We start from the raw sequence: 57,671 nt of genomic DNA, 5'->3' as shown, positions 1-57,671 counted from the left end.
TTTTGAAGATGAAATGTATGTGTTTACTACAGATGAAGGACAAACAATGGAGTTTGATGAAGTAAGTCCGGAAACTTTAGAGAAATATGACTTGTTAGACGAGTCTTTTAAAGAAAAAACATTCAAGGTAACCTATGAGGTGGTTACTTACACTAATGACGAAACTGAAGAGGAGGAAGTAAAAAACATTTTAACTGACTTAACATTATTAGAAGAGTAATTAAAACAACAAAAAGCGTTGCTAGTCTGCAACGCTTTTTACTATTAGCTAGTAATAAAACTAAAATTTAACATATTTTCTTACATTTTTAATAATTACCTGATAAACAGTTAGTTAAGTAGATGGTTTTTGTTAAAAATGTAACAATTTAACATTAAAAAAAGGATAAAACCATTTTTTATAACATCTAAAGCATTTTTTAACGCGTAGATATAACAGTTATTAACCCTAAATTAATTTGAACACTATGAAAACTTTATCAATTGTATTATTTGCATTAGCTACGGCTGTAACATCTTTAGTATCAACAGAAAGCGTAACTGCTACCTATTCTGGTTATGACAACGAAGTATATCAATTTTCTGCTGAAGATGGATCTACTTTGGAATTTCAAGGAGTAAGTTCTGAAGCATTAGGTAAGTACGACTTGTCTGACGATGCTTTTAAAGGTAAAACATTTACAATTACGTATGAATCTGAAACGGTAGTAGATGATGAAACGGAAGAAGAAGTAACAACAAGTATTATTACTGATTTAGAATTGCAAGAGTAATTGCTTAAAATCATTAATTTATTAAAAGCGTAGCTATTTTAGCTGCGCTTTTTTTATTTTTAATAAACATACAAACTATTAATTTTTAATACCTTAAATTTTATAGCGTAGACAAATTTTTAACTTTAATATAATATTAGGTTTAAACATTTGATTTTTTAGTGTACTATATGTATCTTCAAATAAAATACTAGACCTATGAACATAAACTTTCACTACGATGGTGTTACTGCAAGTAACCGTTTGGAAATATTAGCCGCAAAAAAAATTGATAAACTTTTAAACAAGTATGATTTTATTGTAAGTGCAGACATTTTTTTTAAAAAAGAGAATACATCTTCTCCTGAAAAAGGAAAAGTAATTGGTGTAAGGTTAAGCGCTCCTGGACCTAGATTATTTTCAGAATCTAGTGAGGCATCTTATGAAGCCGCAATTACATCTAGTATAGATGATTTAAGCAGACAATTAGAAAAGAGAAAAGCTAAAATGAAAACACATTAATAATCTGTTTCCATTTTAACTTTTAGCAACGTCTAAATTGTAAAAAAACTGTTAGTATATTAGTATGCTAACAGTTTTTTTAATTCTGTAATAAACCTTTGTTTTGGTTGGTATTTTGTTTCTAAGTCTTTTGCAAAAGGTATTGGGGTTTCTATACTTGCCACACGCTTTACTGGCGCATCTAAATACTCAAAACAGTCTTCCATTACCATTGCAGATATATCACTAGCAATACCACCAAACATACTATCTTCTTGTAAAATTATAAGTCGGCCTGTTTTTTTAACAGATGTATAAATAGCTTCTTTATCTAAAGGAGTTAAAGTTCTTAAGTCTATTAGGTCTGCACTAATTTCTGGTGTGTTTTCTAAACTTTCTAATGCCCAATGCACACCAGCTCCATAACTAACAATAGTTACTGCAGTACCTTCTTTAATTAGGCTTGCTTTTCCAATTGGTAAAGTATAATAACCTTCTGGAACATCTTGGTAAACGCTCCTGTACAGTGCTTTGTGTTCAAAAAATAAAACCGGATTTGGATCTTCTATTGCTGTAGCTAACAATCCTTTAGCATCATAAGGAAAAGCTGGGTAAACTACTTTTAAACCTGGTGTTTTTGTAAACCAAGCTTCATTTGTTTGTGAATGAAATGGCCCTGCTCCCACACCGCCACCACATGGCATACGCACCACTACATCTGCTTTTTGTGCCCATCTGTAATGAGATTTAGCTAACAAGTTTACAATAGGATTAAAACCACTACTTACAAAATCTGCAAATTGCATTTCTACAACAGCTTTGTGCCCGTTAATAGATAACCCCATTGCTGTAGATACAATTGCAGATTCACAAATTGGAGTATTGCGTACCCGTTCTGTTCCAAACTCTGCTACAAAACCTTCGGTAATTTTAAAAACACCGCCATATTCTGCTACATCTTGCCCCATAATAACAAGGTTTTCATACTTATCCATAGCTTGCTTTAAGCCTTCAGATATGGCATCAACCAATCGTATGTTTTTAACGTTATCTGTAGGTGTAATAGCTTTAAAATTAAATGGTTTGTACACATCATTTAATTCGTTTTCTATGGTAGATGTTATTGCTGGTTCATCAAAAGCAACTTGTAAATTGTCATTAATTTCAGCTTTAAAATCTGCCTTTATGGTTGCAATTAAATCGTCTGTTAAAATGTTATTATTTTTTAAAAAAGCTTCGTAATTAGCTATTGGATCTTTTTTTGCCCATTCATCTAACAATGAATTTGGTACATAAGCAGTGCCACTAGCCTCTTCATGACCACGCATTCTAAAAGTTAAAAATTCTATTAATATGGGTCTAGGATTTTTTCTAATACTCTCACACAATTTAGTTACTTTACCGTAAACCTCTAATATATTGTTACCATCTATTTGGTGAGACTCTATGCCGTAACCTATACCTTTATCTACAAGATGTTCACAGTAATATTGTTCTTTAGTTGGTGTAGATAAGCCGTAGCCGTTGTTTTCAATACAAAATAAAACAGGTAATTGCCATACAGCAGCAACGTTTAAAGCCTCGTGAAAATCACCTTCGCTGGTAGCGCCTTCTCCTGTAAATACAGCTGTTACCTTGCTATTATCTTTTAACTTATTTGCCAAAGCAATACCGTCTGCTACACCTAATTGCGGACCAAGGTGAGATATCATTCCAACAATATTAAATTCTTGTGTTCCAAAATGAAAACTACGATCTCTACCCTTAGTAAACCCGTTTGCTTTTCCTTGCCACTGAGAAAATAACCTATATAAAGGAATGTCCCTTGTTGTAAACACCCCTAAATTACGGTGCATAGGAAGAATATATTCGTTTTTTTGTAAGGCACTAGTTACGCCAACAGCAATGGCCTCCTGGCCAATACCACTAAACCACTTAGAAATTTTGCCCTGACGCAATAAAATAAGCATTTTTTCTTCAATTAAACGTGGCTTTATCATACGTTTGTACAGTAATAACTGTTCTTCTGAAGAAATTGTTTCGTTATTGAATTCCATTTAGCGGAAAATTTTATAAATTGAGAATTAAAAGTAACAAATAAGAAGAGATGTTGTTACAAAAATTAATAATTTATCAAAAAATGTTAGATTATTATTAAATTTGAATATAAAAAATATTAAACTATGAGTTCTATTCCAAGTGTCAATTTACAGGAATTTTTATCTGACGACAAGACACAAAAAGAAAAGTTTATCAAGGAAATTGGTAGTGCTTTTGAAAACATAGGTTTTGTTGCCTTAAGTGGCCACTTTTTATCTGATGAGTTAGTGGCAGATTTATATGAAGAAATTAAAATCTTTTTTAATCAGCCTCAAGAATTAAAAGACAGCTATGAAATTGAAGGTATTGGCGGTCAGCGTGGCTATACTTCTTTTGGTAAGGAGCACGCTAAAGGTAAAAAAGAAGGAGATTTAAAAGAATTTTGGCATTTTGGACAGTATGTAGAAAATGATCCTAAATTAGAAGCAGAATACCCAGACAATGTTATTGTAAAAGAGCAACCAAAATTTAATGCTGTTGGTAAAGAAACATTTAAAATGTTAGAAAAAACAGCTAAATATGTGCTTAGAGCACTTGCTTTGCACTTAAATTTAGAAGAAACTTATTTTGATGATTACATTAAAAACGGTAATTCTATTTTAAGACCTATACATTACCCACCTATTAAAGATGAGCCTAAAAATGCAGTACGTGCAGCAGCTCACGGAGATATTAACCTTATTACATTGTTAATGGGTGCACATGGTAAAGGTTTGCAAGTTAAAAACCACAATGGTGAATGGGTAGATGCTATTGCACGCCCAGATCAGTTAATGATTAATGTAGGTGATATGTTGTCTAGACTAACAAATAACAAATTAAAATCTACCATACACCAAGTTGTTAATCCGCCTAAAGAGCTTTGGGGAACTTCTCGTTACTCTATTCCATTTTTTATGCACCCAGTTAGTGAAATGCCGCTAAATTGCTTAGAAAATTGTGTAGATGAAAATACCCCTAAACAGTTTGATGATATTACTGCTGGTGAATTTTTACACGAAAGATTAATAGAATTAGGACTTATTAAAAAGTAATAATTAAAAAAATAACTATACAAAACAACTAAATATTGGCATTTAAAACTCCAGTATTTGGTTGTTTTTTCTTTTTTATATTGATAAAACCCCTAAATAAGCATTAAACCAATATTTTAATACAATGGACTTACAAGACCAATTAAAAAATCTTTTTCCAGATCATAAACCATCAGAAGAAACAGAAAAAGAGACTCCTAAAAGTGATATTTGGTTGCAAGACGACCCTATTATTTGCAAGTATGAAAAACGTAAAGGAAAACCTATTACCATATTAGAAGGGTATACTGGAGCCGATAAAGATTTTAAACTTTTGGCCAAAGAACTAAAGCAAAAACTTAGTGTTGGTGGTAGTTTTAAAAATGATAGTATTATTATTCAAGGCGACTACAGAGATCAGATAATGAGCATATTAAAAGAGAAAGGTTTTAACGTAAAACGGGTTGGCGGTTAAAATTGTTAATTTTTTTTTGATTATTTAGATAAAAATGTAATTTTAAGAGTTCAAATCTAGAATACTACTATGAGTTCTACCTTACACATAACCAACGGAGGAAACTTTACAGATAGATTGAAAAACTTGCCTATTAAAGGAGACATTATTACCTGGAATGAAATGTTGTGCGAAGGCAAAACATTAAACAATGTAGGTAGTGAAAGTTTCTGGAAAACTAGGTTCGATTTTTTAAGCAAAAACTATAAGGTTTCAAAAGCAAAATTTATAGATCTTACTTTAAAAGAGTACAGGTCTTTATGTAATCACAAAAAAGAAGATAAAATAGTTTTGTGGTTTGAGTATGATTTATTTTGCCAAATTAATATGCTTGCTGTAGTAAGTTGGCTAAAAATGCACCGCAGATATGCAGAAATATCTGTAGTTTGTAGTGGTGAAATTGAAGGCCAATCTAAACTTTTTAGTTTAGCTGAGTTAACAGATGAGCAATTACTAAATCATTATGAAGAACGTACTTTTTTACGTCAGGACGATATAGAATATGCAGATTATATATGGCAATTGTATTGTAGTGATAACCCAATAAGGTTAGAAAACTTAACAGATTTTGCTAAATATAGGTTTCCTTACCTAGAAAAAGCTATAGAATTACATTTACAGCGTTTCCCTTCAATTAAAAATGGGTTAAATTCAATAGAAAATAATCTTTTAGAATTGGCATCAACCCAAAAACCAAAAACCAAAAACGAGTTTGTAAAAAAACTGTTATTAGCAGATAATAGTTATGGTTTTGGAGATATTCAATATCAAAAAATGATAACTTCTTTAAAACCTTTATTTGGCTCTTTTAATCCAGTTAAATTAACAAAAAAAGGAAAAGAAATACTAGAACAACAAACAAGTTATTACTCTTGTATACAAGACAATAACATTTACCTGGGTGGTGCATTAAAGTACAACTTTTTGTACAACACCAACACAGACAGAATCCTTAAATTATAATATGCAATTAAGTCCATCGGAGTTAATTTTAAATGCTGACAATAGCATTTATCACCTTAATATATTACCAGAAGACATAGCAACTACCATAATTACAGTTGGTGACCCTGACAGAGTTGGTGAAGTTTCTAAATATTTTGATACTATTGAACTAAAAAAAGGTAAAAGAGAGTTTGTTACACATACTGGTGTGCTTAATGGGAAACGTATTTCTGTTATTTCTACAGGTATTGGTACAGACAATATAGATATTGTTTTAAACGAATTAGACGCTTTGGTAAATATAGATTTTACCACAAGAACTATTAAAGAAGAAAAAACAAGTTTGGATATTATTAGAATTGGTACATCTGGTGCAATACAAGCAGATATTCCAATAAATTCTTTTTTATTAAGTGAATACGCTATTGGTTTAGATAGTTTATTACAGTTTTACGATAGCAAACACGTACAAAATATAGCAGTACAAGATGCTTTTGTAAATCATACCAATTGGGCAAAAGATAAATCTACGCCTTATGTGGTTACTTGTAGCACAGAATTGGCAGATAAAATATACTCAGATAAGTTTGTAAAAGGTTTTACCGCTACAAATGTTGGTTTTTATGGTCCTCAAGGCAGGGTTTTACGTTTAAACACTCAGGATAATGATTTAAATAGTAAAATAGCTTCTTTTAGATATAACAATTTAAAAGTTACCAATTTAGAAATGGAGACTGCTGGTATTTATGGCTTGGCCAAATTATTAGGACATAACGCACTTTCTTTAAATGCTATTTTAGCCAATAGAGCTAATGGAGAGTTTTCTGTAACACCATCAGAAACTGTAGAAGAATTAATAAAATATACGCTAAACAAGCTAACATAATACTATTGAAGACAGTAAAAATAATAGGAGTTCCAGAGCATTTTAATTTACCTTGGCATTTAGCTATAGAAGAAAATGCATTTAAAGATCGTGGTATAAATTTAGAATGGACAGATATTCCTGAAGGTACAGGAAGAATGTGCCAATTGCTAGCAGATAATGAGGCAGATATTGCTATTATACTTACTGAAGGTTTAGTAAAAAGTATTACTGCAGGTACAAAAGCTAAAATTGTACAAGAGTATATTGCTACGCCTCTTTTGTGGGGAATTCATGTAGGTGCAAATAGTGAGTACCAGACAATAGAGGATCTTATAAACACCAAAGCTGCAATTAGTAGGTTTGGGAGTGGTAGTCATTTAATGGCTTATGTAAATGCACAAAATGAAGGTTGGGATACTAGCAAATTACAATTTGAAGTTATTAATAATTTAGATGGCGCTGTAGAAGGGTTAACAAAAGGTACTGCTGATTATTTTATGTGGGAACATTTTACAACAAAGCCTTTAGTAGATAATGGAACTTTTAGGAGAGTGGCAGACTGCCCTACTCCTTGGCCTTGTTTTGTGATTGCAGCAACAGATAGTTTTATTACAGAAAATTCTGGTACACTACAACACATATTAGAGGTAATTAATATGTATACAGAAGAATTTAAAACCATACCAAGTATAGATAGGACTTTAGCTAATAGATATGAGCAAAAGTTAGATGATATACAAGAATGGTTGTCTAAAACACGTTGGAGCCAATCACAACTAAACACAAAAACCTTAGAAAAAGTACAAGACACACTGCTTTCCTTAGATTTAATTGATAAGAAATTAGACAGTAGTACTATTTTACTCTAATAAATTAGCTTAATTACCATTCTATTAGCGTTTTGCCACTATCTTTTAGAATGGTATTAGCAGTACTAAAATGTTTATTTCCAAACCAATAGCCTCTGTTTGCGCTTAAAGGAGATGGGTGTCCGCTTGTTAAAATATGGTGCTTTTTAGTATCTATTAACTTTGCTTTTTTTTTGGCAAATCCGCCCCAAAGTAAAAAAATAACACCTTCTTTTTCATCAGATATTTTTTTAATAATAGTATCTGTAAACGTTTCCCATCCTTTTTTTTGATGACTACCAGCCTCGTGTGCTCTAACAGTTAATGTGGCGTTTAATAACAGTACTCCTTGTTTTGCCCATCGTTCTAAATTACCACTCTTAGGATACGGTATATTTAAATCGGACTCTAATTCTTTAAAAATATTTATTAATGATGGTGGATGTTTAATACCGTCTTTAACAGAAAAACACAATCCGTTTGCTTGGTGTGGGCCGTGGTACGGATCTTGACCAATAATTACAATTTTAGTGGTATTAAAAGAAGAATAGTTAAACGCAGCAAAAATATCTTCTGTTGCCGGAAAGCATGTGTTTGTGTTATATTCTTTAGTAACAAAGGCAGTTAGTTCTTTAAAATATTCTTTTTTAAACTCTGGTAAAATAATAGGACTCCAACTTTTAGATACGTTTGCTTTCATTCTTTATCAAAACTAATTAATCCACTAAAATAATATTATCTTTAAACCCTTGAAAAAATTTACGCATTGAAAAAATTAAAATTCCCTTCTGCACAAGCCATATTACTAGTAATTGCAGCATTAGTTGCTGTTTTAACTTACTTGGTTCCGGCTGGTAAATATGATACGTTAACTTATAGTGAAACAGATAATACATTTATAAGGTATGGCGAAGATACGCCTACAACACTGCCAGCTACGCAAGAAACCTTAACTACGTTACATATAAATATTCCTTTGGAAAAATTTAAAAACGGAGATATAAGAAAACCTATTGGTATACCAGACACTTACAAACAAATTGATGCTCAGCCACAAGGAGTAACTTCATTTTTAAAATCACCCATAAAAGGAATTATAGAAGCGGCAGATATTATTTTTCTAGTGCTAATTATTGGTGGTTTAATAGCTATTATGAATTTAACTGGTGCTTTTGATGCCGGAATTGCTTGGTTGGCTCAAAAACTACAAGGAAAAGAGTATATACTAATAATATTAGTTACTTTCCTTATTGCTATGGGTGGAACAACTTTTGGCTTAGAAGAAGAAACAATAGCCTTCTACCCTATTTTAATTCCTATATTTTTAGCTGCAAAATATGATGCAATGGTTGCATTAGCATCTATTTATATTGGATCTTGTATAGGAACTTTGGCTTCTACTATAAATCCGTTTAGTGTTATTATAGCATCTAATGCTGCAGGTATAAACTGGACATCTGGTATAGATGGTAGAGTTATTACTTTAATTTTAGGACTTGTAATTTGTATTATCTACATTATTAGATATGCACAACGTGTTAAAAAAGACCCTACCAAGTCTATTATTTATGATCAAAAAGCTGAAATTGAACATTTGTTTGGATCAGACGCTAGCAAGGCCAACTTAAAATTAACTGCAAGACTACGTTTAATATTACTTGTATTTATAGCTTGTTTTGTTGTAATGGTTTATGGAGTATCTAGTTTAGATTGGTGGTTTGTAGAAATGACAACGGTATTTTTAGTAGGTTCTATTATTATTGGTGTTATTGCAAAAATTAAAGAAGCACAGTTTATAGATACTTTTGTAAAAGGAGCCGGAGAATTACTAGGCGTAGCTTTTATTATAGGTATTGCTAAAGGTGTAACGGTTTTAATGCAAGATGGTGCAATTGGAGATACATTATTGTACTACGCCTCTAGTGTTACCAATGGTATGGATAAAGGAATCTTTATTAACTCGGTAATGTTAGTATATAGCGGACTTTCATTTTTTATACCTTCTACATCTGGTATGGCTGTTTTAAGTATGCCAATTATGTCTCCATTAGCAGATACAACAGGCATTGGCAGAGAAATGATTGTAAATGCTTACTTATATGGTATGGGATTATTTAAATTTATAAACCCTACAGGATTAATACTTGCTTCTTTAGCAATTGTAAAAGTGGGTTACAATAAATGGTTAAAATTTGTGTGGCCTTTAGTGGCTATTTTAACTGTGTTTTTAATGATAGTACTTACAGTGTCTGTTTATTTATAACAAATTATATTGCTCATAATAAACATTTTAGTAATGTTTTAAACTTATGTGCCAGTACCACATAAAAAATTAAGGTTTACAATACCAAACTTATATTATAAACCTTAATAAATTTATTTTTTAAAGCTAAAGTTTTTACAACTTCACAATCTGTGCAGAAGCCATAAATGAATCTTGCATACGTTGCATGCGGTCATCAAACTTGGTTCCAAAAACCAAATATTGACACCTGTTTATGCTTTCTGGTGTTCTAATAATTTCAGAAAACAGGTGTGGTTTAATTAAAAACTCGGCATCATCTACAATAAACAATTGCAATACATTTAAGTTAATACCATTAGAGTAAAATATTTTATTTAGCCTTTTAGGAGTGGCAATTACAATGTCTACACCATCATAAATATCATCTCTTTGATCGTCTATATTTTGCTCTTCATAAGCACAATACGTACGTATAGACATTCTAAATGTAAACTTATCAAACTCTTGCTTAAGTTCTAATGCAGCCTGTTTATCCTTTACAAAAATTAATGCTCTTGGCGCGTCTTCAAACTCTGCACATTTTAATTTTTGTAATGTGCTAATAACCAAAGCTGTTGTTTTACCAGATCCTTTAGGAGCTAAACCAAATATACTTGCACCACCCTTAATTTTTGAGAGTACTTTAGACTGAAACGGTGTTGGTTCAGTTATTTTTAAACGTTCTAGAGCTTCTTTTAATTCTGGATGTATTTTTTTAAACGACATCTTATATTTTTTTGTAGTTGTATAGTACTTACTAAGTAACTAATTTATGAAACAGTTATATTTGGTTTGTGGTCTATTTTAAAATTACATGAATTTGCTATAAAACACATTTTATTAGCTTGTTTATGTAATTCATTTGCTTTTTCTAACATTTTAGCATCTGTAATTGTAACTTTTGGTTGTAAAGTTACCCCGGTAAACTTTCCGCTTCCATCTTTAGTTTCTTCCATAGTGCCAATAGCATTATCTACATAAGAATTTACCACAATTTTATGTGTAGAGCATAAATGTAAATACCATAGCATATGACAAGAAGATAAGGAAGATAAAAAAAGGTCTTCAGGATTATATTTTGTTTTATCACCTAAAAATGAGGGATCTGATGATCCTTTAATTTCACCGTATTTATGATTTGCTGTTATTGTATGGTTTCTATTATAAGATGTATAGTTTTGGGTACCATTACCCTCATTACCCGTCCACGATACTGTTATCTCGTAATTGTGTTTTTTCATTCTTATAACTATTTATTAGCTGCTATTTTATACCACACACCATAATTGCAAAGGTACACAACAATAACTATTAGGTTAACAACATACATTTTATTTTACTACAAAGCTTAGCTACTTTAGTAGTGTAATTAAAACGTAAATAAATTTTTCATTTTCATATAGTGTTCTCGTAAAAAGAGTCTTGTTTTTGCCAACAAGACTCTTTTTCAATTTAAAAACACTTACATCTTAAATTTTAAGGAATCCATTTGTTTTTTCCAAAGTCTGGCTTACGCTTTTCTAAAAATGCATTACGCCCTTCTTTAGCTTCTTCTGTCATATACGCCAATCTAGTTGCTTCACCTGCAAAAACTTGCTGCCCAACCATACCATCATCTGTTAAGTTCATTGCAAACTTTAGCATTTTTATAGATGTTGGCGATTTTTCTAGTATTTCTTGTGCCCACTCATATGCAGTATCTTCTAACTCATCATGTGGTATAACAGCATTAACCATTCCCATTTCATAAGCATCTTGAGCAGAGTAATTACGACCTAAAAAGAAAATTTCTCTAGCTTTTTTCTGTCCAACCATTTTAGCTAAATACGCAGAACCATATCCTCCATCAAAACTAGTTACATCTGCATCTGTTTGTTTAAATATTGCGTGTTCTTTACTTGCCAAAGTTAAATCGCAAACCACATGTAAACTATGGCCACCACCAACAGCCCAACCAGGAACAACGGCAATTACCACTTTTGTCATAAAACGTATTAAACGTTGAACTTCTAAAATATTTAACCTGTGCATACCATCTTCTCCAACATACCCTTGGTGACCTCTTGCCTTTTGATCTCCACCACTGCAAAAAGAGTATACACCATCTTTACTAGATGGGCCTTCTGCAGATAATAAAACAACACCTATAGATGTGTCTTCTTGTGCATCATAAAATGCTTTGTACAGCTCACTTGTAGTTTTTGGTCTAAACGCATTACGTACATCTGGTCTGTTAAACGCTATACGCGCTACACCATTGCACTTTTTATACGTAATATCTTCAAACTCCTGAGCTACTTTCCACTCAATATTTTTCATTTGTATAAATTTTAGGCTTCGTTTTTCTTTTCTTTTTCTGCTATCCATTTAGATAAGTATTTTGTACTCATCATACTATGGTGCTGTAGTAAACTACCAATAAAATTGGTGTTTCTATGCTTTTTTATATCTTTTTGCAAAGTACTAATTTTATTAGATAATTTATCCTCTAATTTAGATTTAGCGTAATATGTATTTAGAATTTGTTCACCATTTTTTTGAGCTTGCAACCATTTAGTTTCATTGGTATACAAGCTTATAGCAGATGCAACAAAACTGTTAACTGTAGTTGATATCTCTCCACTCCAAGGTAAATCACCGTGCATACCCTCTGCTCCTATTTGTGTGGTTACACTAGGTGTACCGTTACACATAGCGTCAACCAACTTGCCTTTTATGCCAGCACCAAAACGCAACGGAGCTAAATTTACTTTAGTTTGTTGCATAATTTGGTTTACATTTTCTCCCCAGCCATGCACAAGAAATCCTGTTTTAGGGTTATGCTTTTCTGTAATTTGCTGCGGTAAATAAGCCCCGTAAATGTGTAGGTTTACTTCTGGTAGCTCTTTACGTATTAACGGCCAAATTTCTTTATGTAACCACAACACAGCATCTACATTAGGTTTGTGTTTACCATTACCAATGCAAACAAAATCTTTTCTGTTTTTAAACAGCGGAAAATTAGTGCTTACACTTGTGTTTAACATAAAAGGAATATGCAGAAACAAAGAACTATCAATTTTAAAAGTATTTATTAGTAACTGCTCTTCATACATAGAAATTAGTAAAGAAAAATCGCAACGGTAAATGCTTGCAATTTCTCTCTTTGTAATTTCTTGCTCCTTTAAAAGCGTTTCTGTTACTGTACTATTTCCTTTTTTAAAAGCTTCTTCTCTTGTTTTTCGTAAAAAATGAAGATCCTCTGTATCTAAAATTCGCAATGCATTTGGTACAACTTGTGCTACGCGCCAACCAAATTGCTCTTCTGTTAAAAACCGATCGAAAACAACAATATTAGGATTTAAATCGCTTATAAAATCATTAAAACTAGCGTTATTAAGCTGTATTTGCTTTTCTGATACTCCTAAAGATGAAAAATCTACAGAGTACACAGATTTAGCTGCTGTACTGGCAAATGTAACCGTATAATTTTGTTGTTTAAAATATGTAATAAGCTGAAGAATTCTACTGCCAGCTGCCGTTGTTGTAGGCTCTGGCCATACAAAACCAATAAATAAAACATTTTTCACGCTAAAGGATTTACATTTTAGATGAAAATTTTTGAGAAATGCTTAATCGTAATTTACGCTCATAATCCTCCTCTAGCCACTCTTTATAGTTCTTAGTATTATTCATAATACAGTAAGAATATTGTCTAACACGGTACTGTATTTCTTCTTTAAGCTTCTTAGCCAAAATACGTGCATCAAAAACATCTTCACTATTTTCTACACATATTTTAGCGTGCTGCTCTATACTTTTTTCCAAGACCGATTTAGACTTTAATCCTTTAGCAAAAGCAGCCTTATATTCGGCTTTAATATCAAAAAATATGTTTTCAGATTTAGAAAATTCATCTCGTAAAGCTTGAGGCATTTCATAAACAAAATCGCGTTCTATTTCTTCATCATTCTTAATATTTTCTAAGAAAAAGTCAGGGAAATGAAAGATTTCTTGCCAGTCTATAGGCTCACTCCACAATCCAAATCTTTTTGTATTGTTTCCTAAATCTATAACCGTAAACTCATTTTTATTCTCTGTAACACGAGAACCACGACCAATCATTTGAAAATACAATGTTAAAGACCTTGTTGCTCTGTTTAATATAATGGTTTCTACGGTAGGCTCATCAAAACCAGTAGTTAATATGCTAACCGATGTTAATATGGCATCTGGTGTTATAGAAAACCACTCTAGAATTTCTTTACGTTCTGCTGCAGAATTTTTATTGTCTAAATGACGTATGTTGTAACCTGCTTTTTTAAAGGTTTCATATACGTAGTATGATGTACTAATACCGTTGTTAAAGATTAGTGTTTTAGTACCTTTTGCTAATTCTTCATAAGAAGATAATAGCTTACTTTGCATAGTTTGGTTGCTATACAACTCATCTGATGATTTAACGGTATAATCGCCATTAATACCCAGTTTTAAAGTTTTTAAACCAACATCATAACTATATTGGTTAGCTCTAGATAAAAAGTTACGTTTAATTAAAGATTGTATAGACTCGCCAATGATTAACTTTTTATAATTGTCTTTCATTGGTAGCTTAATATTAGAACTAAGCGGTGTTGCCGTTACACCAAGTATAGATGAGTCTTTAAAGTATTTAAATAACTTACGAAAAGAGTTGTAGTGAGCCTCATCAATAATAACAAGTCCAATATCTTTTAGCTCTACATTATCTTCTTGTAATCTATTATTTAGTGTTTCTACCATAGCTACAAAGCACATATAGCTATTTTGATCATTTAAATCTTTAACACTACTATTTATCACTTTATTTTCTACGCCAAAACTGCTTAACATTTTAGACGTTTGCGCACTTAGCTCTATTCTGTGAGTTAGTACTACAACTTTTTTATTTTTTTGAGCTATATATCTACGGGCAATTTCAGAAAAAACTACTGTTTTTCCGCCACCGGTAGGCAATTGATACAACAAGTTTGTACCAACAGGATTTTCATCAAAATATGTGAATATTTTGTTTAAATCCTCTAGTTGGTAGTCGTATAATGTTTTTTCTGTAGTTGTTCTCTGTTCTTCCAAATTGGATAACCTATTTTGTAATTAATCGTAGAAAAACGATGTATTTAAGTTTAAAAATAAACCTTGCTAAATTAGGCGATTTTTGTTCTTTTAGAAAACATTAGAGCATAAAACTGATAAAAAATGCTGATAAATAAAGATAATTACATTTAATCTATAGCATCTAAAGCTCTAGAAAATCCGTCAGAAAACATCCAATTATTATCTTGTGTGTGTTTATAAATAACTAAAATACGATCTTTAAACTCTGGTAAAATTGCATTAAGAGCAATGTACTGTATAGCTTGCTCAAAAGAGTTTAGCATACTTTTGTAAAAAGCATCTGGTACATTTTTGTGTACAGAAAATTCTTGAGCAATTTCTAAATTATACAGCATAACATCTGCAACCAAAGGGGCATCTACCCCTAGCAATAAAAAGTTTTTTATATATTTTTGAGCTACAGATCTGCGTGCTCTAGGGCGTTTACGTTTTACAGGAAAATACTCATTACCTATTTTTAACTTGGCTTCTTGTACTAGTTTTTCTTCTTTTGGGTTAAAAACAAAACTATAATAAGCTTTAACAGCCGGAAACTTCTCATAAAGTCCTAATAACTGTTCTTCTAATTCGCTTTTTTTTAATTCTGATAAATATTTTTTTAAAGCTCTTTTACTCATACAAAAATCTATAAGCCCGAAAGTTACCAAATAAAATAAACCTGCAATAATTTATTTATAAGCTGCTAAATTTACAAAAAGTAAGTTTTTTATTAATAAGTAATGTATAAACAGTATGTTAAATGTTTGGAAAATAACATTTTAAAATGTATACTGTAGTTTTAAACTTTAAATTAACAGAACAGATATATGAGGCAACTAAAGATCATCAAACAGGTAACTAACAGAGAATCAAAATCATTAGATAAATACCTGCAAGATATCAGCAAAATAGATCTAATTACTGCCAATGAAGAAGTAGAGTTAGCTCAAAAAATACGTGCTGGTGACGAAGCCGCACTAGAAAAATTAACAAATGCAAATTTAAGATTTGTTGTTTCCGTTGCTAAACAATATCAAAATCAGGGTCTAAAATTACCAGATTTAATTAATGAAGGTAATGTAGGTTTGGTAAAAGCTGCTAAAAGATTTGATGAAACCAGAGGTTTTAAGTTTATTTCTTATGCTGTATGGTGGATTAGACAGTCTATTTTACAAGCCCTAGCAGAACAGTCTAGAATTGTACGTTTACCACTAAACAAAATTGGTTCTATAAATAAAATTAAGAAAGCATTTTCTTATTTAGAACAAACACATGAAAGACCACCTTCTGCAGAAGAAATAGCTAAGGAGTTAGAGTTGTCTGTTAGTGAAGTAAAGCAATCTATGAAAAACTCTGGGAGACACGTATCTATGGATGCGCCTTTTAAAGAAGGAGAAGATTCTAACCTATATGATGTTATAAAATATGGTGAATCTCCTAACCCAGATGAAAAATTAATGCATCAATCTTTAAATACTGAGATTAATAGAGCATTAGAAACATTATCTCCTAGAGAAGCAGATGTTGTTAAGTTGTATTACGGTATTGGAGATAAACATTCTATGACTTTAGAGGAAATAGGTCAAATTTTTGATTTAACACGTGAGCGTGTAAGGCAAATTAGAGAAAAAGCTATACGTAAGCTTAAGCACAACTCTAGAAGTAAAATATTAAAAACATACTTAGGGTAGTTTTTTAAATATATTTAAAAAAAAGAGCAACTAAATTAGTTGCTCTTTTTTTTATGCTTTTTACAGTGTAAATACGCCACTAAGAATAATTTAGCTTGGTAATATTTACTTCTGATAGAATTTCATTTAGGCTCTCTACAAATGATAAGTAAGCCGAGTTGTTTTGGTGTGCCATAACAAAAGATTTTGGGGTTTATTAAAATATTTAAATAACAACTACAGTTATATGTAATCTAATTCTACTAATTCATTTAGACTTAAAATTTCGTTTAAATCGTGTAAGAAGTTAAGGTATTCTTCTCCGTAAGTATCGTATAACATAATAAGTAGGTTATTTGGGTTTCTAATCTGGTTTAAAACTACTGAAACACTTTTGTTGTTACAATAAAATGTGGTGAACTTATTATTTTTTGTTGTGAAAACATGCCTTTAATATTATCACCAATTAAAAATTAAAAGAATTACAATTCTTCTTCAGCTAATCTTAATAGCTCTTCATCTAACTGTTGTTCTACCAAAGGAAATTCGTTTATAAAACAATTGTAAAGAAAGTTTAAATGTTTTACATCTACATCGTCTTTAATTGCATTTTCCATTTGCAAAACACTTTCAAATAAAGCATCGGTTTTCATCATTTTTAAACCTGCTTTTATTTTGTGTGTAGCAAATTTTAAAGCCTCATAATCTTCATTTTTTATATGTACTATTGCTTTACCTATAAATTCTAAGGCATTATTTTTAAACAGCTTAACTAACTCCTGAAGCATACTTAAATCTCCCATACACTCATTTAAAACTGGTGTTAGGTTTAATTTACGTGTTTCTCCGTGATCATTAATATGATTACTTGTTAATGTTTCCATGCTTGCATTTTTTTGTAATTGCTCCAATAAAGTATTTAGTAACTCTTCAGAGGTGTAGGGTTTTAATAAAAAATTAGTAAAATTTGAGGTGTTGAATTCTGTACTTTTTTGTATTTCTTCATCTGCAGTAACAGCAATTATTGGGGTATTGCTAATTCTTACATTGTGGTGTGTTCTAATTATTTCTGCTATTTCATCGCCATTTTTTTCTGGCATTCTCATATCCATTAAAATTATGTCTATGATGTTGTTTTCTAAAACTTCTAATCCGTCTTTATAATTGTCGGTAACAAAAGATGTACACTGCCATTTGTCTAACTTAAATTCTAGTAACTTTTGGTTTAGTTTGTTATCTTCAAACACCAAAACATTAATACCACTAATATTAGCAATATTAAATGCTGTAACTGGTTTTAGAGGTTTTTTAAATGGTATTGTAAAAGTAAAAGTTGTACCAACAGACTCTCTGTTAGATACATAAATGGATCCGTTAAGAGATTCTACTAACTCTTTGGCAACATTTAAGCCTAAACCAAGTTTAGATTTATCTTGACTATAAATATCAAAAATTTGTGAAACTTTATCGTCAGAAATACTTCCATTTGTATCGTTTACATTAAACTCTACAATTACATTATCTGTATAATTTTCTTTAACTGCTGCAGTAACTAAAATTTGACCTTTAGCAGTAGTTTGTATGCTGTTGCCTACAATATTTAGTAATATTTGAGATAATTTAGACGGATCGCCTATTAACTTTTCTGGTATAGATTTATCTATTTCTTTATTTAAGATAAGCTCATTATTGGTAATTAATGTATTACATAAAAACAATACATCATTAACTACATTTTTAAACTTAATAGGAATGCTTAAATTACTATCTGTAGTGTTAGTTGTAAAACCAATTAAATCCTCAGAAACACTTAATATAGTATTAGATGTAGCCTGTATCTCCTTCACTATTTTTTCTTGTTCCATAGTTAAGTTGCTTTTTAATAGTTTTTCTGTATTGTTTAATATACCATGTAACGGTTTCTTAATTTCGCTATTAGCCTCAGTAATTAATTTGCCTTGTAATGTATTTTGTGAAGATGAGGAAGTTGCTTGTGCATTACTCCTATTAACAAGTAGTTTTTTAAAATTGTTTAAAACACCCCTAAGCGCGTCTGCTTGTTTAACAGACAACTCGTTAAAAGAAAAACTGTCTAATTTTTCTTGTAAACTTGATAATGAAGTATGTAAGTCTTTCAATTTCAATTTAGGGAAATTTACGTTGTTAAATCTTAAATTAATTTTATTACAATGTAAATCTCAATATTTAACAGTGTACTACCAATTAAATGTTATATAGGTATCTTTTTTTGTTGTGAAACTCCCTTATTTGTAAGTTATTAGTTTTTAAAAGTTGCTATTAGCCGTTTTTATTGACCTTTTACCCTATTTAAGCTTAATTTTTAAACTAAAAAGTTAGGTGTTTATTTAGGTTGATATAAAAAAAAGCCTTAGTTATAAACTAAGGCTTTTATAAATTTTAAATGTGTAGTCTTATTTTGCTAGTCTATCTCTAACATATTCAATTTTTGTTTTCCCGTGAGGTTTTGGTTTTCCGTTTTCATCTAAATTTACCATAATAATATTGTCTACTGTCAATATTGTTTCTCTAGTCATTTTATTACGTACCTCGCAATTTAATGTTAATGATGAAACACCAAACTTTATAACTTCTATTCCTATTTCTACAATGTCTCCCTCTTTAGCAGAGCTCATAAAATTAATTTCAGACATGTATTTGGTAACCACTTTTTTGTTTTCTAATTGTATAATTGTATACAAAGCAGCTTCTTCATCTACCCACGCTAATACTTTACCTCCAAAAAGTGTTTTGTTAGCATTTAAATCTCCTGGTTTAACCCATTTTCTACTGTGAAATCTCATAATATTACGATTTAGATTACAAAATTAGGTATTAAAATAAGGTTAGACTATTATCTAACAAAGTTTTAGGAATTTTTAAATTAGAGTCAACTTTTTTGTTTAAACTGTTAATAAAACTAGCTGATAACAGAGGGGATTCTAATTCCATATTTTGATGCACAAAAAAATGACAATTTTTAAGCCCCTTTTCTTTCCAGCTTTCTAATTTAGATGCCCACTCCTCTAACCTATCATAATCACTCTTATGGTTAGCACCAACAAAACGTATAAAAGCTTCGTTGTTTGTTAGTCTCATATGCAACAAATCTCTTCTTCCTGCAGTATCTACAATTACATTAGCTATATTATTTTCTTGTAACAAATAATACAATTCTTGTGCTACAGTTGTATTTGCAAACCAATTTGGGTTCCTAAATTCTATAGCTAATTTAAATTCTTTGGGCCAATATTTTACAAACTGTACTACTTTATCCCATTCAGTAATATCAAAATTTGTGTGTAATTGTAAAAATATTGTTCCTAGTTTTTCTTTTAAGGTTGATGTAGCTTCCAAATACCTATCTAAAATAGGGTAAACATTAGCGTTTAACCTATTAATATGACTAATTTCTTTGGTTATTTTAGGATAAAACTTAAAGTTGCTAGGTGTTTTATTGTACCATTTTTGGTACTGTTCTTTTGGAAAAACCCTGTAAAAAGTAGCATTCAATTCTATAGAATTAAATTGTGATGCATAATATTTTAATTCGTCTTTTGTTCCCCTAGGATAAAAGTTTTTTAAATCTTGTTTATTCCATTTTGCACAACCAACTGAAACATTAAAATTACCGCTATCAGAAAACTTTTTTAATACTGCAGCAGTATCTATATGATCTTTAGGTAGTTTAAAATCTATTATTTCAGGATTGGTTACTTTTCCAAATTTCATTTTTAATACCTTTTTGTTAAATGTTCATAACCCAGTTAAAAACTATATTTAAGTAATAATTATTTAATTAGATGTTGTTGTATCTTTAGTAAAACGCTAGTTATGAACCAAAGATCTACAGATCTCTTGCGTATTAGGCCAGAGATTAAAGCTACTAAAATAGTAGCAGGAATTAGTAATGACGAACTTTTTCAGAACAAAACAATTAGACCTATTCTTAAATTGCAAAACGATTTAATTCTGGTTGTTTTTAAAAACTACATTAAAAAACACAAAAACAAATTTTACAACCTTTCTTTAGAAAAAAGACTAGAGTATATTGAAAATGCAATACAAAGAGACATTAAATTTAGAAATGCTCTTAAAGGCATAATTATAGGTCAGTTTACTGTAGAGGAATATGAAACCTATACACTAAATTCATCTGCACTTAATAAAAGAATGATGTCTATGGCTATTACAAGGCTCAAAGACCAATTACAGTACTTTGATGAGCCCGTTTTAGTCTAAAATAGACTCTCCATTTAAATTAGTTGTTAATACATCGCTCATTAAATCAAAAAATGGCCTTATTGTAGCAAACGATTGATTTACTGTATCTAAAAAATTAGAAGACAATACTTCTTTATCTGTAAATTCTTTGGTAAAGATGTATTGTTTTTTACGTATTAAGTCAATATCATTGTGCTCAACATCAAAACCTTTGGGAGCTCTTTTTAATTCATCACCAGCTAATTCTCCCCATACAGCTTTAAATTTTTTAGAACCTATTGCTTCTCTAAATTCAGACGCATCAAGCTCTAACTCTTTTCTTATTCTAAATAAATCTTCTTTATTAGGAGCCCAAAAACCAGTAGCAATAAAACTATTACCTGGTTCTATATGTACATAATAACCACCTCTTAAACGTGCTCCTGCCCTAGTAAAAGAACCCGCTAAATGTACTTTATATGGGGTTTTGTTTTTAGAAAAACGTACATCTCTATAAATTCTAAAAACTTTAGATTTTTCAATATCATCATGTTCATTAAGTTTTTCTTCTAATAAAGTAATAAACCCTTTAAAGGCATTTTCTTCAATCTTAAATTCTTCTTTATGCTCTAAAAACCACTCCCTTGTATTGTTTTCTTTAAGCTTATTTAAAAAACTAAAGGTATTTTTAGAGATTACATCATTTTTCATAAAAATCTTACTAATCTATTATTTATGCTAAAGTTAACTGTTTTTAAAAGTTTATTTATCTAAATAATGGTTAATTTTGATAGTTGAATACATTACATATGACACTAAAATCTGTAATTAAAGAGATAGAGTTGCATAAAAAGCAACCCAATTTAAACTTTAGTTTAAAAGAAAAAACAGAAGTTTTTACCCAAAAGCTTTTTTATACTTTGTTTGATACACAAACACCTGTTGCTAAAAATTTAGAAGAGTTAGAGCTGCAGTTTGATGAACTTGTGAATCTTTCCTGCTGGAAATTAGAAAAGCCTTGTAAAAAGATTTGGGATAAATACGTGGTTACCTTACCTCGCATATTAGAAAAGCTTAATTTAGATGCAGAGGCTATTGTAAACTGTGATCCTGCTTCACTATCTATAGAAGAAGTGTATATGGCATATCCTGGATTTTACGCTATAGCTATTTACAGGTTAGCTCATGAGTTACACGCTATTGGTTTTCCTTTAGTACCGCGTTTAATGACCGAGTATGCACATAGGCTTACTGGTGTAGATATTAACCCAGGAGCTAAAATTGGAAATTCATTTTTTATAGACCATGCTACTGGTGTTGTTATAGGAGAAACAGCAGTTATAGAAAACCACGTAAAAATATACCAAGGTGTTACTCTAGGCGCTTTATTTGTTGCTAAAAACTTAAAGCAAACCAAAAGGCACCCTACCATTAAAAATAATGTTACAATTTATGCAAATGCCACTATTTTAGGTGGTGACACTATTATAGGAGAAAATACTATAATTGGTGGTAATGCATGGGTTACTAGCTCTATACCTGCAAACTCTAAAGTTTTTCATAAAACAGAAATTAAAATTAAAACTACACAAAATGTCTAATACTATTCTAGATTTAATAGGTAATACACCCTTAGTTGAGTCTAAAGTTTTAAATACAAACCCTAACGTTAGACTTTTTTTTAAGTTAGAAGGAAATAACCCTGGAGGAAGTGTTAAAGACAGAGCTGCTTATAATATGATTAAGAGCGCTTTAGATAGAGGTGATATTGATGAAAACACTAAACTTGTTGAAGCTACAAGTGGTAATACAGGTATTGCGTTAGCTATGATTGCTGGTATTTTTAAATTAGATATAGAAATTGTTTTATCTGAAGGATCTACCAAAGAGCGTATACAAACAATGCGTGCTTATGGTGCTAAAGTAACTTTAACACCTGCAAAAACCGGAATTTTAGGTGCTAGAGATTATGCAGATGAGCAAGTGAAAAAAGGCGCTGTAATGCTTAATCAGTTTGGAAATAACGACAATTGGAAAGCTCATTACAAATCTACCGGACCAGAAATTTGGAGAGATACTAATAAAGAAATAACACACTTTGTATCATCTATGGGTACAACGGGCACTATAATGGGAACATCTACCTATTTAAAAGAGCAAAACAGTAACATACAAATTGTTGGCGTACAACCAAAAGAAGGTGCAAAAATTCCAGGAATACGCAAATGGCCACAAGAATATTTACCAAAAATATTTGATGCTTCTAAAGTAGATCAAATTATAGATGTTAGCCAAGAAGAAGCAGAACAAACTACACTTTTATTAGCTAAAAAAGAAGGTATTTTTGCTGGTGTTAGTAGTGGTGGCGCTGCTTTTGCTGCTGCAAAACTGGCTAGTACATTAGATAGTGGCACTATTGTGTCTATAGTATGTGATAGAGGTGACAGGTATTTGTCATCTGGCTTATTTGGATAAAATACTTTAAAGATGATGTTTACCTTAATTTAAACATCATCTTTAAAATCTAAACTATGCAACATTAATCCAGATCCTGGAGCAACAAAAACAAACTTAGTTGTACTATTGGGCTTTAAAGCCTCTTCAATATCAGAAAGAGTAACTTCTCCTTTTCCGAGCTGAATTAAAGCTCCCATAAGCATACGTACTTGGTACCGCATAAAACCTTCTCCTTTTATATGAAAAGCATAAGATTTTTTAGGAAAAAAATTTGCTTTTAAAATGGTGTTCTCTTTTATTTCTGCTGAATTTACTTTACGTATAAATTTTCCGTTTTCTTTAGGCTTTGCAGTAAAACTTTTAAAATTATGTGTACCAACAAATAAGCTTGTTGCTTTTTTCATTAAATCTAAATCTAAGTCGTCTTGTATATTTGCCATAAAAGGCGCGGTATACGGATGATTTTTTTCTCCAAATGAAAACAAATACACATATTCCTTTTCTTTGCTGTGCTGTATTATATTAAACTTTTCTTTTACGTGCTTTACACTAACAATTCTAATATCTGACGGTAGATTTTTATTAAAGTCCTTTAAAAAAAAATCTAAATCTTGTAACGGTTCACCATCTAAAAAAAGCTCAAAAGCAGCATCTAAAGCAGACACTTTTGCATCTGTACGGCCTGCTCCTAAAATTTTATATTGACGTTCTGGTAGTATAAATTTTAGTGTTTTAGCAAGCATACCTTCAATAGTTTTATAGCCTGGTTGCTTTTGCCATCCACTAAATCTGTAGCCTAAAAATTGTAGTCTTATTAAATAGTACTGTTTCTTTTTTTTCACATCAGCAAAAGTATGCATAAACTAAACATTAGAAAATAACTTTTTTTTTGTATTTTACAATTAATTAACAAAACAACCAACCAAAATGACTAACGCATCAACCACAAGTAAAATCCCTACTTGGTTTTATATTATAGCTGTAGTGGCTTTAATTTGGAACTGTATGGGAGTAGTAGCATATTTAGCAGAAGCTTTTATGTCTGATGAAATTTTTTCTTCCTTTACCAAAGAAGTACAAGAGTTATACAACAAAAGACCTTCATGGGTAACAGGGGCATACGCAATAGCCGTTTTTGGCGGTGTATTAGCAAGTATGCTTTTGTTATTGCGTAAAAAACTGGCTAAAACAGTATTTTTAATTTCTTTAGCTGGTGTAATTGCTCAAAATGTTTACACTTTTGTTATTAGTGATGCTCTTAATGTACTTGGCACCTCCTCTATTTATTTTCCTATAGTGATTGTAGTAATTGCAGTTTTATTGTTTTTATTTTCAAATTACGCAACAAAAAAAGGTTGGCTCGCTTAGTTTTTAAATGGTTTTTGTATTTGTACAGTTGCACATAATCTATACAAGAATACCGTTTATCTATGCTAATACAGTTACCCTTATATTTTTGTTTTTAACCGATTTTATTAAACTTAATTTAACATATGGTATAATTTTGTGTTAAATCAAACATAGAGCCCCCCAGCTTTTTATACTCTATTTATTATTATATGAAAATACCGTCTATAAAAATTTCTTGGAAGTTTTCTGTCTTGTTATCTGTACTTTTATTACTAATTGTATCTTTTTCTAATTTTTACGGGTTATTAACAGACAAGTTTCATTTTAACAAAGCAAGTAGTTATTTCTTTATTCTTTTAGCTACAGTACATATTATTTATTTGTATGCTTTTTGGTTTAAACTCACAGAAAACGAGTACCCAGACAAAGAAATGAGAAACTTAGAATATGGGTTTTATGCCATATTTGCTTATTATGTATACAAAATGGTAGATATAGCTAGCATTGTTTTTGGATACAGTTCATATAACGATCTTATTTTACCAGATCACTTTTTACCTGTAGGAATAGTTATTGTACTTGCTTATTTAGGCTTATGTTTAATTACATTACAAATATTTTCTATTCGTAAAAATAAAATTGGTAACTATAGTACAGATTGTTATGAAGAGGAAGATTTAGATACTTGGCCTTAAAAAAACTAAGACAAAACCAATACAAACATATATAAAATAGCCTCTAGATTTTCTAGAGGCTATTTTTATTGACTAAAACAAATTATCTCTTAACCCAACCTGTTGGAAAAGAGTCACTGTTTAAACTTAAAGCATGTGTTGTTGGTGCAGTTTCTTGTCCTGACGTGCCTACTAATGGTTTTAGTAAAAATGGAGCCGGACTATTATCTGGAGATGGTTCTACAGAAATAACAACCGTTTTACCTCTAACATCTAAAGGAAAAGTAAAGCCTGTAGGTGCATTGTTAAAGAAATCTTCACCAGGAATTGGAGGTCCAGGATTAGCTCCACTAAAAGGATTACCAGAATCTTCTGCTTGTACTGTAGGATCCATAAATGTACCAGTTGTAATTGGTCCATCTTCACCTACTACCCAACCTTCATAAACCCAACCATCTGGTAAAATTGGTAATTCTAAGCCAGTTGCTGGTGGTGCGCCTGGTATACCAAACCAAATTCCATATTGGTCATTACCATTATTCATTCCATCATCTTCATCAGTAGGTGTTCTTAAAAAGAATTCTCCGCTTGCACCTGTAAAATCGCCTACTAAATCTGTAATGCTAACAGTTGCTGTTTCTGCTGCAAATGCCCCAGAAAGTAACTTTGTAGTAGCAGGTGCAGGATCATTATCTACAGCAGGTTCTATAGATAAAACATAAGCTGTTGCTTGGTCTAGTGTTTCAGCATCTACACTAAAAGATGTTTTAGAAGGGTTTCCGTTACCATCTACAGTAAATACACCTGTAGATACCGGAGCTCCATTTACTATTATCCAACCTTCATAAACATAATCGGCACCAAGGTCTTCTAAACCTTCAATACCCATAGTTAAGTTTTTTGTTTGTGGTTCATTTGTGTCATCATCCTTATCACAACTAACTACTAAAGCAGTTGCCATAAATAATAAAAGTAATTTTTTCATTTTTAGAGTTTTTAAGATTATGACACAAATTAACGGGTTGTTTTTAACGATGAAATCACAGAAAAGTAAACTTTACATCCAATTTTGTAAGGTATTTGTGATAACTTCTACATTTTATTAAGATAAAAGCTGTAAAAACCTTAATTTCATTGGCAACTTAATCTTTTTGGCTTTGTGATAGCTTTGTGATATATATTAACTTCTTTGCAACCATATTATGAAACAGATACTTATTATTGAAGACGATCCAGAAATTATTCAATTACTGGAAATACATTTAAAAGATATGGTGTATACCACAACTAAAGCTATGGATGGTGAAACTGGTCTAAATTTAGCTTTAGAAAACGATTATGATCTTATTTTGCTTGATCTAACTTTACCTATTATGGATGGTATTGAGGTTTGTAAAAAACTAAGAATCAAAAAAAATACTCCTGTTATAATGCTTACTGCCAAGTCTGAAGAAATTGACCGCGTGTTAGGTTTAGAAATTGGTGCAGACGATTATTTAACAAAACCTTTTAGCATTAGAGAATTGCTTGCACGTATAAAAGCTGTTTTACGTAGGTCTGATGCTCCCAAGGTTGAAGAAAACAATTCTACTACCTTAAATTTTGAAGGACTTTTTATAGATATTGATAAGCGTAAAGTACTACACAACAAACAAAAAATAGATTTATCTCCTAAAGAGTTTGAATTGTTGGTTTTAATGGCATCTAACCCAGGTAGAAATTACTCTAGAACAGAGCTCTTAAATATTATTTGGGGGTATAATTTTGAAGGCTATGAGCATACTGTAAACTCTCATATTAATAGGTTACGTGCAAAAATAGAATCTAATATGGCACAACCAATGTACATACTTACCACTTGGGGAGTTGGCTATAAATTTAATGAAGAAATATAATTATGGGAGCATCAAAAAAAGTTTTAGGCACCAAGCTTATTAAAAAATTATGGCTAGCTTTTATTTTTATTATTTTATTGATGGGAGCTTGTTACGTACTAATAACAGGTTACTTTGCTAATAAATATAATGAAGCTACTATACAAAAAGTAAATGCTAAAGTAGCAAACCACTTAATTGAAGAAAAGTTTCAAAATGCATCTCCTTTTTTAGAAGATGGTAGCGTAAATAAGCCATTGTTTGGAGACTTAATGCATGATATGATGGCGGTTAACCGCAGCATAGAAGTGTATTTACTAGACAGTGCAGGTTCTGTACTTTATTCTGTTGTTTTAAAACATGATGCCAACGAACCTATAAAACACGTTTCCCTTGCCCCAATAAAAGAGTTTATTAAAACAGACGGACAAAAGTATATTTTAGGTGACGACCCAAGAAATACTGAAGAGAAAAAAATATTTTCTGCTGCTCCTTACAAGAGCGGAGATAAAGAGGGATACATTTATATTATTCTTGCTGGTCAAGAGTTTCAAGCCATAAGTAATAGCTTATTATCTCAGTACTTTATGAAGTTAGGTATTGGCGCTACTCTACTAACTATGCTTTTTGCCGCATTATTAGGACTATTAAGTATTTGGTTTTTAACTAAAAACTTACGTGTAATGATTAGTACTGTAAATAAATTTCAGGAAGGAGACCGTACTGCCCGTATCAAAAATCCAGAAAAATCTGATATTGAAGTCTTTGCCAATTCTTTTAATGATATGGCAGATACTATTGTTAGTAATATTGATAAAATACAATCTGTAGATACATTGCGTAGAGAGTTAATTGCTAATGTATCTCATGATTTAAGAACGCCACTTGCTATTTTAAAAGGATATGTAGAAACATTACAAATAAAAAAAGATACACTTACAGAGGTTCAAAAAGATGAGTACTTACAAATTACTCATAATAATATAGATCGTTTATCAAACTTAATAAATCAATTGTTTGAGTATTCTAAACTAGAGTCAGAACAGGTTACTCCTGTAAAAGAACCTTTTTCTATAACAGAACTATCTTATGATTTAATTGAGAAATTTAAAGTAATCGCAGAAAAAAAACAAATTACACTTCAAATGGATGCTTCTAATGAAAATAACTTTGTGTATGCAGATGTTAGTATGGTAGAACGCGCATTGCAAAATTTATTAGAAAATGCTATTAAGTACACAGAACCAAACGGAAAAGTAACACTAGCTATTAAAAAACAAGCTAAAAAAGTAGAAATTAATATTACAGATACTGGTGCCGGAATACCAATTAATGAGCAGCCATATATTTTTGACAGATACAAGCAGCTAGACAAGTCTGAAAAGAAAAGAGGTGCTGGCTTAGGTTTAGCCATAGTTAAGAAAATAATGGAAATGCATGACACCACTATAACTGTACTTAGCAAACCTAAAGAAGGCAGCACCTTTAGTTTTACATTACCTGTGCACTAATGTCTATTTTTTAGTACGGTAACAATATCATTTAATTTAAAGCCTTTTGCTTGTAGTAAAATTAAGTAATGAAATAGTAGATCTGCACTTTCTTCTTTAAATAAGTGGTCATCACTATCTTTTGCTTCAATAACTACTTCTACGGCTTCTTCCCCAACTTTTTGGGCAACTTTGTTAATTCCTTTTCTATAAAGAGATGCTACATAGCTGTCTTTATTTTCTGGGTTTTCTTTACGGTCTGTAATAATATCTTCTAGCGCTGTTAAAAAGCCATAACTGCTTGTGTTTTCTTCTTTCCAACACGTATCTGTACCAGTGTGGCAGGTTGGCCCTACAGGGTTTACAGTAACTAATAAAGAGTCATTATCACAATCTACTTTCATATCAACTAAATTTAAAAAGTTTCCACTTTCTTCTCCTTTAGTCCATAAACGGTTTTTACTTCTACTATAAAACGTTACTTTTTTTGTTTGGTTAGTTTTATCTACCGCTTCTTGGTTCATATAACCAAGCATTAAAACTGTTTTAGTAGCAGCGTCTTGTACTATTGCAGGTACTAAACCATCTGTACTTTTTGTAAAATCTATTGTCATTTTATATAGTATTATAATCTAACAGGTATGCAGTTAGTTTTTAATTCTTCTTTTAATTCTTTTATTTCTATTTCTTTAAAATGAAAAACACTTGCTGCCAATGCTGCATCTGCTTTACCATCTTTAAAAGTATCTGTAAAATGCTGAATAGAACCTGCACCACCTGAAGCTATAATTGGAATATTTAGCTCGGTTGATAATTTAGCTAATGCTTCATTAGCAAAACCATCTTTAGTACCGTCATTGTCCATAGACGTAAACAAAATTTCTCCTGCTCCTCTTTTTTCAACTTCTTTAGCCCAATCAAACAAGTTTAATTCCGTAGGTACTTTACCACCAACCAAATGAACAACCCAGTTGCCATCTATATTTTTAGCATCTATGGCAACAACCACACACTGCGATCCAAATTTGGCTGCTAAGTCGTTTATTAATTGTGGATTTTTAACTGCAGATGAATTTATAGATACTTTATCTGCACCATTTTGCAACAATATATCTACGTCTTCAATTGATGAAATACCACCACCAACAGTAAATGGTATATTTACTTTTTCTGCAACGCGTAAAACTAGGTCTGCTAATGTTTTTCTACGCTCTTCTGTGGCAGATATATCTAAAAAAACAAGTTCGTCTGCTCCTGTTTTTGCATATATTTCCGCTAATTCTACTGGGTCACCAGCATCACGCAAATCCACAAAATTTATTCCTTTTACAGTGCGACCGTTTTTAATATCTAAACACGGAATTATTCTTTTTGTTAACATAATATTTATGGATCATAGAAAAGAGATAAAAAATAGACTTCTATTTTTCTGTACTCTCTATTCTAAATTCTTATTTATTTAATATAAATTCTTCTAACTGCTTCATAGAAATTCTGTTCTCATAAATAGCTTTTCCAATTATGGTACCTTCACAACCAATTTCGGCTAGTTTTGGGAGTTCATCATAAGTAGAAATTCCTCCACTAGCTATTAGTTTTAAACCTTTTTCTGATGATTGTAAAATTTTAGAATACAAATCAAAAGAAGGCCCTTCTAACATACCATCTTTACTAATGTCTGTACATATAACATAGCTTATACCTTGTTTTTGATACTCTTGTATAAATGGCACTAATTCTTCTTTAGATTCTTCTAACCAACCAGAAACAGCTACTTTTTCATCTTTAGCATCGGCTCCTAAAATAATTTTATCTGCACCAAATTTTTCAAGCCAAGAAGAAAATATCTCTCTATCCTTTACTGCAATACTACCACCAGTTATTTGGTTAGCACCACTTTCAAAGGCTATACGTAAATCATCGTCCGACTTTAATCCGCCACCAAAATCTATTTTTAGGTTTGTTTTAGAAGCTATTTGCTCTAAAATCTTATGGTTTACTATGTGTTTAGACTTTGCACCGTCTAAATCTACTAAATGTAAATACTCTATACCGTGAGCCTCAAACTCTTTAGCAACTTCTAAAGGGTTTTCGTTATATATTTTTTTAGTGTTGTAATCTCCTTTAGACAAGCGTACACATTTGCCATCTATAATATCTATTGCTGGTATTATTCTCATTTTTGTTTTTTTGTAAAAAAGTGTAAAGATTTAATTGCTTGTTTACTTTAGACTTAATTAAACTTCTACATTTCCAGAAAATTCATCAAAATTTGCTCTCCTACTTCACTACTTTTTTCTGGGTGAAATTGAGTTCCGTAAAAATTATTTTTTTGTAATGCTGCACTGTAATCTACATCATAATTGGATGTTGCAATGGTTTCGTTAGTAACTGGAGCATAAAAACTATGAACCATATAAATATGAGATTTCTCTTTTACTTTATTAAAAAGATTTGTTTTTAAGTTTGATATCTCATTCCATCCAATTTGTGGCACTTTTACCTTGTTTGAAAACTTCACAACATCAACATTAAAAATCCCCAAACCTTTTGTTTTTCCTTCTTCAGATGCATTACACATTAGCTGCATTCCTAAACAAATACCCAAAACAGGTTGTTTTAAAGTCGGAATTAAAGTATCTAAACCACTAGCACGTAACTTACTCATTGCACTACTAGCCTCACCTACACCAGGAAAAATAACTTTATCTGCAGCTAAAATATCGTCTACATTATCTGTTAAAACGGCTTCAAAACCTAGTCTTTTTATAGCAAATTTAATGCTCTGTATATTTCCTGCTCCGTAATTTATAATTACTATTTTCATTTTAAACTTTAAGTATTATCACTATTTACAGCATTCCCTTTGTACTAGGTAAAACCATTTTTTCTACATCTCTTTTTACCGCCATTTTTATAGCCTTTGCAAACGCTTTAAAAATAGCTTCAATTTTATGATGTTCGTTTACACCTTCTGCTTTTACATTAAGGTTAGCTTTTGCTCCGTCTGAAAACGATTTAAAAAAGTGTAAAAACATTTCTGTTGGCATATCACCAACCATTTCTCGTTTAAAATCAGCTTCCCAAACCAACCAGTTACGACCACCAAAATCAATTGCTACTTGCGCTAAACAGTCGTCCATTGGCAAACAAAAACCATAACGTTCTATTCCTAGTTTTGTACCTAAAGCCTTAGCAAATACTTCTCCTAAAGCAATAGCAGTATCTTCTATAGTGTGGTGCTCATCTACTTCTAAATCTCCATTTACCTTAATTTCTAAGTCCATTTGACCGTGACGTGCCAATTGGTCTAACATATGATCAAAGAAAGACAATCCTGTTTTTATGTCACTTTTTCCTGTGCCATCTAAATTTACATTTATGTAAATATCAGTTTCATTGGTTTTACGTGTAACTTCAGAAACTCTATCTTTTAGTTTTAAGAACTCGTATATTTTCTCCCAGTCATTACTTTCTAAAGCAATAACATCATTTAACTCATCTCTTTTTACTGTAATTTCCCCTGTACCTAAATTGGTTTCATCATTAATAAAAATACCTTTAGAACCTAAATTTTTAGCTAATTCTATATCTGTTAAACGATCACCAATAACAAAAGAGTTCGCTAAATCATATTCAGCAGAAAAATATTCCGTTAACAAGCCTGTACCTGGTTTACGAGTATTTGCATTTTCGTGAGGAAAAGTTCGGTCTAAAAAAACCTTATCAAAAACTACACCTTCATTTTCAAAAGACTTTAAAATAAAGTTGTGTACTGGCCAAAATGTATCTTCAGGAAAAACATCTGTACCCAAGCCATCTTGGTTGGTTATCATTACCAACTCATAATCTAACTCTTTTGCTATTTTTCCTAAATATGTAAATGCTTTTGGATAAAAAATCATTTTTTCAAATGCATCTATTTGCTCGTCTACAGTTTCCTTTATTATGGTACCGTCTCTATCTATAAATAATACTTTTTTCATCTTTTATAGTTCGTTGTAATTCTTTTATAAAAAGAATTACAGTTAGTTATTAATTTGGTTTAGTACGTTTATTAATTGCTTATTTTCCTTTGGTGTACCTACTGTAAAACGCAATGTATTTTCACATAAAGGCTGTGTAGTTCTATTACGTATTACTATTCCTTTTTCTAAAAGCTGATTGTATCTTTTTGTAGCATCGTCAACTTCAGCAAGAATAAAATTAGCGTCAGAAGCATATACTTTTTCAACAAAACCAACTTCAAGTAACACTTTAGATAAAGCTTCTTTTTCTATCATTATTTTAGATACTTCTTGTTTTACAGAATCTATATCTAAAACACGCTCTTTTGCTCGTTGTTGCGTTAATTCGTTTACATTATAAGGAGGTTTAATTTTATTTAAAACCGATATAATTTCTTCTGATGCAATACAAATTCCTAATCGTACACCTGCTAATCCGTATGCTTTAGAAAGTGTTTGTGTTACTATTAAATTAGGGTAATTAGCCAACTGAGTCACCCAACTTTCTTGTGGTGAAAAATCGATATAAGCTTCATCAACCACCACTAAACCATTAAACTCCTCTAACAACTGATGCATTTTTGCAGCTGTAAAACTATTGCCAGTTGGGTTGTTTGGCGAGCATAAAAACAAAATTTTACTATTGTTATTTGCTGTAGCTAAAATTTCATCTACATTAGGTTCAAAATTGGCTGTAAGTAACACCTCTTTATTCTCTATATTATTAATACCAGACAACACCTTGTACATACCATAAGTTGGCGGCAACGTTATAATGTTATCTTCTTTAGGTTCGCAAAAAGCTCTGTAGATTAAGTCTAAAACTTCATCACTACCATTGCCTAAAAGCAAATTTTCTGTTTTAACACCTTTTTGTTCTGCTAAAACAGATTTTAAACTACGCTGTTGCGGATCTGGATACCTGTTTACTCCGTTAGAAAACGGATTCTCATTGGCATCTAAAAAAACCATTTCAGTACCATCAGAAACATACTCATCTCTAGCAGAAGAATATGGACTAAGTCCTTTTACATTCTCTCTAGTTAATTTACCTAAGTTAAAATCTTTCATTATTTTAAACTCTTTAAACGTAATGTAACTGCATTTTTGTGTGCTTGTAAACCTTCTGCATCTGCCATTAACTCTATAGCTTCACCTATTTCTTTTATACCTTGTTCAGATATTTTTTGAAACGTAATACTCTTGGTAAAACTATCTAAATTAACACCACTGTATTGTTTTGCATAACCGTTTGTTGGTAAAGTATGGTTGGTTCCCGATGCATAATCACCTGCACTCTCTGGCGTATAATTGCCAATAAATACAGACCCAGCATTTTCAATTGTGTTTAATACATAATCCTCATTTTCTACACAAACTATAAAGTGCTCTGGAGCATATTCATTAATCAATTGCATAGCCGTTTCTAGCGTTTCTATGTATATAAGCTTACTATTTGCTATGGCCTGTGTTGCTATTTCTACACGTGGTAAAACTGCTAATTGCTTTTCTAACTCAGTTTCTACGTCAGAAATCATTTTTTTAGAGGTCGACACCAATATAACTTGACTATCTGTACCGTGTTCTGCCTGACTTAATAAGTCTGATGCTACAAATGCTGCATTAGCTGTATCATCTGCTAAAACTAACAATTCACTTGGTCCTGCTGGCATATCTATAGCTACACCATATTTGGTTGCTATTTGTTTAGCTACGGTAACAAATTGGTTGCCTGGACCAAATATTTTATAAACTTGTGGTATTGTTTGTGTACCAAACGTCATAGCTGCAATAGCTTGTATACCACCAACTTTATATATTTTAGTTACACCACATAAATTTGCTGCATACAAAATAGCGGGATTAATTTTGCCTTCTTTGTTTGGAGGAGAACATAAAACAATTTCTGTACAACCAGCTATGTTTGCTGGTGTTGCCAACATTAGTATTGTAGAAAATAATGGTGCAGTACCACCAGGAATGTATAAACCAACTTTTTGAATTGGTCGTTTTTCTTGCCAACAATCTACTCCGTTTACTGTTTGTATACTTACCTTACTCGTCTCTTGTGCCTTATGAAAAGCTTCAATATTACTTTTTGCTAATTGTATTGCTTTTTTTAGTTCTTCTGATACTAATTTTTCTGCTTCAACCAATTCTTCAACACTGACAATAGTAGATTGCAAAGAAACACCATCAAACTTAGTAGTGTACTTATTTACAGCTTTATCACCATCAGTTCTAACCTCATTAAAAACAGAAACTACAGTACCTTCTATATCTGCAACAGTTTGTGTTGGTCTTTCTAAAACTTGCTTCCAATCTGCAACAGCTGGATTATCAATCTTATTCATTATAGTACCATTTTTTCAATTGGACAAACCAAAATACCTTCTGCACCTTCTTTTTTTAACTCCTGAATTACTTCCCAGAATTTATCTTTATTTATAACTGTATGTACAGAACTCCATCCTTCTTCTGCTAATGGCAACACAGTAGGGCTACGCATTCCTGGTAATAATGATATAATTGTATCTAATTTTTCATTTGGTGCATTTAACAGTACATATTTAGATTGTCTAGCTCTTAAAACAGATTCTATTCTAAACTCTAACTGACTTAAAATCTCTTTTCGCTCTTCAGATATTTTTGGAGAAACTGCTAAAACAGCTTCGCTAGTTAACATTACTTCTACCTCTTTAAGGTTGTTTTTAAATAATGTACTACCACTAGATACAATATCACAAATACCGTCTGCCAAACCAATATTTGGTGCAATTTCTACAGAACCATTAATAATGTGTAAATCTGCTGTAACACCTTTAGATGCTAAATAATTTTTTACTGTATTTGGGTATGATGTTGCAATACGTTTACCCTGAAAATCTTGTACAGATGTATATTTAAAAGATTTAGGTACTGCTAACGATACTTTACACTTAGAAAATCCTAATCTTTCTGAAAATGTAATGTCTTCTCCTTTTTCTATTAACACATTTTCTCCTATTATAGCAATGTCTACTACTCCGTCTCTTAAATACTGAGGAATATCACCATTTCTTAGGTAAAAAACTTCCATTGGAAAATTTCTTGAAGATGCTTTTAGCTGATCTTTACCGTTGTCTATAGAGATACCACAGTCTTTTAAAATAGCTATGGAATCTTCATTTAAACGTCCGCTTTTCTGAATTGCAATTCTAATTTTAGTCATTCTTTTTTTAGTATGTGTTTAAGAAATCAAAATGGATAAAAACAAAAAACCCGCTTGATTTCTCAAACGGGTTAGATATATGTTTAAACACGGCAAAACACTTCTAGCTCGCTTGATAGCAAGGTGTAAAGTGATGATGATGTGTGTTTTTATTTCTCATTATGGTGTAAAAGTAAAACTTATTTCTTTTATAAAAAAGAGAATTTATAATTTTAGTTCACTATTGATAATTTCTTAACAAATGATTGTAAATTTATTGGTTTCCTAAAATTAATGGTAAACCAGAGTCTCCACTACCAATTACAATTACTTTAGCGTTTGGAGATTCAGACAATTTTATAGTAGCATCTATACCTTTGTCTTGCAAAATTTTATCTGTTAACGATGCACTTAATATTTTGTTTGCATTTGCTTTACCTTGTGCTTCAATAGTTACTTTTTCGGCCTCTTTTTTTGCCGTTACCAGTCTAAATTCATATTCTAAAGACTCTTGTTCTTGTTTTAATTTACGCTCTATCGCATCTTTAATTGTTGGCGGCAATGTTACATCACGCACTAAAATTTCGTTTAATTGAATGTATTCACCATCTACAATTTTTTTTGTTTCATCAAAAATTTCTTGCTGTATAGCGTCTCTTTTACTAGAATATAACTGCTCTGGCGTATAACGCCCAACAACAGAACGGGCTGCAGATCTTATAGTTGGTAATAACACTCTTTGTATATAATCTTCGCCTTTTTCTTGGTGTAACTTTCCTAATTCATTACGTTTTGGTTGAAACCAAGCTGAAGCTTCTAATTTAATATCTAAACCGTTGCTAGAAAGTACATTCATTTTTTCTAATACCTCTTGCTGACGTACTTCATAAATATATACTTTATTCCAAGGAGCTACCACATGAAACCCCTCTCCCATTGGAGGCTCATCTGTAACAACACCATCTCCAAGAGTCTCGTATAAAACTCCTGCGTGACCAGAATCTATTGTCACTGCTGATTTAGAGATAATAACAATAATTAGTATGATAACAAATAATACAGGTAATGCAATTTTTGGTAATCTTTCCATAGTAGTTTTTAAGTTAATCCGTTGTATTTTCTAATAAACCATTCTATTGCAAATACCAATAAAATAAAGCCTAGTAGAAATTTAAATTCTACCAAAGATACAATATTTTCCTTGCTCTTTTGTGTGGGTTTTAGGGTTTGTTTACTAAGCAATTCCTGTTTTAGACCTTTTGCATTATCAATATAAAATAGACTTGTATTTGTGTTTGTTGCAATACGATTCATTTTCTTGTAATTACTAGAAGTAAATTGCTGCTCTACATCATATTCTAAAATGGTAAAAGTTCCAGATTTTGATGTATTTGTATTTGTTACCGTAGCTGCAAATGTATAATCACCTGCTGGCAAACTACTTAAATCTGCTTTATAATTAAAACCGTTTAAAAGCATTGGAATTTCTTTGTAAATAGTTTTTTCTTTGTTGTTTATTTTTAAAACTATTGTAGCATTTGAGTCAAACTCAAAAGCATCATCAAAAACCGATGCATTAATAACCGCCTCACTACTACCTAAATACACTTGCTTATAATCTAGAGTAAAACTATTTTTAGAGTTACTAGAGGCCAAATACAGAATAATTTTACCTATAAAATCATCAAAAGATTTAAAATCTTTATCATTTCTATAAGTTTGCATCCTCCATTTCCAAATATCTTCTCCAAACAAAAAAACTTGTTTTGTTGTATCAAATTCTGACACTGCCAACAGAGGAGACTCTATAGTAACACCTCTTATTGTTGTTTTTAGAACAGTTAAACTTTCATTTTGCGAAAAAACCGGACTAACATTACTCTGTAAGGGAGGAAAATTAGCTGTAGAAAATTCAGATACATCAAACTTAGAAAAAGAAGAGTTTACCATTGGCATTACCTCTTGGGCAGGAAAACCATCTTCAAAAATATAAGTGTTCTGAACCGAATTTAAAAAGTCCCAATCTGTTTGTAAACCAGTTATAACAAAGGAGTTTTTAGCAGCCGTTTTAGCATAATCTACTATGCTTTTAAAAGCTGTATTAGGCTGATAAAAAATAAAAACATCTGTGTTCTGCCATAAGTTTTTATTAGAATTAGGCTTTAAAATTGTTACGCTACGTTGTTCATTACTTTCTATCGCTTTTTTTAAGGTTCCCAAATCTGGATGTTCAATAGCAGTAACTATTGCAATAGTTGTTTTTTCATCTATAACCTCTAAAGCTACTGTTTTTGTGTTGTTTTGTGTATTCTTTTCATTGGTTAGTGCAGCTACAGAAACCTTAATTTTTTTAACTCCAATAGTTTTAGCATTAATATTAGCACTTATAGTTTTGCTATTTTCTGCTTTACCAAATGATATATTCTGTTTATATACTGTATTACCATTTTCTGTAATAGTCAATAGTTTGGTTACAGGCTTAATTCCTGTATATGAGACATAAACTTCTACAGGATATTTATTATTTAAAAAAGCAAAGTTATTTTTATTTACTTGGTCTATTTTTATATCTGTATAAGATGTAGTATCACCTACAACTACTGGGTAAATTGGTGTTTTATTGTTTAATGATAAAAATTCATAATCTGCACCTAAAGTTTGGTTACCATCTGTTAATAAAACTACTGCTAAATTGACATTCCTGTAAATGTCTGCAGTTGTTTGTAATGCCGCTCCTATATTGGTACTTTGTTCTGCAAATGTTAGTGAATCTTTTATGGTATTTAAATTGTCTCCAAATGAATACGTATCTATTGTAAATTTACCTTTTACGTTAGCATCTAGAGTAAGGCTTTTAAGGAAATCTGTAACGTTTTTGACAGATTTACTGTTTTTTATAGAAGCAGAATTATCTGTTAATATTACAAGTTTTGTTTTTTCTAGCCTATAGGTAGTTTTGGTGATTTTTGGATTAATAAGCAGTAACAACACACCAAAAACACCTAAAAAACGTAAAAAGGAGAGTAAAACAACAAGTTTACCTCTCCTTTTAGTTTTATAATAATATTGAAACAAGACTACAAGCAGCGCAAATATTGCCGCTAAAATTACCCACACTACAGTTGTAATTTGCATGTATTAATTGTCTCTGTTTTTCAATATAAATTTAAATCTTCTATTAAGTTAACATTCCGCCATCTACATTTAGCACTTGGCCAGTAACATAAGCAGACATATCTGAAGCGAAAAACAAACAAGCATTTGCTACATCATCAGGAGAACCACCTCTTTTTAAAGGAATACCATCTCTCCATCCTTGTACTACTTTTTCATCTAACTTATCTGTCATTTCAGTTTCTATAAAACCAGGTGCAATTGCATTACATCTAATGTTTCTAGAACCTAACTCTAATGCAACAGACTTTGTAAAACCAATCATTCCGGCTTTAGATGCTGCATAATTAGTTTGTCCTGCATTACCTTTAACACCAACAACACTACTCATATTTACAATAGAACCTTTACGCTGCTTTAAAAAAGTACGTTGTACTGCTTTTGTCATGTTAAAAACAGATTTTAAGTTAATTTCAATAACAGCATCAAAATCTTCTTCGCCCATACGCATTAATAAATTATCTTTAGTAATACCTGCGTTGTTAATTAGCACATCTATACCACCAAAATCTTCTAATACGTTTGCTACCAATTCTTCTGCCTGAGAAAAACTTGCTGCATTACTTTTATATGCCTTAGCTTTTACTCCTTTAGCAGTTAACTCTTTTTCTAATTCTAAAGCAGGAGCTTCACTAGAGCTATATGTAAAGGCCACATTTGCACCATTATCTGCAAATACTTTTGCTATTCCCATACCAATACCTCTACTGGCACCAGTAATAATTACGTTTTTTCCTTCTAACAATTTCATCTAATAAAATTTTGCGTTGTTGCAAGTCAAATATAGCGTATGTTTTAGACCTTTAAAAGGTATAGTTCTTTTTTTTAATATTGATATTCTAAATCTTTATAACTGTTTATTTATCAATAGTAAAGTAAACTCCTTCATACTCCAAATTGATTTAAATGATGATCTAAATGTTTAGAAAACATAACATTCCACTCTTTGCTAGTTAATTTTCCAAATGAGTGCGACTCTTTATTGTTAAAATGTGCCTCTCCTAAATGCATTGTTTTGTCTAAATAAGATAGTAACCTACTCTTTTCCTCTTCAAAATTTTTACTACTATCAATAATAAATTCAGGTGCTGTTCTTCCATTTTTTTGGTATGGCTTTGGACCAACAACAGCTTTTTTTACAAATGTTTTTAGTAAAAACTTTTTAAATGCATTTGGTTTAGGGCGCTTGTTTTCATAAGTCATTTCATAAGCAATATTACAGTGTGCTAACATTTGTGAAACTTGCATTTTACCCCATAAACCTTTGGTTTCTGGGGTTAGCTTATGTATCCTTTCTTTAGTGTAATTTAAATCGTTTTCTAAAAACAAATTTTTCATAACAAATTGGTTGTGGTTAATACAACTAATGTACATTAATTTAAAGCACAAAAAAAGCGTTTACTAAATTAGTAAACGCTTTTATATGTGTAGTAAAGCTTAAAGGATTAACCCATAACTTCTTTTACTTTTTTACCTATTTCAGCAGGAGAATCTACAACGTGGATACCACATTCTTTCATAATTGCTTTTTTAGCCTGTGCAGTATCATCACTACCACCAACTATAGCACCTGCGTGCCCCATTGTTCTACCTGCAGGAGCAGTTTCACCAGCAATAAAACCAACAATTGGTTTTTTGCTTCCATTCTCTTTATACCACTTAGCAGCATCAGCTTCTAATTGCCCACCTATTTCACCAATCATTACTACACATTCTGTAGCAGGATCATTTATTAAAAGCTCTACAGCTTCTTTTGTAGTTGTTCCAATAATTGGATCTCCACCTATACCAATTGCAGTAGTAATACCTAAACCTTGACGTACAACTTGGTCTGCAGCCTCATACGTTAATGTACCAGATTTAGAAACAATACCTACAGTACCGCTTTTAAATACAAAACCAGGCATAATACCTACTTTAGCTTCACCTGGAGTAATAACACCTGGACAGTTAGGACCAATTAAACGACAATCTTTATCTTTAATATAATCTGAAGCTTTAACCATATCAGCAACAGGAATACCTTCTGTAATAGTAATAATTACTTTAATACCAGCGTTAGCAGCTTCCATAATTGCATCTGCAGCAAATGCTGGCGGTACAAAAATAATAGTTGTATCTGCACCTACTTTTTCAACAGCTTCTAAAACTGTGTTAAAAACTGGTCTTCCTAAATGCTCTTGACCACCTTTACCTGGTGTTACACCACCAACAACGTTGGTACCGTATTCAATCATTTGTTCAGCGTGAAAAGTACCTTCACTACCTGTAAAACCTTGTACAATTATTTTGGAATCTTTATTTACTAAAACACTCATTATATCGTTTGTTATTTTTTTCGCTTCACAAAAATATAGCTTTGTTGGCGATTATTAAAGTATTCTTTGTTTATTTATTTTTAATATTTTGTAAAATAGATGGTATTTTTTTAACATTAGCCAATTGTCTAAGTTTTTCTCTGGATTCTTCTATAGGAGTGCCAAAGTAACTTTTACCACCCACAATAGATTTTGTAACACCTGTTTGCCCCATTACAACTGCTTTTTTACCAATTGTAATACCGCTAGTAGTACCTACTTGACCCCAAAGTGTAACTTCATCCTCTATAATAACACAGCCAGCAATACCTGTTTGTGATGCTATTAAACATTTTTTACCAATTACAGTATCATGACCAACATGTACTTGGTTATCTAGCTTAGAGCCTTCACCAATGGTAGTATTACCAGTTACGCCTTTATCTATTGTACAAAGTGCACCTATGTCTACATTGTTTTCTATCACAACTTTTCCGCCAGACAATAACTTATCAAAACCCTCTGGTCTGTTTTTATAATAAAATGCATCTGCACCTAAAACAGATCCTGCATGTATAGTTACATTATCACCTAAAACACAGTTATCATAAATTGAAACATTAGAATGAATTACACAATTTTTTCCAATAACAACATTATTGCCTACAAAGACATTTGGTTGTATTATGGTATCTTCTCCAATAATAGCAGAGTCTGATATGGTAGAAACTGATTTTTTAAAAGGTTTAAAGTAAGCTGTTAACTTATTAAAATCTCTAAAAGGATCGTCTGATATTAACAATGCTTTACCCTCAGGACAAGCTACTTCTTTATTTATTAAAATAATGGTAGCGTTAGATTGTAAAGCCTTGTCATAGTACTTAGGGTGATCTACAAAAACAATATCACCTTTGGTAACTACGTGAATCTCGTTCATTCCTAAAACGGAAAAACTATCATCACCAACATAACTGCAATTAATAATAGCTGCAATTTGCTTTAAAGTATGTGGAATAGGAAATTTCAAATGTTATTGTACCTAATGTTTATATTTTACAAAAAAGTAAAAGATTTACTCTTTTACACGCTCCATGTAAGAGCCTTTTTCTGTATCAACTTTTATTTTATCACCTTCATTAATAAAAAGAGGCACATTTACTTCTGCTCCTGTTTCTACTTTAGCTGGCTTGGTAGCATTTGTAGCTGTATTACCTTTTACTCCTGGTTCTGTATACGTAACCTCTAAAATAACACTAGCAGGCATATCTACAGATAACGGTAAACTATCTTCTGTATTAAATAAAATAGTAACAACTTCTCCTTCTTTTAATAAGCCAGGTGCATCTAAACTACTCTCTTCTAACGTAATTTGGTTATAATCATCCGTATTCATAAAATGATACGTGGTACCTTCTGCATATAAAAACTGATAAGAACGAGTTTCTACACGCACATCATCAATCTTATGGCCTGCAGAAAAAGTATTATCAATTACTTTACCTGTGGTTACACTTTTTAACTTAGTTCTTACAAAAGCTGGTCCCTTACCAGGTTTTACGTGTAAAAATTCTACAATTTTAAAAATATCATGATTGTATCTTATACACAATCCTTTTCTAATGTCTGATGTTGATGCCATACTTTTATTTAATTTGAACTAAAATAGCCTTTCATAATTCCTCTTTGAGAATCTCTAATAAACTGAAGAATTTCGTCGCGTTCTGGAGTTGCTTCCATTTCTGCTTCAATAATTTCTACAGCCTGACTATTGTTATAATTTTTCTGATATAATATTCGGTAAATATTCTGTACTTCTCTAATTTTTTCTGAAGAAATACCTCTTCTACGTAAACCTACAGAGTTTATACCTACATAAGATAATGGTTCTCTGGCAGCTTTTACATAAGGTGGCACATCTTTACGCACTAAAGAACCACCTGTAACAAAAGCGTGGTTACCTATAGATACAAATTGATGAACCGCTACTAAACCAGCCAATACAACATTGTCTCCTACTGTTACATGACCTGCTAAAGTAGAATTGTTAGAAAAAATACAATTGTCTCCCACAAAACAGTCATGAGCAACGTGGCAATAAGCCATTATTAAACAGTTTTTTCCAATTTTGGTTTTTTGTCTGTCTGATGTACCTCTGTTTATAGTAGCACACTCTCTAATAGTTGTATTATCTCCTATCTCTACAATAGTTTCTTCACCAGCATATTTTAAATCTTGTGGTGTTGCTGATATAATTGCTCCTGGAAAAATATTACAATTTTTTCCAATTCTTGCGCCTTCCATAATAGTTACGTTAGAACCTATCCAAGTTCCCTCGCCTATTACTACATTATTATGTATTGTTGTAAAAGGTTCTACAACAACATTTTTTGCGATTTTAGCACCTGGGTGTATATACGCTAAAGGTTGATTCATTCTATTGTTTTTTTGCTATTTGTGCCATCATTTCGGCTTCACAAACTAATTTATCATTTGCATAAGCATACGCTTGCATATGACATATTCCTCTGCGTATTGGTGTTATAAGGCTACAGTGAAATATTAATGTATCTCCTGGTAAAACCTTTTGTTTAAATTTAACTTTATCTATCTTCATAAAAAAAGTTAAATAATTTTCTGGATCTGGAACTGTACTTAAAACCAAAATACCTCCTGTTTGCGCCATTGCCTCTACTTGTAAAACACCTGGCATTACAGGTGCTCCTGGGAAATGTCCAACAAAAAAAGGTTCGTTCATAGTTACGTTTTTCATACCCACAACATGATTATCAGAAAGTTCTAATACTCTGTCTATTAATAAAAACGGAGGTCTGTGTGGTAACATATCCATAATTTGATGAATATCCATTAATGGAGGTAAACTCAAATCATATTTAGGAACGCTATTTCTTTTTTCTAGCTTAATAATTTTAGCCAATTTTTTTGCAAATTGTGTATTTACAAAATGACCTGGCTTGTTAGCTATAACTTTACCACGTATTCTAATACCTGTTAAAGCTAAATCTCCTATAACATCTAACAATTTATGACGAGCAGCCTCATTTGGCTGGTGCAGTGTTAGGTTATCTAAAATTCCGTTAGGCTTAACAGATAATTTCTCTTTTCCAAAAGCTTTTTCAAGCTTTTTCATTGTTTCATCAGATATTTCTTTATCTACATAAACTATGGCATTATTTAAATCACCTCCTTTAATAAGTCCGTGTTCTAATAACATTTCTAACTCATGCAAAAAACTAAATGTTCTTGCATTAGAAATTTCTTCTTTAAAGTCTGATAATTTTAACAAAGTAGCATTTTGTGTACCCAAAACCTTGGTTCCAAAGTCTACCATAGTTGTTATTTGGTAATCATCAGAAGGAATAATAGTAATTTCACTACCAGAAGCTTCATCCTTATAAGAGATAACATCTTTAACAATGTATTCTTCTCTTTCTTTTTCTTGCTCTACTACACCTGCATTTTCTAAAGCCTCAACAAAAAACTTTGATGAGCCATCCATTATTGGTAACTCTGGAGAGTTTAACTCTATTAAAACATTGTCTATCTCTAAACCTACTAGTGCAGCTAATACATGTTCTGGTGTTTGTATTTTAACACCTTTCTTTTCTAAATTAGTACCACGCTGTGTATTTTCTACAAAATTAGCATCGGCCTCTATTATAGGTTCTCCTTCTAAATCTACACGTTTAAAAGCATAACCGTGATTTTCTGGAGCAGGTAAAAACTTCATTGTAACTTTTTCACCTGTGTGTAAACCTACACCTGTAAGCGTAGCTTCTTTAGCTATAGTTCTCTGTTTTGCATTGGGTTTATTTGCCATCAAACTTTTTTTCAATGTTATTTATTCCTTTTACTATTTTTGGTAAGTTTTTAAAATGAACATAAGACTTATTAAAATCTCCATAATTCATAGCAGGTGAGCCTTGTAAAACCTCATTATCTTTAATGTTTTTACCTATGCCAGACTGTGCTTGTATGCGTACATTATCTCCTATAGAAATATGACCTACAATACCTACTTGGCCACCTATCATACAATTTTTTCCAATTTTAGTAGACCCTGCAATACCTGTTTGTGCAGCAATTACAGTGTTTTCTCCAATTTCTACGTTATGGGCAATTTGTATTTGATTATCTAATTTTACACCTTTTTTAATAATTGTAGATCCCATAGTTGCGCGGTCTATTGTTGTACCTGCACCAACATCTACATTATCCTCTAAAATTACATTGCCAATTTGTGGTATTTTTGTAAAAGTACCATCTGTATTTGGAGAAAAACCAAAACCATCAGATCCTATTATAACTCCTGTATGTATTACGCAGTTGTTACCAATTATAGAGTCTGAGCATATTTTTGCTCCAGAAAATAAAGATACATTATCTCCTATGGTTACGTTATCTGATATGTATACGTTTGGATATATTTTTGCATTTTTACCTATGGTTACGTTTTTACCAATATAAGTAAATGCACCTAAGTAAACATTTTCTCCATAGCTAGAAGATTCATCTACATAAACAGGTTGTTCTATACCGCTTTTATCATTTTTAACCTGATCATAATAGGTTAACAATTTTGTAAAAGACTGGTAGGCATCCTCTACTTTTATTAAAGTTGTTGTAAACTCTTTTTCTGGAGAAAAGTCTTTGTTTACAATAGTTATAGATGCTTCTGTTGTATATAAATGCGGGGTATATTTTGGATTAGCTAAAAAGGTAAGCGAACCCGCTTTTCCTTCTTCTATTTTAGCAAGTGTATGTACAGTAATTTCAGGATCTCCCTGAACTTCACCTTCTAAAATACCTGCAATTTGACTAGCTGTAAACTTCACGTGTTGTTAATTAATTTAGTAAGGTGTTTTTTGTCCTTATTATGTATTATTAAAAAATTAAGGTTTTGCAAAACCATAATTAACGGTGACAAAAGTAAGAAAAATAGTGAAATGTTTACATTTTACTTGAGTTGTGTTTTTACAAAACCCAGTAAAGCCCTGGCTTATAAACTTTAACCTGTTATAATATATCTAAATTTTCTTTACATTTTTTTTACATTAACCTATTCTATTTTAGGATAACAAGCATAATATTTAGTAACTGTTTTAGATAATGTTTTGCTATTTAACTGGTCTGATGCTTTTGAAACATCTGTTATTTTTCCGTTTTCTTTAAGCACTTTTATAGGTTGTACATGCTGTATATATGCTGTGTTTTTTATTTCTCCACTAAACACAAAGTATGCTGTTTCTTCATCAGTTAAATTGTGTTTTTCTTTAAATAAATTAAACTCTTTTTTTACTTTTATTGCAGATATTGGCTTTTTCTTCATTTTAATATGTAGCAAATCTCTATGCAATATCATTCTGCTTAAAGTAGATAATACAAAATCACTATTATGCTGCCATTCTTTTATAGCTGCCATAATATCTATATCATCTAACTCTGAAAATTTTTCAATAACATCTGCATTAAAATCTTTTAACGTTATTTTGTTTTTTATAAAAAATGATAAAATAGAACTACAAGGCAAATTATTACCGCTATGTATTAATTCCTTTGCCCTTTTTAATGTTTTTATTAATAATTGCTCTGCTACCAAGCCTGTTTTATGTAAATACACTTGCCAATACATAAACCTACGGGCCATTAAAAATTTCTCTACAGAGTAAATTCCCTTTTCTTCTACCACTAAATCACCATCTACTACATTAAGCATTGTAATTAGGCGTTCTGCATTAATATTACCTTCTGCTACACCTGTGTAAAAACTGTCTCTTTTTAAATAATCTAACCTATCCATATCTAACTGACTAGATACCAAATCATTTAAAAACTTTTTTGGGTGTTCTTTTTTAAAAATAGCTATAGCAGTATCTAATTTACCATTAAACTCTTTATTTAATTGTTGCATAAAGACCAATGAAATTGCCTCATGATCCACACCTTCTACAATAGTATGCTCCATTGCATGAGAAAAGGGACCATGACCAATGTCATGCAAAAGAATAGCACATAAGAGTCCTTCTTCTTCTTTTTTGGATATTTTTACACCTTTAAAGCGGAGTATTTGCACAGCCTGCTCCATTAAATGCATACAGCCAAGTGCGTGCTGAAATCTAGTATGTTGTGCACCAGGATATACTAAATACGTTAAACCTGTTTGCGATATTCTGCGAAGCCTTTGGAAATAAGGGTGCGCAATAATATTAAAAATTAGCGTGCTTGGTATGCCAATAAATCCGTAAATTGGATCATTGAATATTTTAAGTTTGTTAGATATAATCAAAATCTTCTTTCTTTACAATTACAAATATAGACACTAAATGAACAAGATAACAATACTTTGGGTAGATGATGAAATAGATTTACTTAAACCACACATAATATTTCTAGAAAAGAAAAATTACCAAGTGATAACTTGCCAAAGTGGTAGAGAAGCTTTGGAAGAACTAGAGGGTACTAAAGTGGACATTGTTTTTTTAGATGAAAATATGCCCGGAATTAGTGGTTTAGAGACACTTTCTGAAATTAAAAAAACACACACTTCTTTACCAGTTGTAATGATTACAAAAAGTGAAGAAGAGCTAATTATGGAAGAGGCAATTGGCTCTAAAATAGCAGATTACCTAATAAAACCTGTTAACCCAAACCAAATATTACTTAGTTTAAAAAAGAGTTTAGACCACTCTAGATTAATATCAGAAAAAACAACGTCTAATTACCAACAAGAGTTTCGTAAAATTTCTATGGATTTATCTATGGTTAATTCTTATGAAGAGTGGGTAGATTTATATAAAAAACTTATTCATTGGGAGTTACAACTAGAGGAAATAGAAGACTCTGGTATGTTTGAAATTCTTGAATCTCAGAAAATTGAGGCAAATAATCAGTTTGGTAAGTTTATAGATAAAAACTACCCTAATTGGTTTTCTAGTGACAATACTCCTGTTTTATCACATACGCTATTTAAAAACTTAATTAAGCCCGAGCTAAAAGATAAATCTACATTACTTGTTGTTGTAGATAACTTAAGGTATGACCAATGGTTGGCTTTTGAGAGTACCGTAAATTCTTTTTACAAAAAGAAAAAAGAAACGCCTTATTTTAGCATTTTACCCACAGCAACTCAATATGCGCGTAATGCTATATTTTCTGGTTTAACACCACTAGAAATGGAAAAACAACACCCAAACTGGTGGAAAAATGATATAGATGCAGGTGGTAAAAATTTACACGAAGAGGATTTTCTTGGTGCACAATTAAAAAGGCTTGGGTTAGATTTAAAATGGGAATACCACAAAATTAGCAGCCTAAAACAAGGCAAACAATTGTCTCAAAACTACAAAACTCAAAAAGACAATAATCTTACTGTAATTGTCTACAATTTTGTAGATATGTTATCACATGCAAAAACAGAAATGGAAGTAATAAAAGAGCTTGCAAGCAATGACAAAGCTTACAGATCTTTAACTGTAAGTTGGTTTAAAAATTCTCCTTTGCTAGAAATTATACAGCAAGCGCAAGCTATGGGGCAAAAACTAATAATTACCACAGACCACGGCACAATTAACGTTAAGCAACCATCTAAGGTTGTGGGGGATAAAGACACTAGCCTAAACTTAAGATATAAAACAGGGCGAAGCTTATCATATGACAATAAAGACGTGCTTTCTGCCAAAAACCCTAAAGACTTACAACTACCTACTATTAATATGAGTAGCTCTTTTATTTTTGCTAAAAATGATTTGTTTTTTGCTTATCCAAACAACTACAATCATTATGTAAGTTACTACAGAAACACTTACCAACATGGGGGCGTTTCCTTAGAAGAAATGATTATACCTTTTGTTGTTTTAGAGCCTAGATAATTGCACACAAACTAATTGGCAACTACATTTGCGTTTTTATAATTTATAACAAAAATGAACACTACATTTTCCACATCTGAAATACAAAATATAGCTAAAAAAATCATCGCTAACGCACCTACTAAAACACTTTGTTTTTATGGTGAAATGGGTGCTGGAAAAACCACTTTAATTAAAGCTATAATGAAAGAACTAGGTGTTATTGGCGATACCTCTAGCCCTACTTTTGGTATTGTAAACGAGTACCACGATAACAAAAACAAAACCTTGGCTTATCATTTTGATTTTTACAGGTTAGAAGATGAAATGGAAGCACTAGACATAGGTATAGAAGATTATTTTTATGCCAATAAATGGGTTTTTATAGAATGGCCAGAAAAAATAACGTCTTTTTTACCTGAAGATGCTACTAATATAAAACTAGAAGTAATTAACCCTACAGACCGTAGAATCAGTTTTTAATAACGACTTAGAAAAACCTAATTAACCAATGGTTTTAAAAATAAAATTGTAATTTTGATGGTCAGTTTAACAAACACTAACGGATATGAATCAGCCTTCTTCGCCATTTAGCAAATACCAACTACTACCACAAGAAGAAAAGCTAGAAATCCTTAGAAAAAAGGGAGAATTATTTATTGGGATGCTGAAAGAGAATCAGTATCAAGAAAAAAGAATATGTTTAACTCCAGATGCAGTAAATGCCCTTACCTGTAACGGACATCGTGTTTTAATAGAGTCTGGCGCTGGTGAAGGTGCAAGTTTTTCTGATTTAGATTACACAAACGCAGGTGCAGAAGTAACAAAAGACACTAAAAAGGTGTTTTCTTGTCCGCTTATTTTAAAAGTAGAACCACCTACGCTTTCTGAAATACAAATGCTAAATCCGCAGACAACAATTATATCTGCACTTCAAATTAAAACACAATCTAAAAAATATTTTGAAGAATTAGCAAAAAAACGAATTACAGCAATTGCTTTTGAATATATACAAGACGAAGATGGTAAATACCCCGCTGTACGATCTTTGAGTGAAATAGCAGGAATTTCATCAGTCCTAATTGCATCAGAACTAATGGCCACAACAAATAATGGTAATGGATTAATGTTTGGAAATATTAGTGGCGTGCCTCCTGTAGAAGTTGTTATAATTGGCGCTGGCACCGTTGGTGAGTTTGCAGCCAGATCTGCAATTGGACTAGGTGCTAACGTGAAAATTTTTGATAATTCTATCACCAAGTTAAGACAAATACAAACCAACTTAAAACAAACCGTATACACATCTACATTACAACCAAAGAACCTTTTAAAGTCTTTAAAAAGGTGTGATGTAGCCATTGGAGCCATTAGAGGTAAAGACCGCTCTCCTATTGTAGTTACAGAAACTATGGTAGAAAATATGAAAAAAGATGCTGTAGTTATTGATGTTAGTATAGATATGGGTGGCTGTTTTGAAACCTCTGAACTAACCACACACAATAAACCAACTATAACAAAACACGGTGTAGTACACTATTGCGTACCCAACATACCGTCTAGATACCCAAAAACTTCATCAATATCTATAAGCAATATTTTTACACCTTACCTTTTAAAAATTGGTGAAGATGGTGGAATGGAAAATGCATTACGTTTTGATAAAGGCTTACGAAACGGACTATATATGTACCACGGAATTTTAACAAACAAATCTGTAGGAGAATGGTACGACTTACAGTATAGTGATATCAATTTTTTAATTTTTTAATATGGCATTCATCAAACGATTAGGATGGTACTTAGTAGGACTATCAATCGGTATTGTATTTTTAACTTTTTTCTTAAAAAAGAAATCAGACGAAACAGGAACAGAGTTCTGTTATTTTCCTAATTGTAGAGTTCTTAAAGACCTGCGCTCTAAACCACTATCCTACTCTAACGATATAAAAACTTTACTAAACAATAAGACTATAGACTCTACAACAGTTGCTTATTTTTTAAACGATGGAGACATAGATTTTGGAAACAGTGACACTAAATCTACACCTTGCAAAACCTATAAAATTGAAGGTTTAATTAAAGAAAAAGAAGCCGTTTTAACTGTAATAAACTGCACAGACAAGGTTGTTATAGATAAAATAGATCTTAGCAAATAACTTTACTGAAAATTGACATAAAAAAAAGGTGAGTTTTAAAAACTCACCTTTTTTATTAATAGTCATATATTATATTTTTCTTCTTTTGCGCTCCTCTTTTAATAAAGATAATTCTCTTGTTGTTTGCCCTGCAACAGATGTATTTTCCTCTGCTCTACGTATTAAGTAAGGCATTACATCTCTAACTGGTCCAAAAGGTAAATATTTAGCAACATTATATCCTTTATCAGCTAAATTAAAAGAGATATGATCACTCATACCATACAATTGCCCAAACCATACACGAGAATCTGAATGAGGAATATTTTTCTTCTCCATTAACTGCATCAAAGTGTAACAGCTATTTTCATTGTGTGTACCCATAAAAATAGACATGTCATCTAAATGATCAATCATATAGGCCACAGCAGCATCAAAATTATCATCGGTATCCTTTTTAGAGGCACAAATTGGTGTAGGATAACCTTTTTCTTCAGCTCTTTCATTTTCCTTTTCCATATACGCACCACGCACCACTTTCATCCCAATTTTAAAACCTTCTTCTTTAGCCTCTATATGTAATTTTTTAAGATAATCTAATCTATCCCAACGATACATCTGCAACGTATTATACACAACAACTTTTTCTTTATTGTATTTACGCATCATTAAAGTACATAAATCATCTGCTGCATCTTGCATCCAACTTTCTTCACCATCAACTAAAAGCGCAACATCTAAATCGTAAGCCTTTTTACAAACTTTATCAAACCTAGCAACAATTCTATCCCACTCTAACTGCTCCATTTCTGTTAAAGCAATGCCTGCCCCAACTTTTTCAAAAAGAATAAATCTTCCAAAACCAGTAGGTTTAAAAACAGCTAGCGGTATAGACTCTTTCTCTTTTACAAAATCTAATACATTTAGTATTTTTTGATACGCAAGATCAAAATGATTTTCTTCTTCCTTACCCTCTACAGAATAATCTAAAATTGTACTTACTTTTTTATCGTACATTTTATCTATTACAGGCAAGCAATCCACTTCGCTAACACCACCACAAAAATGGTCAAAAACAGTAGCTCTAATTAAGCCCTCTACAGGTAAATGTGCTTTAATAGCAAAATTTGTAACCGCAGTACCAATGCGTACTAACGGTTCATTAGCAATAAGCTTGAATAAAAAATAGGCTCTTTCTAATTCAGAATCCGATTTTAAAGCAAAAGCAGTTGCTGTATTTTCAAAAATTTGTTCCATTTTTAATAATTTCGTAAAGAGCAAATATAAATACAGATTTTATATTCTAATAACTAAAATATGTGTTTATTTTGCATATTTTAAAATAAGAATCATGCAGTCAATTTCAGCTCAAAAATATTCAGTTCATTTTAACCAAAAAGCATACTCAGAACTAAACACTCATTTAGCTAAAGCTAACTACTCTAAGGTGTTTATTTTGGTTGATGAAAACACCCACCAACACTGTTTGCCAAATTTTATGGCGCAAATTAATGGCGATTATAATTTTGAGATAATTGAAATTGAAGAAGGTGAAATTAACAAGACCATAGAAACCTGTGTACAAGTATGGCACGTTTTATCTGAGTTAGACGCAGACCGCAAAAGCGTTATGATAAATCTTGGTGGCGGTGTTATTACTGACTTAGGAGGCTTTGTTGCTTCTACATTTAAAAGAGGAATAGATTTTATTAATGTTCCTACCACCTTATTATCTATGGTTGATGCTTCTGTAGGAGGAAAAACTGGTGTAGATTTAGGCTCTTTAAAAAATCAAGTTGGCGTTATTAACCAACCACAAATGGTATTAGTTATTTCTTCATTTCTGCAAACATTAGAGGAAAGACAATTAAACAGTGGCTTTGCAGAAATGCTAAAACACGGTTTAATAAAGGATAAGAAATATTGGAATGAACTAAATTTAGTAGCTGATTTTACAAATTTAGATGAGTTTATTTACGATTCTGTTGTTATTAAAAACAATGTTGTAACTATAGACCCAACCGAGCAAAATTTACGTAAAATTTTAAATTACGGTCACACACTTGGCCACGCTATTGAGTCTTACTTTTTAGAAACTGAAGACAAAGAAACATTACTACACGGTGAAGCTATTGCTGTAGGTATGGTACTAGAAGCCTATCTAAGTAACAAACTAACAGGTTTAACTAACGAAGCTTTAGAAGCTATAAAAAGTACTTTTACAAAACAATACGGTAAAGTAACATTTACAAAAGAGGATATTAAAAATATTTTAACCTACTTAAAGTTTGATAAAAAGAACTCTCACGGTAATATTAACTTTGTTTTACTAAAATCTATTGGAGAATGTGAAATTGATGTTACTGTTGATGAAGATTTATTACACCAATCTTTTGCATACTACAAAGTTTAAGACACACACCTACATAATACCCCTGCTACACAACTAATTACAATTTTGAAGGGAAAAAAGTTTTAGTTTAGTTCTTGTAAAACTAAAACCAATGAATTATGTTACGCAAACTAGTAGATTACAAAAAACTTGACCACAAAGTAGCTGCAAAATTAATAGAGTCTTACCCACACGGATATGGTGATAACGACATTATTGTTTTTAAAAATGCAAAAGGAGAATTTGTAGAAGCTGTTGAAGTTAAAACCGAAGACACTATTTATTTAGTTAGAATAAGTAAAAGCTTATCTAACTTTATTGCAAATTTTGATGAAGCTATAGAAAAAGAACTAGAGTCTACAGGTACAGAAACTTCTGCATCTGCAAATTTTGAAGACGCAGAGGAGACCGAATAATTATTTCTCTTAAATTCTTTTTATAAATATCTTTCTAAAATTATTTTAGAATGATGTTCTAAATGACCGCACGCAACAAAGCCTGCAGCAGCAGTACTCATTGGCGAGTTACTTGCTGTACCTATAAATTTTAATTGCTCTTGTGTTAGGCTAGCAAATAAAGAAATTGTTGCCGCTCTCACATCTAAAAATTCTTGCAGCAAACTTTTTCTGTTTCTTGAGTTTGCATTAGATGTTGGTACATAATCATCTTGCTCAAAACCAGGTAAAGGTGTAGCATCTAATCTAGAAAACCTCAAAGCTCTATATTGAAAAATACGTTCTGTATCAATAATATGTACTAAAACCTCTGCTACAGTCCACTTTCCGGTTGCGTAAGAAAAATCCAACTTACTATCTGGAATAACAGCTATTAAGTCTTTAAATTTCTTTTTTCCATTTTGCAAAGCGGCAAGTAAACTTACATCTCCTACCAAATCTATATACCCTTTATAATAAGCATTATAATCTTGCAGTGTTAATTCTGTTGCTTTCATTTAAAAAAAATAAAAAACCCAATGCGTAAAACATTGGGTTGGTGTTATTAATTTACTTTCAATATTAAGAAATTACAATTCATTAAAAATTGTATGCATTAAACGTTTTTTATCGTTAATACTTTCTTCTAAAGAAATCATTGTTTCTGTTCTGCTAATGCCATCAATATCATCTATTTTAAAAATGATATTTTTAGCATGTTGAGTATCCCTAGCTCTAATTTTACAAAAAATATTAAACTTGCCTGTTGTAATATGCGCTACAGTAACGTAAGGTATACCTATTAAACGCTCTAAAACAAACTTAGTTTGATGTGTTTTTTCTAAAAATATTCCTACATAAGCAATAAAAGAATAACCTAACTTAACATAGTCCAATGTTAAAGATGAACCTTGTATAATTCCGGCTTCTTCCATTTTCTTTACCCTTACATGTACAGTACCCGCAGATATAAGTAATTTTTTTGCGATATCTGTAAACGGAGTTCTGGTATTGTCAATTAACATATCCAGAATTTGGTGATCAATTTCGTCTAGCTTAACTTTAGTCATTATATAATTAAATTTGGAACAAAAATAGTAAAATAAGAAGATATACGCACTAAATATGACTTTTTTTTATCAATAATGCAATTATTTTACATATACTAATTAAATTGTTAATTACCAAGCAATGCAGTAGATAAAAGATTGTTATTTTTAACAAAATCTAAATCACTACTATTCAGTAAATTAAGTGTTTTATGTGCATAAAAATTGTCTAAATTTTTAACCTCTGCTACAACAGGTTCAAAAACAACTTTGTCATCTTTTAACACTTCTTTATAAAGAATTCCTAAAGAATTGACTTCAGAATATGTAGTTACTATATTTTTAGTATTATATATAATAAGGTCTAAAAATTGCTTACCATTCTCTGGTATTTCAAAATAAGAGCTAACTTTAAAGTTATTTAGCGAGTTATTTGCTATAGTCTCTACTCCCTTTAACAAGGAATAAAAAATAAATTCTCTAGTTTTTTCTCTTTCATAATCCTCAGGAAAGTGTCCAGATTCAAACAAAATGGTTGGTGTGTTCAACATTTGAAAAGCATCTCCAACACAATTACTATTAAATCCGTCATCATACCTACCAACTTGACCTGGAATAAAATTTTGCAAAACACTATTCATTGCCACTATAAGCTGCATACTTTTTTCTCTTGAAGGAGATAAAGCTCTTTCCTTATTGAAGGCGGGAGCTAAAAAAGACACTGTAGCAGGTTTATTTGTTTCACCTACATTAAAAATTGTTCTCTGATCATGTAAGTTAAAACAAAAATCAGGTTTAAAGTTTTCATAAACTTGTCTTAGAATTATACTTTCAGGCTGACTCCTATCTTGTGCGTCTCTATTTAAATCTATTTCATTAGCATTAATTCTGGTATATGCTTTTGCACCATCAGGATTTAATATTGGAATAATTTGTATTGTGCACTTTTTTAATATTGAAGATTGTAAATCTGAAGGCTCCTCTAAAAAATTAATAAAATCTAAAACTGCTTTTGTTGTTGTAGACTCATTACCGTGCATTTGAGACCACATTAAAATTTTAGTTTCTCCACCACCAATTGTAATTAACTTTATAGGTTCCCCCAAAACAGATTTTCCTACTTGCTTAATTTCATTCTTAAAAATGCTAGCTTCTAAAAAAGGAAAAACATCCTCATTTGTTACGTATCTCCCAGCTACTCTATCCTCCTTACAACTTAAAAATATCTGCTTAAAATCTATCATCTACATCCTTATTATTAAGCAGTAAATATAACGCTATATTAAGTTACATATGTAACAACTTAAGTTACAAATGTAACTTCAAAATTTACTTTTGTAAACATAAAAAATAAATATAACTATTATTTAGTTACATTTGTAATATTAAAAATAGCAAAGTATAAGTTTTACTTATAAAAACACAATAAACTATTGTTTTTTAATCACTTAAATCAATTTACTTAAAGTGAAAATATAATAATAAAATTAATTATACAAGCTATTTTCAATAAAAAAGAAACATATAAAACCTCTAAATGTTACAATGGTAAATTCTGAAGAGTTTATAAAACGACTAGAAAAAATAATTAATTACTACGACTTAACCGCTGCTGCTTTTGCAGAAAAAGTAGAAGTACAAAGGTCCAGTATATCACATTTACTATCCGGAAGAAACAAACCTAGTTTAGAGTTTGTTTTAAAAGTAGTAACCCACTTTCCTGAAGTAAATTTATATTGGCTTTTAAATGGGAAAGGAAGTTTTCCTCAAGTAAATGATTATAACACTCCCTCTACCACAATTAAAAAAGAAAAAGAAGCTTTAAGAAAAGAAGTAAGTAAAGTAATTATTTTTTACACAGATGGAACTTTTGAAACCTTTGATAAAAATTAAATTCAATTACTTATTTAACAATATAACGCTTTAGAAGTCTGGCATAATTAATTATTTTTGCTTTATGAAAATAAAACATTTTTACCTTATTGCCTCTGCAGCTTTACTAACATCTTGTTACGCTCCTAAAAGGGATTGTACCGACTTTAAAACTGGCGAATTTACTTTTAATTACGAGATTAACGGAGAGAAGAAAACAGGACGTTTTACAAGAGATGAGAAATACAGTGTTGAATATTATGAAAACAAAGTGGATAGCTCATCTGTACGCTGGATAAACGATTGTGAGTTTGTTTTAAAATCACTTAAAGATCAGTCTTCTATTCATTTTAAAATTTTAGAAACAACCAGCGATAGTTATACTTTTGAATACAGTAATGCTGCTAGAGACCCAAAAAAAGAATTGATTGTTATGAAAGGTAAAGCTATCAGGGTTAAAAAGTAGCTCATAAATCAATTACCAACCGTTTTAAGGCTTTACTCATCAGTTAAAACATATTACTCAGAATAAACATTACACCTTTTAAAAAGGTGACTAGTCCTAAATAATCGATACAGATTA

Annotated in this window: 62 protein-coding genes (1 of these 62 running past the window's edge); 25 read left to right on the top strand and 37 right to left on the bottom strand. The window is 31.2% G+C overall.

The genetic code is table 11. The features are described 5' to 3' along the window. The 3 genes from KLA_RS02575 to KLA_RS02565 form a co-directional block, all read left to right on the top strand. Window positions 1-220, top strand: the 3' portion of a protein-coding gene (locus KLA_RS02575; RefSeq protein WP_034643517.1) for a hypothetical protein. Its footprint begins 89 nt before the window's first position; only the last 220 of its 309 coding nucleotides appear in the window; its start codon lies beyond the left edge, outside the window; it ends in the stop codon at window positions 218-220. A 247-nt stretch (window positions 221-467) separates the two neighbouring features. Further along, entirely contained in the window at window positions 468-773 is a 306-nt protein-coding gene (locus KLA_RS02570) for a hypothetical protein (protein WP_013622480.1), read from the top strand. A 198-nt stretch (window positions 774-971) separates the two neighbouring features. Further along, window positions 972-1,274, top strand: a complete 303-nt coding sequence (locus tag KLA_RS02565; RefSeq protein ID WP_013622481.1) for an HPF/RaiA family ribosome-associated protein — start codon at window positions 972-974, stop codon at window positions 1,272-1,274. 59 nt (window positions 1,275-1,333) lie between these two features. Here the strand turns inward: KLA_RS02565 and KLA_RS02560 are convergent, their stop codons facing one another. Continuing rightward, window positions 1,334-3,310, bottom strand: a complete 1,977-nt coding sequence (locus KLA_RS02560; RefSeq protein WP_034643513.1) for a thiamine pyrophosphate-dependent enzyme — start codon at window positions 3,308-3,310, stop codon at window positions 1,334-1,336. A 126-nt stretch (window positions 3,311-3,436) separates the two neighbouring features. Between KLA_RS02560 and KLA_RS02555 the strand changes: the two genes are divergently transcribed. The 5 genes from KLA_RS02555 (at window position 3,437) to KLA_RS02535 (ending at window position 7,562) form a co-directional block, all read left to right on the top strand. Then, the gene (locus tag KLA_RS02555; protein WP_034643510.1) at window positions 3,437-4,387 is read left to right on the top strand and encodes an isopenicillin N synthase family dioxygenase; all 951 of its coding nucleotides are present in this window, start codon (window positions 3,437-3,439) and stop codon (window positions 4,385-4,387) included. A gap of 124 nt (window positions 4,388-4,511) precedes the next feature. Continuing rightward, complete coding sequence (locus KLA_RS02550) at window positions 4,512-4,841, top strand: translation initiation factor (protein ID WP_013622484.1); 330 nt, start codon at window positions 4,512-4,514, stop codon at window positions 4,839-4,841. Window positions 4,842-4,910: 69 nt separating this feature from the next. Further along, window positions 4,911-5,843 carry a DUF1835 domain-containing protein gene (locus KLA_RS02545; RefSeq protein ID WP_013622485.1) on the top strand — a complete coding sequence of 311 codons (933 nt, stop codon included), beginning with the start codon at window positions 4,911-4,913 and terminating at the stop codon, window positions 5,841-5,843. Between the two features lies 1 nt (window position 5,844). Next, window positions 5,845-6,711, top strand: coding sequence for a nucleoside phosphorylase (locus KLA_RS02540; protein WP_034643507.1), 867 nt, complete (start codon window positions 5,845-5,847; stop codon window positions 6,709-6,711). Between the two features lie 5 nt (window positions 6,712-6,716). Continuing rightward, window positions 6,717-7,562 (top strand): substrate-binding domain-containing protein, encoded by an 846-nt coding sequence (locus KLA_RS02535; RefSeq protein WP_013622487.1) that lies wholly within the window; start codon window positions 6,717-6,719, stop codon window positions 7,560-7,562. A 13-nt stretch (window positions 7,563-7,575) separates the two neighbouring features. Here KLA_RS02535 and KLA_RS02530 read toward each other — a convergent pair whose 3' ends face one another. Beyond that, complete coding sequence (locus tag KLA_RS02530; protein WP_034643503.1) at window positions 7,576-8,241, bottom strand: uracil-DNA glycosylase; 666 nt, start codon at window positions 8,239-8,241, stop codon at window positions 7,576-7,578. Window positions 8,242-8,307: 66 nt separating this feature from the next. Here KLA_RS02530 and KLA_RS02525 point away from each other — a divergent pair, with 66 nt between their 5' ends. Then, entirely contained in the window at window positions 8,308-9,804 is a 1,497-nt protein-coding gene (locus KLA_RS02525) for a YfcC family protein (protein WP_034643500.1), read from the top strand. Window positions 9,805-9,939: 135 nt separating this feature from the next. On the opposite strand, the gene KLA_RS02520 is transcribed toward KLA_RS02525, so the two are convergent. From KLA_RS02520 to KLA_RS02495, 6 genes are all read right to left on the bottom strand, one after another. Then, window positions 9,940-10,551 carry a DEAD/DEAH box helicase gene (locus KLA_RS02520; protein ID WP_034643497.1) on the bottom strand — a complete coding sequence of 204 codons (612 nt, stop codon included), beginning with the start codon at window positions 10,549-10,551 and terminating at the stop codon, window positions 9,940-9,942. A 44-nt stretch (window positions 10,552-10,595) separates the two neighbouring features. After that, window positions 10,596-11,066 carry an OsmC family protein gene (locus KLA_RS02515; protein ID WP_034643494.1) on the bottom strand — a complete coding sequence of 157 codons (471 nt, stop codon included), beginning with the start codon at window positions 11,064-11,066 and terminating at the stop codon, window positions 10,596-10,598. 235 nt (window positions 11,067-11,301) lie between these two features. Beyond that, window positions 11,302-12,144 (bottom strand): 1,4-dihydroxy-2-naphthoyl-CoA synthase, encoded by an 843-nt coding sequence (locus KLA_RS02510; protein WP_170932137.1) that lies wholly within the window; start codon window positions 12,142-12,144, stop codon window positions 11,302-11,304. A gap of 11 nt (window positions 12,145-12,155) precedes the next feature. Beyond that, complete coding sequence (locus tag KLA_RS02505; protein WP_034643490.1) at window positions 12,156-13,394, bottom strand: glycosyltransferase; 1,239 nt, start codon at window positions 13,392-13,394, stop codon at window positions 12,156-12,158. A gap of 10 nt (window positions 13,395-13,404) precedes the next feature. Next, entirely contained in the window at window positions 13,405-14,916 is a 1,512-nt protein-coding gene (locus KLA_RS02500; protein ID WP_013622494.1) for a DEAD/DEAH box helicase, read from the bottom strand. A 149-nt stretch (window positions 14,917-15,065) separates the two neighbouring features. After that, window positions 15,066-15,575, bottom strand: coding sequence for a DUF6155 family protein (locus tag KLA_RS02495; protein WP_013622495.1), 510 nt, complete (start codon window positions 15,573-15,575; stop codon window positions 15,066-15,068). 189 nt (window positions 15,576-15,764) lie between these two features. Between KLA_RS02495 and KLA_RS02490 the strand changes: the two genes are divergently transcribed. Next, window positions 15,765-16,628 (top strand): RNA polymerase sigma factor RpoD/SigA, encoded by an 864-nt coding sequence (locus tag KLA_RS02490; RefSeq protein ID WP_013622496.1) that lies wholly within the window; start codon window positions 15,765-15,767, stop codon window positions 16,626-16,628. A 461-nt stretch (window positions 16,629-17,089) separates the two neighbouring features. On the opposite strand, the gene KLA_RS02485 is transcribed toward KLA_RS02490, so the two are convergent. The 3 genes from KLA_RS02485 to KLA_RS02475 form a co-directional block, all read right to left on the bottom strand. Then, a complete protein-coding gene (locus tag KLA_RS02485; RefSeq protein WP_152536820.1) occupies window positions 17,090-18,751 on the bottom strand; it encodes a response regulator in 1,662 nt (553 codons plus the stop codon). A gap of 288 nt (window positions 18,752-19,039) precedes the next feature. Continuing rightward, complete coding sequence (locus KLA_RS02480; protein WP_013622500.1) at window positions 19,040-19,429, bottom strand: acyl-CoA thioesterase; 390 nt, start codon at window positions 19,427-19,429, stop codon at window positions 19,040-19,042. Window positions 19,430-19,460: 31 nt separating this feature from the next. Then, on the bottom strand, window positions 19,461-20,357 hold the full coding sequence (locus tag KLA_RS02475) for a DUF72 domain-containing protein (protein WP_034643481.1): 897 nt from the start codon (window positions 20,355-20,357) through the stop codon (window positions 19,461-19,463). Between the two features lie 102 nt (window positions 20,358-20,459). Here KLA_RS02475 and KLA_RS02470 point away from each other — a divergent pair, with 102 nt between their 5' ends. Beyond that, window positions 20,460-20,867: a hypothetical protein gene (locus tag KLA_RS02470; protein ID WP_034643478.1), complete on the top strand. Its 408-nt coding sequence runs from the start codon at window positions 20,460-20,462 to the stop codon at window positions 20,865-20,867. On the opposite strand, the gene KLA_RS02465 is transcribed toward KLA_RS02470, so the two are convergent. Further along, complete coding sequence (locus KLA_RS02465; protein ID WP_013622503.1) at window positions 20,859-21,539, bottom strand: DUF2461 domain-containing protein; 681 nt, start codon at window positions 21,537-21,539, stop codon at window positions 20,859-20,861. The genes KLA_RS02470 and KLA_RS02465 overlap by 9 nt on opposite strands. Before the next feature lie 98 nt (window positions 21,540-21,637). Between KLA_RS02465 and KLA_RS02460 the strand changes: the two genes are divergently transcribed. Next, on the top strand, window positions 21,638-22,429 hold the full coding sequence (locus KLA_RS02460) for a serine O-acetyltransferase (protein WP_034643474.1): 792 nt from the start codon (window positions 21,638-21,640) through the stop codon (window positions 22,427-22,429). After that, window positions 22,422-23,303 carry a cysteine synthase CysM gene (cysM, locus tag KLA_RS02455; protein ID WP_034643472.1) on the top strand — a complete coding sequence of 294 codons (882 nt, stop codon included), beginning with the start codon at window positions 22,422-22,424 and terminating at the stop codon, window positions 23,301-23,303. Before KLA_RS02460 ends, cysM begins: the two co-directional genes overlap by 8 nt. Before the next feature lie 29 nt (window positions 23,304-23,332). Here cysM and truA read toward each other — a convergent pair whose 3' ends face one another. Next, a complete protein-coding gene (truA, locus tag KLA_RS02450) occupies window positions 23,333-24,127 on the bottom strand; it encodes a tRNA pseudouridine(38-40) synthase TruA (RefSeq protein ID WP_034643916.1) in 795 nt (264 codons plus the stop codon). Window positions 24,128-24,212: 85 nt separating this feature from the next. Between truA and KLA_RS02445 the strand changes: the two genes are divergently transcribed. Together KLA_RS02445 and KLA_RS02440 are read left to right on the top strand one after the other, a co-directional pair. Further along, window positions 24,213-24,653, top strand: coding sequence for a hypothetical protein (locus KLA_RS02445; RefSeq protein ID WP_034643469.1), 441 nt, complete (start codon window positions 24,213-24,215; stop codon window positions 24,651-24,653). Window positions 24,654-24,844: 191 nt separating this feature from the next. Further along, a complete protein-coding gene (locus KLA_RS02440; RefSeq protein WP_013622508.1) occupies window positions 24,845-25,330 on the top strand; it encodes a hypothetical protein in 486 nt (161 codons plus the stop codon). A gap of 82 nt (window positions 25,331-25,412) precedes the next feature. Here KLA_RS02440 and KLA_RS02435 read toward each other — a convergent pair whose 3' ends face one another. Next, window positions 25,413-26,294 (bottom strand): anti-sigma factor, encoded by an 882-nt coding sequence (locus KLA_RS02435; RefSeq protein ID WP_034643466.1) that lies wholly within the window; start codon window positions 26,292-26,294, stop codon window positions 25,413-25,415. A 217-nt stretch (window positions 26,295-26,511) separates the two neighbouring features. On the opposite strand from KLA_RS02435, the gene KLA_RS02430 reads away from it, so the two are divergent. Then, window positions 26,512-27,204 (top strand): response regulator transcription factor, encoded by a 693-nt coding sequence (locus KLA_RS02430; RefSeq protein WP_034643463.1) that lies wholly within the window; start codon window positions 26,512-26,514, stop codon window positions 27,202-27,204. Between the two features lie 2 nt (window positions 27,205-27,206). Then, window positions 27,207-28,694: a sensor histidine kinase gene (locus tag KLA_RS02425; RefSeq protein WP_013622511.1), complete on the top strand. Its 1,488-nt coding sequence runs from the start codon at window positions 27,207-27,209 to the stop codon at window positions 28,692-28,694. On the opposite strand, the gene hisIE is transcribed toward KLA_RS02425, so the two are convergent. From hisIE to KLA_RS02330, 19 genes are all read right to left on the bottom strand, one after another. Continuing rightward, window positions 28,691-29,287: a bifunctional phosphoribosyl-AMP cyclohydrolase/phosphoribosyl-ATP diphosphatase HisIE gene (gene hisIE / locus KLA_RS02420; protein WP_034643460.1), complete on the bottom strand. Its 597-nt coding sequence runs from the start codon at window positions 29,285-29,287 to the stop codon at window positions 28,691-28,693. The two genes, KLA_RS02425 and hisIE, sit on opposite strands and share 4 nt — an antisense overlap. Before the next feature lie 11 nt (window positions 29,288-29,298). Then, on the bottom strand, window positions 29,299-30,054 hold the full coding sequence (gene hisF, locus KLA_RS02415; RefSeq protein WP_034643458.1) for an imidazole glycerol phosphate synthase subunit HisF: 756 nt from the start codon (window positions 30,052-30,054) through the stop codon (window positions 29,299-29,301). A 70-nt stretch (window positions 30,055-30,124) separates the two neighbouring features. Next, window positions 30,125-30,853, bottom strand: coding sequence for a 1-(5-phosphoribosyl)-5-[(5-phosphoribosylamino)methylideneamino]imidazole-4-carboxamide isomerase (hisA, locus tag KLA_RS02410; RefSeq protein ID WP_034643455.1), 729 nt, complete (start codon window positions 30,851-30,853; stop codon window positions 30,125-30,127). Window positions 30,854-30,918: 65 nt separating this feature from the next. Beyond that, window positions 30,919-31,500, bottom strand: a complete 582-nt coding sequence (gene hisH / locus KLA_RS02405; RefSeq protein ID WP_034643453.1) for an imidazole glycerol phosphate synthase subunit HisH — start codon at window positions 31,498-31,500, stop codon at window positions 30,919-30,921. A 25-nt stretch (window positions 31,501-31,525) separates the two neighbouring features. After that, window positions 31,526-32,659, bottom strand: coding sequence for a bifunctional histidinol-phosphatase/imidazoleglycerol-phosphate dehydratase HisB (gene hisB, locus KLA_RS02400; protein ID WP_034643451.1), 1,134 nt, complete (start codon window positions 32,657-32,659; stop codon window positions 31,526-31,528). Between the two features lie 42 nt (window positions 32,660-32,701). Beyond that, window positions 32,702-33,751 carry a histidinol-phosphate transaminase gene (gene hisC, locus KLA_RS02395; protein ID WP_034643450.1) on the bottom strand — a complete coding sequence of 350 codons (1,050 nt, stop codon included), beginning with the start codon at window positions 33,749-33,751 and terminating at the stop codon, window positions 32,702-32,704. Continuing rightward, window positions 33,751-35,034, bottom strand: a complete 1,284-nt coding sequence (hisD, locus tag KLA_RS02390; RefSeq protein ID WP_034643446.1) for a histidinol dehydrogenase — start codon at window positions 35,032-35,034, stop codon at window positions 33,751-33,753. Before hisD ends, hisC begins: the two co-directional genes overlap by 1 nt. Beyond that, window positions 35,034-35,891, bottom strand: a complete 858-nt coding sequence (hisG, locus tag KLA_RS02385; RefSeq protein WP_034643443.1) for an ATP phosphoribosyltransferase — start codon at window positions 35,889-35,891, stop codon at window positions 35,034-35,036. The genes hisD and hisG overlap by 1 nt, the downstream gene beginning before the upstream one ends. 253 nt (window positions 35,892-36,144) lie before the next feature. After that, on the bottom strand, window positions 36,145-36,960 hold the full coding sequence (locus KLA_RS02380; protein ID WP_013622520.1) for a prohibitin family protein: 816 nt from the start codon (window positions 36,958-36,960) through the stop codon (window positions 36,145-36,147). A gap of 8 nt (window positions 36,961-36,968) precedes the next feature. After that, window positions 36,969-39,005, bottom strand: coding sequence for a hypothetical protein (locus KLA_RS02375; RefSeq protein WP_034643438.1), 2,037 nt, complete (start codon window positions 39,003-39,005; stop codon window positions 36,969-36,971). Window positions 39,006-39,048: 43 nt separating this feature from the next. Then, window positions 39,049-39,795 (bottom strand): 3-oxoacyl-[acyl-carrier-protein] reductase, encoded by a 747-nt coding sequence (gene fabG / locus KLA_RS02370; RefSeq protein ID WP_013622522.1) that lies wholly within the window; start codon window positions 39,793-39,795, stop codon window positions 39,049-39,051. Between the two features lie 134 nt (window positions 39,796-39,929). Continuing rightward, window positions 39,930-40,382 carry a DUF1569 domain-containing protein gene (locus KLA_RS02365; RefSeq protein WP_034643914.1) on the bottom strand — a complete coding sequence of 151 codons (453 nt, stop codon included), beginning with the start codon at window positions 40,380-40,382 and terminating at the stop codon, window positions 39,930-39,932. 107 nt (window positions 40,383-40,489) lie between these two features. Continuing rightward, complete coding sequence (gene sucD / locus KLA_RS02360) at window positions 40,490-41,362, bottom strand: succinate--CoA ligase subunit alpha (protein WP_034643435.1); 873 nt, start codon at window positions 41,360-41,362, stop codon at window positions 40,490-40,492. A 70-nt stretch (window positions 41,363-41,432) separates the two neighbouring features. Continuing rightward, window positions 41,433-42,368 (bottom strand): UDP-3-O-(3-hydroxymyristoyl)glucosamine N-acyltransferase, encoded by a 936-nt coding sequence (locus tag KLA_RS02355; RefSeq protein ID WP_013622525.1) that lies wholly within the window; start codon window positions 42,366-42,368, stop codon window positions 41,433-41,435. Window positions 42,369-42,413: 45 nt separating this feature from the next. Beyond that, entirely contained in the window at window positions 42,414-42,980 is a 567-nt protein-coding gene (gene efp / locus KLA_RS02350) for an elongation factor P (RefSeq protein WP_013622526.1), read from the bottom strand. An 8-nt stretch (window positions 42,981-42,988) separates the two neighbouring features. Next, complete coding sequence (lpxA, locus tag KLA_RS02345) at window positions 42,989-43,774, bottom strand: acyl-ACP--UDP-N-acetylglucosamine O-acyltransferase (protein ID WP_013622527.1); 786 nt, start codon at window positions 43,772-43,774, stop codon at window positions 42,989-42,991. A 1-nt stretch (window position 43,775) separates the two neighbouring features. Beyond that, window positions 43,776-45,179 (bottom strand): bifunctional UDP-3-O-[3-hydroxymyristoyl] N-acetylglucosamine deacetylase/3-hydroxyacyl-ACP dehydratase, encoded by a 1,404-nt coding sequence (locus KLA_RS02340; RefSeq protein WP_034643431.1) that lies wholly within the window; start codon window positions 45,177-45,179, stop codon window positions 43,776-43,778. Continuing rightward, complete coding sequence (gene lpxD, locus KLA_RS02335) at window positions 45,169-46,194, bottom strand: UDP-3-O-(3-hydroxymyristoyl)glucosamine N-acyltransferase (protein ID WP_013622529.1); 1,026 nt, start codon at window positions 46,192-46,194, stop codon at window positions 45,169-45,171. Before lpxD ends, KLA_RS02340 begins: the two co-directional genes overlap by 11 nt. 224 nt (window positions 46,195-46,418) lie before the next feature. Continuing rightward, window positions 46,419-47,645, bottom strand: coding sequence for an HD domain-containing protein (locus KLA_RS02330; protein WP_034643427.1), 1,227 nt, complete (start codon window positions 47,643-47,645; stop codon window positions 46,419-46,421). Between the two features lie 37 nt (window positions 47,646-47,682). Between KLA_RS02330 and KLA_RS02325 the strand changes: the two genes are divergently transcribed. The 4 genes from KLA_RS02325 (at window position 47,683) to KLA_RS02310 (ending at window position 51,362) form a co-directional block, all read left to right on the top strand. Next, on the top strand, window positions 47,683-49,227 hold the full coding sequence (locus KLA_RS02325; RefSeq protein WP_034643424.1) for a bifunctional response regulator/alkaline phosphatase family protein: 1,545 nt from the start codon (window positions 47,683-47,685) through the stop codon (window positions 49,225-49,227). A 54-nt stretch (window positions 49,228-49,281) separates the two neighbouring features. Beyond that, complete coding sequence (gene tsaE / locus KLA_RS02320) at window positions 49,282-49,689, top strand: tRNA (adenosine(37)-N6)-threonylcarbamoyltransferase complex ATPase subunit type 1 TsaE (protein ID WP_034643420.1); 408 nt, start codon at window positions 49,282-49,284, stop codon at window positions 49,687-49,689. Window positions 49,690-49,774: 85 nt separating this feature from the next. Next, on the top strand, window positions 49,775-50,974 hold the full coding sequence (locus KLA_RS02315) for an alanine dehydrogenase (RefSeq protein ID WP_013622533.1): 1,200 nt from the start codon (window positions 49,775-49,777) through the stop codon (window positions 50,972-50,974). A gap of 1 nt (window position 50,975) precedes the next feature. Beyond that, window positions 50,976-51,362 (top strand): hypothetical protein, encoded by a 387-nt coding sequence (locus tag KLA_RS02310; protein WP_013622534.1) that lies wholly within the window; start codon window positions 50,976-50,978, stop codon window positions 51,360-51,362. 69 nt (window positions 51,363-51,431) lie between these two features. Here the strand turns inward: KLA_RS02310 and KLA_RS02305 are convergent, their stop codons facing one another. Beyond that, window positions 51,432-52,598 (bottom strand): proline dehydrogenase family protein, encoded by a 1,167-nt coding sequence (locus tag KLA_RS02305; RefSeq protein ID WP_013622535.1) that lies wholly within the window; start codon window positions 52,596-52,598, stop codon window positions 51,432-51,434. Window positions 52,599-52,692: 94 nt separating this feature from the next. Here KLA_RS02305 and aroB point away from each other — a divergent pair, with 94 nt between their 5' ends. Both aroB and KLA_RS02295 read left to right on the top strand, forming a co-directional pair. Beyond that, window positions 52,693-53,754 (top strand): 3-dehydroquinate synthase, encoded by a 1,062-nt coding sequence (aroB, locus tag KLA_RS02300; RefSeq protein WP_013622536.1) that lies wholly within the window; start codon window positions 52,693-52,695, stop codon window positions 53,752-53,754. Window positions 53,755-53,852: 98 nt separating this feature from the next. Continuing rightward, window positions 53,853-54,149 carry a hypothetical protein gene (locus KLA_RS02295; protein ID WP_013622537.1) on the top strand — a complete coding sequence of 99 codons (297 nt, stop codon included), beginning with the start codon at window positions 53,853-53,855 and terminating at the stop codon, window positions 54,147-54,149. Between the two features lie 20 nt (window positions 54,150-54,169). Here KLA_RS02295 and KLA_RS02290 read toward each other — a convergent pair whose 3' ends face one another. From KLA_RS02290 to KLA_RS02280, 3 genes are all read right to left on the bottom strand, one after another. Next, a complete protein-coding gene (locus KLA_RS02290) occupies window positions 54,170-54,685 on the bottom strand; it encodes a DinB family protein (protein ID WP_034643415.1) in 516 nt (171 codons plus the stop codon). 72 nt (window positions 54,686-54,757) lie between these two features. Further along, window positions 54,758-55,237: an Lrp/AsnC family transcriptional regulator gene (locus tag KLA_RS02285; protein WP_013622539.1), complete on the bottom strand. Its 480-nt coding sequence runs from the start codon at window positions 55,235-55,237 to the stop codon at window positions 54,758-54,760. A gap of 107 nt (window positions 55,238-55,344) precedes the next feature. Continuing rightward, window positions 55,345-56,460, bottom strand: coding sequence for a M14 metallopeptidase family protein (locus KLA_RS02280; RefSeq protein WP_034643412.1), 1,116 nt, complete (start codon window positions 56,458-56,460; stop codon window positions 55,345-55,347). 301 nt (window positions 56,461-56,761) lie between these two features. Here KLA_RS02280 and KLA_RS02275 point away from each other — a divergent pair, with 301 nt between their 5' ends. Then, a complete protein-coding gene (locus tag KLA_RS02275; RefSeq protein ID WP_034643409.1) occupies window positions 56,762-57,109 on the top strand; it encodes a helix-turn-helix transcriptional regulator in 348 nt (115 codons plus the stop codon). Window positions 57,110-57,173: 64 nt separating this feature from the next. Beyond that, entirely contained in the window at window positions 57,174-57,554 is a 381-nt protein-coding gene (locus tag KLA_RS02270; protein ID WP_013622542.1) for a hypothetical protein, read from the top strand. The last annotated feature ends 117 nt before the right edge of the window (window positions 57,555-57,671 follow it).

This window comes from Cellulophaga geojensis KL-A (genome assembly GCF_000568425.1).
Taxonomy (GTDB): domain Bacteria; phylum Bacteroidota; class Bacteroidia; order Flavobacteriales; family Flavobacteriaceae; genus Cellulophaga; species Cellulophaga lytica.
Note: the sequence above shows the minus strand (reverse complement) of the source record. Positions and strands in the feature narration are given on the sequence as shown.

What these genes read in the sequence shown, in the direction of transcription:
- KLA_RS02570 (WP_013622480.1), top strand. Translation starts at nt 468, where the DNA reads ATGAAAACTTTATCAATTGTATTATTTGCATTAGCTACGGCTGTAACA.
- KLA_RS02565 (WP_013622481.1), top strand. Translation starts at nt 972, where the DNA reads ATGAACATAAACTTTCACTACGATGGTGTTACTGCAAGTAACCGTTTG.
- KLA_RS02560 (WP_034643513.1), bottom strand. Translation starts at nt 3,310, where the DNA reads ATGGAATTCAATAACGAAACAATTTCTTCAGAAGAACAGTTATTACTG.
- KLA_RS02555 (WP_034643510.1), top strand. Translation starts at nt 3,437, where the DNA reads ATGAGTTCTATTCCAAGTGTCAATTTACAGGAATTTTTATCTGACGAC.
- KLA_RS02550 (WP_013622484.1), top strand. Translation starts at nt 4,512, where the DNA reads ATGGACTTACAAGACCAATTAAAAAATCTTTTTCCAGATCATAAACCA.
- KLA_RS02545 (WP_013622485.1), top strand. Translation starts at nt 4,911, where the DNA reads ATGAGTTCTACCTTACACATAACCAACGGAGGAAACTTTACAGATAGA.
- KLA_RS02540 (WP_034643507.1), top strand. Translation starts at nt 5,845, where the DNA reads ATGCAATTAAGTCCATCGGAGTTAATTTTAAATGCTGACAATAGCATT.
- KLA_RS02530 (WP_034643503.1), bottom strand. Translation starts at nt 8,241, where the DNA reads ATGAAAGCAAACGTATCTAAAAGTTGGAGTCCTATTATTTTACCAGAG.
- KLA_RS02520 (WP_034643497.1), bottom strand. Translation starts at nt 10,551, where the DNA reads ATGTCGTTTAAAAAAATACATCCAGAATTAAAAGAAGCTCTAGAACGT.
- KLA_RS02515 (WP_034643494.1), bottom strand. Translation starts at nt 11,066, where the DNA reads ATGAAAAAACACAATTACGAGATAACAGTATCGTGGACGGGTAATGAG.
- KLA_RS02510 (WP_170932137.1), bottom strand. Translation starts at nt 12,144, where the DNA reads ATGAAAAATATTGAGTGGAAAGTAGCTCAGGAGTTTGAAGATATTACG.
- KLA_RS02495 (WP_013622495.1), bottom strand. Translation starts at nt 15,575, where the DNA reads ATGAGTAAAAGAGCTTTAAAAAAATATTTATCAGAATTAAAAAAAAGC.
- KLA_RS02490 (WP_013622496.1), top strand. Translation starts at nt 15,765, where the DNA reads ATGAGGCAACTAAAGATCATCAAACAGGTAACTAACAGAGAATCAAAA.
- KLA_RS02480 (WP_013622500.1), bottom strand. Translation starts at nt 19,429, where the DNA reads ATGAGATTTCACAGTAGAAAATGGGTTAAACCAGGAGATTTAAATGCT.
- KLA_RS02475 (WP_034643481.1), bottom strand. Translation starts at nt 20,357, where the DNA reads ATGAAATTTGGAAAAGTAACCAATCCTGAAATAATAGATTTTAAACTA.
- KLA_RS02470 (WP_034643478.1), top strand. Translation starts at nt 20,460, where the DNA reads ATGAACCAAAGATCTACAGATCTCTTGCGTATTAGGCCAGAGATTAAA.
- KLA_RS02465 (WP_013622503.1), bottom strand. Translation starts at nt 21,539, where the DNA reads ATGAAAAATGATGTAATCTCTAAAAATACCTTTAGTTTTTTAAATAAG.
- KLA_RS02460 (WP_034643474.1), top strand. Translation starts at nt 21,638, where the DNA reads ATGACACTAAAATCTGTAATTAAAGAGATAGAGTTGCATAAAAAGCAA.
- cysM (WP_034643472.1), top strand. Translation starts at nt 22,422, where the DNA reads ATGTCTAATACTATTCTAGATTTAATAGGTAATACACCCTTAGTTGAG.
- KLA_RS02445 (WP_034643469.1), top strand. Translation starts at nt 24,213, where the DNA reads ATGACTAACGCATCAACCACAAGTAAAATCCCTACTTGGTTTTATATT.
- KLA_RS02440 (WP_013622508.1), top strand. Translation starts at nt 24,845, where the DNA reads ATGAAAATACCGTCTATAAAAATTTCTTGGAAGTTTTCTGTCTTGTTA.
- KLA_RS02435 (WP_034643466.1), bottom strand. Translation starts at nt 26,294, where the DNA reads ATGAAAAAATTACTTTTATTATTTATGGCAACTGCTTTAGTAGTTAGT.
- KLA_RS02430 (WP_034643463.1), top strand. Translation starts at nt 26,512, where the DNA reads ATGAAACAGATACTTATTATTGAAGACGATCCAGAAATTATTCAATTA.
- KLA_RS02425 (WP_013622511.1), top strand. Translation starts at nt 27,207, where the DNA reads ATGGGAGCATCAAAAAAAGTTTTAGGCACCAAGCTTATTAAAAAATTA.
- hisIE (WP_034643460.1), bottom strand. Translation starts at nt 29,287, where the DNA reads ATGACAATAGATTTTACAAAAAGTACAGATGGTTTAGTACCTGCAATA.
- hisF (WP_034643458.1), bottom strand. Translation starts at nt 30,054, where the DNA reads ATGTTAACAAAAAGAATAATTCCGTGTTTAGATATTAAAAACGGTCGC.
- hisA (WP_034643455.1), bottom strand. Translation starts at nt 30,853, where the DNA reads ATGAGAATAATACCAGCAATAGATATTATAGATGGCAAATGTGTACGC.
- hisH (WP_034643453.1), bottom strand. Translation starts at nt 31,500, where the DNA reads ATGAAAATAGTAATTATAAATTACGGAGCAGGAAATATACAGAGCATT.
- hisB (WP_034643451.1), bottom strand. Translation starts at nt 32,659, where the DNA reads ATGAAAAAAGTATTATTTATAGATAGAGACGGTACCATAATAAAGGAA.
- hisC (WP_034643450.1), bottom strand. Translation starts at nt 33,751, where the DNA reads ATGAAAGATTTTAACTTAGGTAAATTAACTAGAGAGAATGTAAAAGGA.
- hisD (WP_034643446.1), bottom strand. Translation starts at nt 35,034, where the DNA reads ATGAATAAGATTGATAATCCAGCTGTTGCAGATTGGAAGCAAGTTTTA.
- hisG (WP_034643443.1), bottom strand. Translation starts at nt 35,891, where the DNA reads ATGACTAAAATTAGAATTGCAATTCAGAAAAGCGGACGTTTAAATGAA.
- KLA_RS02380 (WP_013622520.1), bottom strand. Translation starts at nt 36,960, where the DNA reads ATGGAAAGATTACCAAAAATTGCATTACCTGTATTATTTGTTATCATA.
- KLA_RS02375 (WP_034643438.1), bottom strand. Translation starts at nt 39,005, where the DNA reads ATGCAAATTACAACTGTAGTGTGGGTAATTTTAGCGGCAATATTTGCG.
- fabG (WP_013622522.1), bottom strand. Translation starts at nt 39,795, where the DNA reads ATGAAATTGTTAGAAGGAAAAAACGTAATTATTACTGGTGCCAGTAGA.
- KLA_RS02365 (WP_034643914.1), bottom strand. Translation starts at nt 40,382, where the DNA reads ATGAAAAATTTGTTTTTAGAAAACGATTTAAATTACACTAAAGAAAGG.
- sucD (WP_034643435.1), bottom strand. Translation starts at nt 41,362, where the DNA reads ATGAGTGTTTTAGTAAATAAAGATTCCAAAATAATTGTACAAGGTTTT.
- efp (WP_013622526.1), bottom strand. Translation starts at nt 42,980, where the DNA reads ATGGCATCAACATCAGACATTAGAAAAGGATTGTGTATAAGATACAAT.
- lpxA (WP_013622527.1), bottom strand. Translation starts at nt 43,774, where the DNA reads ATGAATCAACCTTTAGCGTATATACACCCAGGTGCTAAAATCGCAAAA.
- KLA_RS02340 (WP_034643431.1), bottom strand. Translation starts at nt 45,179, where the DNA reads ATGGCAAATAAACCCAATGCAAAACAGAGAACTATAGCTAAAGAAGCT.
- KLA_RS02325 (WP_034643424.1), top strand. Translation starts at nt 47,683, where the DNA reads ATGAACAAGATAACAATACTTTGGGTAGATGATGAAATAGATTTACTT.
- tsaE (WP_034643420.1), top strand. Translation starts at nt 49,282, where the DNA reads ATGAACACTACATTTTCCACATCTGAAATACAAAATATAGCTAAAAAA.
- KLA_RS02315 (WP_013622533.1), top strand. Translation starts at nt 49,775, where the DNA reads ATGAATCAGCCTTCTTCGCCATTTAGCAAATACCAACTACTACCACAA.
- KLA_RS02310 (WP_013622534.1), top strand. Translation starts at nt 50,976, where the DNA reads ATGGCATTCATCAAACGATTAGGATGGTACTTAGTAGGACTATCAATC.
- KLA_RS02305 (WP_013622535.1), bottom strand. Translation starts at nt 52,598, where the DNA reads ATGGAACAAATTTTTGAAAATACAGCAACTGCTTTTGCTTTAAAATCG.
- aroB (WP_013622536.1), top strand. Translation starts at nt 52,693, where the DNA reads ATGCAGTCAATTTCAGCTCAAAAATATTCAGTTCATTTTAACCAAAAA.
- KLA_RS02295 (WP_013622537.1), top strand. Translation starts at nt 53,853, where the DNA reads ATGTTACGCAAACTAGTAGATTACAAAAAACTTGACCACAAAGTAGCT.
- KLA_RS02290 (WP_034643415.1), bottom strand. Translation starts at nt 54,685, where the DNA reads ATGAAAGCAACAGAATTAACACTGCAAGATTATAATGCTTATTATAAA.
- KLA_RS02285 (WP_013622539.1), bottom strand. Translation starts at nt 55,237, where the DNA reads ATGACTAAAGTTAAGCTAGACGAAATTGATCACCAAATTCTGGATATG.
- KLA_RS02280 (WP_034643412.1), bottom strand. Translation starts at nt 56,460, where the DNA reads ATGATAGATTTTAAGCAGATATTTTTAAGTTGTAAGGAGGATAGAGTA.
- KLA_RS02275 (WP_034643409.1), top strand. Translation starts at nt 56,762, where the DNA reads ATGGTAAATTCTGAAGAGTTTATAAAACGACTAGAAAAAATAATTAAT.
- KLA_RS02270 (WP_013622542.1), top strand. Translation starts at nt 57,174, where the DNA reads ATGAAAATAAAACATTTTTACCTTATTGCCTCTGCAGCTTTACTAACA.